Annotated in this window: 49 protein-coding genes, 1 tRNA gene and 2 pseudogenes (1 of these 52 only partly in view); 30 read left to right on the forward strand and 22 right to left on the reverse strand. The window is 59.3% G+C overall.

Translation table 11 applies throughout. The features are described from left to right. Positions 1-1,120: 1,120 nt before the first annotated feature. Positions 1,121-1,615 carry a zinc ABC transporter substrate-binding protein gene (locus tag J4G14_08045; GenBank protein MCE2457753.1) on the forward strand — a complete coding sequence of 165 codons (495 nt, stop codon included), beginning with the start codon at positions 1,121-1,123 and terminating at the stop codon, positions 1,613-1,615. Between the two features lie 227 nt (positions 1,616-1,842). On the opposite strand, the gene J4G14_08050 is transcribed toward J4G14_08045, so the two are convergent. Continuing rightward, positions 1,843-1,918, reverse strand: a tRNA-Phe gene (locus tag J4G14_08050). A 151-nt stretch (positions 1,919-2,069) separates the two neighbouring features. Between J4G14_08050 and J4G14_08055 the strand changes: the two genes are divergently transcribed. Then, positions 2,070-2,267: a type II toxin-antitoxin system VapB family antitoxin gene (locus J4G14_08055; GenBank protein MCE2457754.1), complete on the forward strand. Its 198-nt coding sequence runs from the start codon at positions 2,070-2,072 to the stop codon at positions 2,265-2,267. Next, positions 2,264-2,632, forward strand: a complete 369-nt coding sequence (locus J4G14_08060) for a type II toxin-antitoxin system VapC family toxin (GenBank protein ID MCE2457755.1) — start codon at positions 2,264-2,266, stop codon at positions 2,630-2,632. Before J4G14_08055 ends, J4G14_08060 begins: the two co-directional genes overlap by 4 nt. Before the next feature lie 39 nt (positions 2,633-2,671). On the opposite strand, the gene J4G14_08065 is transcribed toward J4G14_08060, so the two are convergent. The 5 genes and pseudogenes from J4G14_08065 to amt all read right to left on the reverse strand — a co-directional run bounded on the left by J4G14_08065 (position 2,672) and on the right by amt (position 13,893). Next, on the reverse strand, positions 2,672-4,138 hold the full coding sequence (locus J4G14_08065; GenBank protein ID MCE2457756.1) for a glutamate synthase subunit beta: 1,467 nt from the start codon (positions 4,136-4,138) through the stop codon (positions 2,672-2,674). 65 nt (positions 4,139-4,203) lie between these two features. Further along, on the reverse strand, positions 4,204-8,763 hold the full coding sequence (gltB, locus tag J4G14_08070; GenBank protein ID MCE2457757.1) for a glutamate synthase large subunit: 4,560 nt from the start codon (positions 8,761-8,763) through the stop codon (positions 4,204-4,206). Positions 8,764-8,850: 87 nt separating this feature from the next. After that, positions 8,851-10,185 carry a glutamine synthetase gene (locus J4G14_08075; GenBank protein MCE2457758.1) on the reverse strand — a complete coding sequence of 445 codons (1,335 nt, stop codon included), beginning with the start codon at positions 10,183-10,185 and terminating at the stop codon, positions 8,851-8,853. 329 nt (positions 10,186-10,514) lie between these two features. Beyond that, positions 10,515-11,914 (reverse strand): annotated as a pseudogene (gene glnA, locus J4G14_08080) (type I glutamate--ammonia ligase). Between the two features lie 665 nt (positions 11,915-12,579). After that, the gene (gene amt / locus J4G14_08085; GenBank protein ID MCE2457759.1) at positions 12,580-13,893 is read right to left on the reverse strand and encodes an ammonium transporter; all 1,314 of its coding nucleotides are present in this window, start codon (positions 13,891-13,893) and stop codon (positions 12,580-12,582) included. Positions 13,894-14,334: 441 nt separating this feature from the next. Between amt and J4G14_08090 the strand changes: the two genes are divergently transcribed. Next, positions 14,335-14,799: an SDR family NAD(P)-dependent oxidoreductase gene (locus tag J4G14_08090; GenBank protein MCE2457760.1), complete on the forward strand. Its 465-nt coding sequence runs from the start codon at positions 14,335-14,337 to the stop codon at positions 14,797-14,799. Then, a complete protein-coding gene (locus J4G14_08095) occupies positions 14,709-15,143 on the forward strand; it encodes an SDR family oxidoreductase (protein ID MCE2457761.1) in 435 nt (144 codons plus the stop codon). Before J4G14_08090 ends, J4G14_08095 begins: the two co-directional genes overlap by 91 nt. A 226-nt stretch (positions 15,144-15,369) precedes the next feature. Here J4G14_08095 and J4G14_08100 read toward each other — a convergent pair whose 3' ends face one another. Continuing rightward, positions 15,370-16,113 (reverse strand): pentapeptide repeat-containing protein, encoded by a 744-nt coding sequence (locus J4G14_08100; GenBank protein ID MCE2457762.1) that lies wholly within the window; start codon positions 16,111-16,113, stop codon positions 15,370-15,372. Between the two features lie 33 nt (positions 16,114-16,146). Further along, positions 16,147-16,623: a pyridoxamine 5'-phosphate oxidase family protein gene (locus tag J4G14_08105; GenBank protein MCE2457763.1), complete on the reverse strand. Its 477-nt coding sequence runs from the start codon at positions 16,621-16,623 to the stop codon at positions 16,147-16,149. 161 nt (positions 16,624-16,784) lie between these two features. Here J4G14_08105 and J4G14_08110 point away from each other — a divergent pair, with 161 nt between their 5' ends. The 5 genes from J4G14_08110 to J4G14_08130 all read left to right on the forward strand — a co-directional run bounded on the left by J4G14_08110 (position 16,785) and on the right by J4G14_08130 (position 21,892). Next, entirely contained in the window at positions 16,785-17,036 is a 252-nt protein-coding gene (locus J4G14_08110; protein MCE2457764.1) for a hypothetical protein, read from the forward strand. Between the two features lie 187 nt (positions 17,037-17,223). Beyond that, positions 17,224-19,101 carry an ABC-F family ATP-binding cassette domain-containing protein gene (locus J4G14_08115; protein MCE2457765.1) on the forward strand — a complete coding sequence of 626 codons (1,878 nt, stop codon included), beginning with the start codon at positions 17,224-17,226 and terminating at the stop codon, positions 19,099-19,101. Positions 19,102-19,294: 193 nt separating this feature from the next. Then, positions 19,295-19,492, forward strand: coding sequence for a hypothetical protein (locus tag J4G14_08120; protein ID MCE2457766.1), 198 nt, complete (start codon positions 19,295-19,297; stop codon positions 19,490-19,492). After that, entirely contained in the window at positions 19,482-20,909 is a 1,428-nt protein-coding gene (locus tag J4G14_08125) for an Asp-tRNA(Asn)/Glu-tRNA(Gln) amidotransferase GatCAB subunit A (protein MCE2457767.1), read from the forward strand. The genes J4G14_08120 and J4G14_08125 overlap by 11 nt, the downstream gene beginning before the upstream one ends. Then, entirely contained in the window at positions 20,882-21,892 is a 1,011-nt protein-coding gene (locus tag J4G14_08130) for a GDP-mannose 4,6-dehydratase (GenBank protein MCE2457768.1), read from the forward strand. The genes J4G14_08125 and J4G14_08130 overlap by 28 nt, the downstream gene beginning before the upstream one ends. Here the strand turns inward: J4G14_08130 and J4G14_08135 are convergent. The 3 genes and pseudogenes from J4G14_08135 to J4G14_08145 all read right to left on the reverse strand — a co-directional run bounded on the left by J4G14_08135 (position 21,812) and on the right by J4G14_08145 (position 26,563). Then, on the reverse strand, positions 21,812-22,480 hold the full coding sequence (locus J4G14_08135; protein ID MCE2457769.1) for a histidine phosphatase family protein: 669 nt from the start codon (positions 22,478-22,480) through the stop codon (positions 21,812-21,814). The two genes, J4G14_08130 and J4G14_08135, sit on opposite strands and share 81 nt — an antisense overlap. Then, the gene (locus J4G14_08140) at positions 22,477-24,168 is read right to left on the reverse strand and encodes a methyltransferase (protein ID MCE2457770.1); all 1,692 of its coding nucleotides are present in this window, start codon (positions 24,166-24,168) and stop codon (positions 22,477-22,479) included. The genes J4G14_08135 and J4G14_08140 overlap by 4 nt, the downstream gene beginning before the upstream one ends. Next, positions 24,165-26,563: pseudogene (locus J4G14_08145) on the reverse strand (glycosyltransferase). The gene J4G14_08140 and the pseudogene J4G14_08145 overlap by 4 nt, the downstream one beginning before the upstream one ends. A 241-nt stretch (positions 26,564-26,804) precedes the next feature. On the opposite strand from J4G14_08145, the gene J4G14_08150 reads away from it, so the two are divergent. Continuing rightward, positions 26,805-27,239, forward strand: a complete 435-nt coding sequence (locus J4G14_08150; GenBank protein ID MCE2457771.1) for a hypothetical protein — start codon at positions 26,805-26,807, stop codon at positions 27,237-27,239. Between the two features lie 129 nt (positions 27,240-27,368). On the opposite strand, the gene J4G14_08155 is transcribed toward J4G14_08150, so the two are convergent. The 4 genes from J4G14_08155 to J4G14_08170 form a co-directional block, all read right to left on the reverse strand. Beyond that, positions 27,369-27,938, reverse strand: a complete 570-nt coding sequence (locus J4G14_08155) for a hypothetical protein (protein ID MCE2457772.1) — start codon at positions 27,936-27,938, stop codon at positions 27,369-27,371. A 61-nt stretch (positions 27,939-27,999) separates the two neighbouring features. Continuing rightward, entirely contained in the window at positions 28,000-28,938 is a 939-nt protein-coding gene (gene htpX, locus J4G14_08160; GenBank protein ID MCE2457773.1) for a zinc metalloprotease HtpX, read from the reverse strand. A gap of 193 nt (positions 28,939-29,131) precedes the next feature. Next, the gene (locus tag J4G14_08165; GenBank protein ID MCE2457774.1) at positions 29,132-29,527 is read right to left on the reverse strand and encodes a VOC family protein; all 396 of its coding nucleotides are present in this window, start codon (positions 29,525-29,527) and stop codon (positions 29,132-29,134) included. A 145-nt stretch (positions 29,528-29,672) separates the two neighbouring features. Then, on the reverse strand, positions 29,673-30,743 hold the full coding sequence (locus tag J4G14_08170) for an alpha-hydroxy-acid oxidizing protein (GenBank protein ID MCE2457775.1): 1,071 nt from the start codon (positions 30,741-30,743) through the stop codon (positions 29,673-29,675). Between the two features lie 214 nt (positions 30,744-30,957). Here J4G14_08170 and J4G14_08175 point away from each other — a divergent pair, with 214 nt between their 5' ends. The 7 genes from J4G14_08175 (at position 30,958) to J4G14_08205 (ending at position 42,289) form a co-directional block, all read left to right on the forward strand. Beyond that, the gene (locus J4G14_08175) at positions 30,958-31,983 is read left to right on the forward strand and encodes an amidohydrolase family protein (protein MCE2457776.1); all 1,026 of its coding nucleotides are present in this window, start codon (positions 30,958-30,960) and stop codon (positions 31,981-31,983) included. Between the two features lie 31 nt (positions 31,984-32,014). Next, positions 32,015-33,184 carry an LLM class flavin-dependent oxidoreductase gene (locus J4G14_08180; protein ID MCE2457777.1) on the forward strand — a complete coding sequence of 390 codons (1,170 nt, stop codon included), beginning with the start codon at positions 32,015-32,017 and terminating at the stop codon, positions 33,182-33,184. Further along, on the forward strand, positions 33,181-35,277 hold the full coding sequence (locus J4G14_08185) for a hydantoinase/oxoprolinase family protein (protein MCE2457778.1): 2,097 nt from the start codon (positions 33,181-33,183) through the stop codon (positions 35,275-35,277). Before J4G14_08180 ends, J4G14_08185 begins: the two co-directional genes overlap by 4 nt. Then, on the forward strand, positions 35,278-36,894 hold the full coding sequence (locus tag J4G14_08190) for a hydantoinase B/oxoprolinase family protein (GenBank protein ID MCE2457779.1): 1,617 nt from the start codon (positions 35,278-35,280) through the stop codon (positions 36,892-36,894). A gap of 254 nt (positions 36,895-37,148) precedes the next feature. Further along, entirely contained in the window at positions 37,149-40,787 is a 3,639-nt protein-coding gene (locus J4G14_08195; protein MCE2457780.1) for an ABC transporter permease, read from the forward strand. Positions 40,788-40,793: 6 nt separating this feature from the next. Beyond that, the gene (holB, locus tag J4G14_08200) at positions 40,794-41,795 is read left to right on the forward strand and encodes a DNA polymerase III subunit delta' (protein ID MCE2457781.1); all 1,002 of its coding nucleotides are present in this window, start codon (positions 40,794-40,796) and stop codon (positions 41,793-41,795) included. A 263-nt stretch (positions 41,796-42,058) separates the two neighbouring features. After that, entirely contained in the window at positions 42,059-42,289 is a 231-nt protein-coding gene (locus J4G14_08205; protein MCE2457782.1) for a hypothetical protein, read from the forward strand. 9 nt (positions 42,290-42,298) lie between these two features. On the opposite strand, the gene J4G14_08210 is transcribed toward J4G14_08205, so the two are convergent. Continuing rightward, the gene (locus J4G14_08210; protein ID MCE2457783.1) at positions 42,299-42,820 is read right to left on the reverse strand and encodes an HNH endonuclease; all 522 of its coding nucleotides are present in this window, start codon (positions 42,818-42,820) and stop codon (positions 42,299-42,301) included. 156 nt (positions 42,821-42,976) lie between these two features. Beyond that, positions 42,977-43,582: a CvpA family protein gene (locus tag J4G14_08215; GenBank protein ID MCE2457784.1), complete on the reverse strand. Its 606-nt coding sequence runs from the start codon at positions 43,580-43,582 to the stop codon at positions 42,977-42,979. A gap of 78 nt (positions 43,583-43,660) precedes the next feature. Between J4G14_08215 and J4G14_08220 the strand changes: the two genes are divergently transcribed. Then, the gene (locus J4G14_08220; protein ID MCE2457785.1) at positions 43,661-44,917 is read left to right on the forward strand and encodes a sulfite oxidase; all 1,257 of its coding nucleotides are present in this window, start codon (positions 43,661-43,663) and stop codon (positions 44,915-44,917) included. Between the two features lie 91 nt (positions 44,918-45,008). Here J4G14_08220 and J4G14_08225 read toward each other — a convergent pair whose 3' ends face one another. Then, on the reverse strand, positions 45,009-45,620 hold the full coding sequence (locus J4G14_08225) for an NIPSNAP family protein (protein ID MCE2457786.1): 612 nt from the start codon (positions 45,618-45,620) through the stop codon (positions 45,009-45,011). Between the two features lie 252 nt (positions 45,621-45,872). On the opposite strand from J4G14_08225, the gene J4G14_08230 reads away from it, so the two are divergent. From J4G14_08230 to J4G14_08255, 6 genes are read left to right on the forward strand one after another with little or no spacing between them, the layout of a single operon-like run. Further along, complete coding sequence (locus J4G14_08230; GenBank protein ID MCE2457787.1) at positions 45,873-48,530, forward strand: insulinase family protein; 2,658 nt, start codon at positions 45,873-45,875, stop codon at positions 48,528-48,530. A gap of 55 nt (positions 48,531-48,585) precedes the next feature. Beyond that, positions 48,586-48,849: a type II toxin-antitoxin system prevent-host-death family antitoxin gene (locus J4G14_08235; GenBank protein ID MCE2457788.1), complete on the forward strand. Its 264-nt coding sequence runs from the start codon at positions 48,586-48,588 to the stop codon at positions 48,847-48,849. Between the two features lies 1 nt (position 48,850). After that, the gene (locus J4G14_08240) at positions 48,851-49,258 is read left to right on the forward strand and encodes a type II toxin-antitoxin system VapC family toxin (GenBank protein ID MCE2457789.1); all 408 of its coding nucleotides are present in this window, start codon (positions 48,851-48,853) and stop codon (positions 49,256-49,258) included. Positions 49,259-49,308: 50 nt separating this feature from the next. Then, positions 49,309-49,554, forward strand: coding sequence for a hypothetical protein (locus tag J4G14_08245; GenBank protein ID MCE2457790.1), 246 nt, complete (start codon positions 49,309-49,311; stop codon positions 49,552-49,554). 27 nt (positions 49,555-49,581) lie between these two features. Continuing rightward, entirely contained in the window at positions 49,582-50,520 is a 939-nt protein-coding gene (locus tag J4G14_08250; GenBank protein ID MCE2457791.1) for an ABC transporter substrate-binding protein, read from the forward strand. Between the two features lies 1 nt (position 50,521). Further along, positions 50,522-51,226 (forward strand): oxidoreductase, encoded by a 705-nt coding sequence (locus J4G14_08255; protein MCE2457792.1) that lies wholly within the window; start codon positions 50,522-50,524, stop codon positions 51,224-51,226. Positions 51,227-51,298: 72 nt separating this feature from the next. Here the strand turns inward: J4G14_08255 and J4G14_08260 are convergent, their stop codons facing one another. Beyond that, complete coding sequence (locus J4G14_08260) at positions 51,299-51,718, reverse strand: type II toxin-antitoxin system VapC family toxin (protein MCE2457793.1); 420 nt, start codon at positions 51,716-51,718, stop codon at positions 51,299-51,301. Further along, the gene (locus J4G14_08265) at positions 51,715-52,011 is read right to left on the reverse strand and encodes a type II toxin-antitoxin system prevent-host-death family antitoxin (protein ID MCE2457794.1); all 297 of its coding nucleotides are present in this window, start codon (positions 52,009-52,011) and stop codon (positions 51,715-51,717) included. Before J4G14_08265 ends, J4G14_08260 begins: the two co-directional genes overlap by 4 nt. A 181-nt stretch (positions 52,012-52,192) precedes the next feature. Here J4G14_08265 and J4G14_08270 point away from each other — a divergent pair, with 181 nt between their 5' ends. Beyond that, positions 52,193-52,840, forward strand: a complete 648-nt coding sequence (locus tag J4G14_08270) for a class I SAM-dependent methyltransferase (protein ID MCE2457795.1) — start codon at positions 52,193-52,195, stop codon at positions 52,838-52,840. A 334-nt stretch (positions 52,841-53,174) separates the two neighbouring features. Continuing rightward, positions 53,175-54,176, forward strand: a complete 1,002-nt coding sequence (locus J4G14_08275) for a hypothetical protein (GenBank protein MCE2457796.1) — start codon at positions 53,175-53,177, stop codon at positions 54,174-54,176. 77 nt (positions 54,177-54,253) lie between these two features. Here J4G14_08275 and J4G14_08280 read toward each other — a convergent pair whose 3' ends face one another. Beyond that, the gene (locus tag J4G14_08280; protein MCE2457797.1) at positions 54,254-55,030 is read right to left on the reverse strand and encodes an SDR family oxidoreductase; all 777 of its coding nucleotides are present in this window, start codon (positions 55,028-55,030) and stop codon (positions 54,254-54,256) included. A 325-nt stretch (positions 55,031-55,355) separates the two neighbouring features. Here J4G14_08280 and J4G14_08285 point away from each other — a divergent pair, with 325 nt between their 5' ends. The 3 genes from J4G14_08285 to J4G14_08295 all read left to right on the forward strand — a co-directional run bounded on the left by J4G14_08285 (position 55,356) and on the right by J4G14_08295 (position 57,064). Beyond that, a complete protein-coding gene (locus tag J4G14_08285; protein MCE2457798.1) occupies positions 55,356-56,000 on the forward strand; it encodes a PHP domain-containing protein in 645 nt (214 codons plus the stop codon). Positions 56,001-56,153: 153 nt separating this feature from the next. After that, the gene (locus J4G14_08290) at positions 56,154-56,624 is read left to right on the forward strand and encodes a MaoC family dehydratase N-terminal domain-containing protein (GenBank protein MCE2457799.1); all 471 of its coding nucleotides are present in this window, start codon (positions 56,154-56,156) and stop codon (positions 56,622-56,624) included. Beyond that, the gene (locus J4G14_08295) at positions 56,621-57,064 is read left to right on the forward strand and encodes a MaoC family dehydratase (protein MCE2457800.1); all 444 of its coding nucleotides are present in this window, start codon (positions 56,621-56,623) and stop codon (positions 57,062-57,064) included. The genes J4G14_08290 and J4G14_08295 overlap by 4 nt, the downstream gene beginning before the upstream one ends. A 92-nt stretch (positions 57,065-57,156) precedes the next feature. On the opposite strand, the gene J4G14_08300 is transcribed toward J4G14_08295, so the two are convergent. Beyond that, a protein-coding gene (locus J4G14_08300) for an SDR family oxidoreductase (protein MCE2457801.1) crosses the window boundary here: on the reverse strand, positions 57,157-57,671 show its 3' portion. Its footprint extends 277 nt past the window's final position; only the last 515 of its 792 coding nucleotides appear in the window; the start codon falls outside the window, past its right edge; its stop codon occupies positions 57,157-57,159.

Raw genomic sequence — 57,671 nt, forward strand, 5'->3', positions numbered from 1 at the left:
TCGCCATCGCTGCGCCTGTCGGTGGACTCTATGCCAGCCCAGGTCACCGTTTTGGCTTCGCGCTCGCGCGTGGCGAGGGTGACAACGACGACAGGGTGCACGTGTTCGACGGCGGTATCTATCTCGAGCCCCACGGCGACCATGAGGACCTGGTGACCGACGAAATTACAATGCTCTCCCTGGAGTCCAGAGACGAGCGACCGATCCACTTCGCGAACGGATATGGCTGGACGGCCATCTTCAACGACGGTACTGGACGTGTGTCGCTGTTCGAAGAGCACGAAATGGAAGAGTTCGGGAACGAGTACAATATTGAATACTTGGAGTCGGGACCACAGCATGGAGCGGCGGTGCCCATGGGTAGCGACATCTTCGCGATAACAGTTGTCAATCCCGACTACCCTGACAAGACCGAAAGCACTCTGCCTGTTGGAGTCGAGGTTGTCGACCTGGATCGAAACGTCCTGTATGGAGACGCCTCAAACTCGTGCCCGGGTATGCATGGCGAAGCGCACAACCACGACGGGGCAGCATTTGGATGCGTTGGCGGGGTGCTGTTCATCGAGTACCACGACGGCGAGTTCGCTGAGATGCGCGAGGAATCTCGCATAGGCTCAATCTGGGGGCATGAGGCCTCACCGCACTTCTTCGGAAGCGCGTCATACAGAGGCGAGGATGGTTTCGTAAACGACGGAATCTGGATGATCGACCCCGAGGGTCGCTCGATGGTACAGGTGATTACACCAGAAAACGGTAAGCAGAGCGCTGCCTCAGCATTTGGCGCCGACGGTCACGAGTTCTTCGTGCTCACTTATGACGGATTGCTCAATGTTATCGAAGCAGAGACAGGCGAGGTGGAGGACGTTTCCCACGAGCCTCTCGTGGATCCCATAGAGCCGGGCGGCGCCTCACCGTCGTTCGTAGTTGTAGGGGAATTGCTCTACCTGGCAGATCCGGCCAGTGGTCACGTGATCGAGTACAGCCTGGAAGAATTGGAGACTGAGCGCGAATGGGAAGTCGATGGGTCCCCAAGCCGAATAGCTTTCCTTGGGCTGCCTGGCATCGAGGATGACGATCACCCTGAAGAGGGACACGACCACGGCCCACTCGATCCTCACTTCTGGTTCGATCCGCATCGTGTAGAGCGTGCTGTGAACGAAATCGCCGCCAGGACGGCAGCGACACCTATCTCTCCAACGCCGCGGCGTACGGTGAGGAACTCGAGGAACTGGACCACTGGATCGAGGAGCAGGTCGCTGCGATACCTGAGGACAGGCGTCTGCTGGTCACCAGTCACGACAGCTTCCAGTACTTCGCAGTCGCGTACGGATTTGAGGTCGTCGGGGCCGTCTTCCCTGGCGGGACCACGGAGACTGAGCCTTCAGCTCAGGAGATGGCAGAACTGATACACGAAATCGAGGAGGCCGGCGCGCCAGCCGTGTTCACTGAGACCATCGTGTCCGATACGCTGGCAGCGCGAATCGCCGATGAAGCAGGCGCGTCGATCATCAACGGCCTGTACACTGGCTCTCTCAGCGCCTCGGGTGGCGATGCCGACACGTACCTAGAGCTCATGCGCCACAACACCCTGGAAATAGTCGCAGCGCTCAAGTAACGGCGGAGTAGCTTCGGGAATCCCTGCCGCTGCATATACGGCGCGCAGCTAACCAGAAAGAACTCAGCCCTCTCCAGTGGCAGGAGAGGGCTGTTTCATTTGGGCAAAAGCTCCTCCGGGCATTGAAGGCGCCGAAGGTTAGTGAAGTCTGGAGCGGGAGAGGGGATTCGAACCCCCGACCCCTTCCTTGGCAAGGAAGTGCTCTACCACTGAGCTACTCCCGATAGTGGTGCCGAGGGTCAGAATCGAACTGACGACACCAGCATTTTCAGTGCTGTGCTCTACCAACTGAGCTACCTCGGCTAAATTGGCGTCGTTAATGGTAGGGTTTGGCGGTTTTGAGTGTCAAGGATGGGTAGGGAACAGGGGGTCCATTCAGTCTTCAATAAGCATTAATATTAACATCAATTGATGTATAATATGATGTACTTGGGTTAAGCGACGGAGGCCGACTGTGAGGACTACGATCAACATCGACGATGAGCTGCTGGAGAGCGCCAGAAGGCTGACCGGGATTGAAGGCACGACCGCGTTGGTGCGCGAGAGTCTCCGCGCCCTGGTCGAGCGTGAGAGCGCTCGCAGACTTGCCAGGCTAGGCGGCACTCAACCTCACTTGGAATACGTGCCCCGACGTCGGAGCGAGCCAGCTTGATTCTGGCCGACACTTCAGTCTGGATCGATCACCTCAGGACCAGAGACCACCATCTGGCCCTCTTGCTAGGCGAGGGCCAGGTGTTAATTCATCCGATGGTGATAGGTGAATTGGCCTGCGGCAACCTGAGTAATCGCACCGAGGTGTTCAGTCTCCTCAGAACAATGCCCAGCGTTACGGTCGCGACCGACGACGAAGTGCTCTTCTTCATCGAGAATCACCGGTTGATGGGCAGAGGTATCGGATACATCGACGTCCACTTGCTGACATCTGTGGTCATGACACCTCCAGCAATGCTGTGGACTATAGACAGACGTCTAATGAGACTGGCAGACGAGCTGGGGGTTGCCTACGATCGCACGTAGCAGAGAAGTAATGTCGACCGCGAACCACGGTCGCAGTCATTACATGGTTGGGACGGTGTTTACGGAGTTGGGCAGGTTAGTGGAGCCCATGAGGTACTGGTCGATGCCGCGGGCGGCCTCTCTACCTTCGGCGAGCGCCCACACGACCAGCGACTGGCCTCGGGCCATGTCACCGGCGGCGAAAACGCCTGGGACCGTCGTCATCTTGTCGGCATCGGTAACGACGTTGCCACGGCCATCAACATCGACTCCGAGTTGCTCGAGCATCCCTGCCTTTTCGGGATGAACGAAACCGAGGGCGAGCAAGACCAGGTCGACGTCGAGTTCGAACTCAGAGCCTTCAACCTCAATCATGGCGGGTCGACCTGTATGGTCAGGCGGCCCCCAGTCCAGTCGGACTGCGTGCATCTTCTGGACCGTACCGTTTGAGCCTGAGAAGCTCCTGGTGAGGATGTTGTAATCGCGGACTGCGCCCTCCTCGTGTGAAGACGAGGTCCTGAGTATCGCCGGCCACTGCGGCCAGGGATTATCGTCTCGACGGACCATCGGAGGCTCGGGCAGCAGCTCGAACTGGTACACGACCTCGGCGCCCTGCCTGTGAGCGGTGCCGACGCAGTCTGATCCCGTATCACCGCCTCCTAGTACAAGCACACGCTTGCCCTCGGCGAGTATCCGTTCGTCCGAACCGACGGTCTGACCCTCGTTGATGCGGTTCTGCTGAGTGAGGTACTCCATGGCAAGGTGGACACCATCGAGCTCGCGACCCGGTATCGGGAGGTCGCGCGCAATCGTAGAGCCTCCGGTCAGACAGATTGCGTCGAAGTCGGAGCGAAGATCAGCGGCGGGTACGTCCTGTCCGACGTAGACGCCAGTCCTGAACGTGACTCCCTCTGCCGCCATCTGATCGACACGGCGCTGGACGACTCTCTTTTCCAGCTTGAACTCGGGGATGCCGAGTCGCAGCAGTCCGCCGACGTATTCGTTACGCTCGAATACGGTGACTGTATGTCCGACGCGGTTGAGCTGCATCGCGGCAGCCATACCCGCAGGCCCGGACCCAATCACCGCAACGCTCTTGCCGGTGCGAGTCTCCGGCGGCTCGGGGACTATCCATCCCTCGTTCCAGCCCCGGTCGGCAATCGCCTTCTCTATGTACTCGATGGTTACAGGGTCATTGTTGATGTTGAGGACACACGAGCCTTCGCATGGAGCCGGGCAGATGCGTCCGGTGAATTCCGGGAAGTTGTTGGTGGAGTGAAGCTCATGAAGGGCCTCGCGCCACTTGCCTCGGTACACGAGGTCGTTGAAGTCAGGGATGATGTTGCCCAGCGGGCACCCGCCCATGCAGAACGGCACCGAGCAGTTCATGCACCGACCGCCCTGCTCACGGGCTTCCTTTTCAGACCACTCGTTATAGAACTCGAGCCAGTGCTGAGTCCGTTCTGAAGGGTCCTGCGTGGGCGGCGTGCTGCGCGCCCACTCCATGAATCCTGTCGGTTTTCCCATTCGCCGTTTTTTCCTAATGGTCGACCGCGGCCGATGGCTGCCGTCTGTCTATTTTTCGGGGAGGCCTAATCGCCAGCAGGTACGGCAGTTGCCTGGTCTTTCGCGGCGCGCTCGGCAAGGACTCGCTTGTAGTCTATCGGCATCACCTTGACGAAGCTCGGAAGCATCTCGTCCCAGTTGTCCAGAACGCGCTGGGCATTGGCGCTGCCGGTGTAGGCGAGGTGGTCTTCGATCTGCCTTCTGACCGCTGCGATGTCGGCGCTCTCTTCAAGGTCCTCCAGCAGGACCATCTCGGTGTTGCAGAGGTCGCCGAAGCTACCATGCTCATCGAGGACATAGGCTTCGCCTCCGCTCATGCCAGCGGCGAAGTTGCGGCCCGTCGGTCCGAGTACCACGATGCGCCCGCGCGTCATGTACTCACACCCGTGGTCTCCGACTCCTTCAACCACGGCCTCAGCGCCCGAATTGCGTACTGCAAACCGTTCGCCAGCAACACCGCGGATGAATGCCTGTCCGCTAGTCGCGCCGTACAGGGCTACGTTGCCGATGAGGATGTTCTCCTCAGGGACAAACTGGGCCTGCTCGGGCGGTCTGATTGTCACTCGCCCGCCTGAAAGGCCCTTGCTGAAGTAGTCGTTCGCATCGCCTTCGACGTGGAAGGTCACTCCCTTGGCAAGGAATGCGGCGAAGCTCTGGCCAACCGAGCCCTTGAATCCTATGGTGATTGTGTCCTCAGGAAGACCGTCCTCGCCGTACCTGACTGCAATCTCGTAGCTGAGCGTCGTGCCAACGGTCCTGTTTGCGTTGGAGATGGGCAGTTCAAGTTCGATTGGAGTACCCGACTCGATCGCGTCGTGACACAGTTCGATGAGCCTGTTGTCGAGGGCTTTGTCGAGTCCGTGGTCCTGGGCCTCGCAGCAGTAGGTTGCGATGTCGTCCGGGACGTCCGGCATCTTCAGAAGGCGCGAGAAGTCGAGTCCCTTTGCCTTCCAGTGCTCGATGGCCTCCCGCGTGTCGAGGCGGTCCATCCTGCCGACCATCTCGTTGATGGTGCGGAAGCCCATCTCGGCCATGATCTGCCTGAGTTCCTCGGCAACGAAGAAGAAGTAGTTGATTACGTGTTCGGGCTGACCCGCGAACCTCTTGCGAAGCTCAGGGTCCTGCGTGGCGATACCCACAGAGCAGGTATTGAGGTGGCACTTTCTGAGCATGATGCAGCCCATCGCGATCAGCGGGGCCGTCGCCATGCCAAATTCCTCGGCGCCGAGCAGGCAGGCAATGGCCACATCTCGACCTGTCTTGATCTGCCCATCGGTTTGGACGATTATCCGGCCGCGCAGGTCATTCTCGACGAGCACCTGCTGAGTCTCAGCGACACCGAGCTCCCATGGCAGGCCAGCGTACTTGATGGATGCCTCCGGCGATGCGCCGGTACCGCCGCTGTCGCCGCTGATCAGCACCACGTCGCCGTGGCCCTTTGATACGCCTGCTGCGATCGTGCCGACTCCGGCCTCCGCGACCAGCTTAACGTGAATCCTAGACTTCGGGTTCGAGTTCTTCAGGTCATGGATGAGCTGTCCGAGGTCCTCGATGGAGTAGATGTCGTGATGAGGCGGAGGTGAGATCAGCTCGACTCCGGGCGTCGAGTTGCGGACCCAGCCGATATACTCGTCCACCTTATGGCCGGGGAGCTGTCCACCCTCGCCGGGCTTCGCACCCTGTGCCATCTTGATCTGCAGGTCCGTCGCATTGGCAAGATAGTTTATCGTCACACCAAAGCGGCCGGATGCCACCTGCTTGATTGCGCTGTTGCGCATGTCGCCGTTGGGATCGGGCTTGTAGCGATGCCAGTCCTCGCCGCCCTCGCCAGTGTTGGAGCGGGCGTCGATGCGGTTCATGGCAATCGCGAGCGCTTCGTGTGCTTCCCTGCTTATCGAACCCAGCGATATAGCCCCAGTGGCGAACCGCTTGACGATCTCGCTGGCGGACTCGACCTCATCCAGTGAGACCGGCTCATCTGCGAACTTGAAGTCGAGCAGGCCGCGAATGGTGCACATCTGCTGGGAGTAGTCGTTGGCCCAGTTTGCGAATTCCTTGTATGTTGCCCAACTGTTGGACTTAGTGGCGTACTGGAGCTTCGCGATGGTGGTGGGGTTCCACATGTGGTACTCGCCATCGCGTCTCCACTGGTAGAAGCCTCCGGCGTCCAGTTGCATACTACCCGGCGTTACGAGATTAACGTAGGCGAAGGAGTGTCTTGCTCTCGACTCTTCTTCGATCTCCTCAATGCCGATCCCGCCGATCCGGGAGGGTGTCCATGCGAAGTACTCGTCGATGAATTCTTCGTCCAGTCCGACGGCCTCGAATATCTGGGCGCCCCGGTAGCTCTGAATCGTGGAGATGCCCATCTTGGCCATGATCTTCACGACGCCTTTATGGGCGCCTTTGATGAAGTTATACTCCGCGGTCTTGTAGTCGATATCGGTAAGGAAGTATTCCTCGCGGATCATGCTCTCCATAGACTCGAAGACCATGTACGGATTGACCGCACCGGCGCCGTAGCCCACCAGCAGGGCGAGATGCGCGATGTCGCGCGGCTCTCCCGATTCGACGACAAGGCCGCAGCGTGTGCGAGAGCCCTCTCGAATCAGGTGGTGGTGAACACCGGCGGTTGCCAGCAGGCTTGGAATGGGCGCATGATCTGAGTCCACGCCGCGGTCCGAGAGAATTAGAATCGAGTAGCCTTCCTCGATGGCCTGCGACGCCTCGCGGCACAGACTGTCCATGGCGCGCTTGAGTCCGCCGCGCTCTTCGGGATCGAAAAGCATCGGCAGCGTCTTGGAGCGAATGCCGTTGACGTCGATCTCACGGATCTTCTCGAGGTCCGAGTTAGTGATAAACGGTTCTCTGATGGTGAGCTGACGGCAGTGTTCAGGCGACTCGTCGAACAGGTTACGCTCGCGCCCGATCATGGCGCGGGTCGAAGTGACCAACTCCTCGCGAATCGAGTCCAACGGCGGATTCGAGACCTGGGCGAAGCGCTGCCTGAAGTAGTGGAACAGCACTGGGGACTGCTCTGACATAACTGCCAGAGGGACGTCCGTGCCCATTGAGCCAACAGGGTCTGCTCCGGTGAGGGCCATGGGCTCCAGGATTATGCGGAGGTCTTCAAGAGTGTAGCCGAAGGCTGCCTGCCTGCTTTCCAGAGTTTCGAAGTCCGTACCGTGGACACTGGCTGGTTCCGGCAGTTCTTCAAGCTGAACCATGTTGTCTTCGAGCCATTGGCCGTATTGCCGCCGCGACGAGAGGGCAGATTTGAGCTCGGAGTCCTGCACGATCTCGCCGCGCACGGTGTCGAGCATGAACATGCGGCCGGGGTAGATACGCTCTTTGTAGAGGACTTTCTCTACGGGCACGTCGAGCACGCCAGTTTCGGAGGCCATAACCAGGATATCGTCTGTGGTGACCAGGTAGCGACACGGGCGGAGACCGTTCCGGTCGAGTACAGCGCAGATCTTCTCACCGTCTGAGGCGATGATCAGCGCAGGACCATCCCACGGCTCCATCATGGACGAGTGGTACTCGTAGAAGTCCTTCTTGGACTGGTCCATCGGGATCTGATCGCCCCACGCCTCCGGGATGAGCATCATCATAGAGTGATCCAGGGAGCGACCTGACGCGAGCAGTGTGTCAAGTGCGTTGTCGAGTGTGGCTGTGTCGCTCTGCAACGGCGTGACAACCGGCGTGATCTTGGCGATGTCACCGCCGAGAATATCGGACTTGAATTTCTTCTCCCTGGCGGTCATCCAGTTGATGTTGCCCTGGAGAGTGTTGATCTCGCCGTTGTGGATGATGAACCTGTACGGATGGGCGAGTCTCCACGCGCCCAGAGTGTTGGTTGAAAAGCGTGAGTGCACGAGCGCGAAGGCAGTTACCATCTCTTCGTCATTGAGATCATGGTAAAAGTCACTGAGCTGGTGGGCCATAATCAGGCCCTTGTACACGACGGTCTTCGAAGACAGACTGCAGATGTAGAAGTCACTCTTTGCGGAGAGGTCGTCTCCGAGGATAGCTTTCTCAGCCTGTTTGCGGATGACCAGCAGGCGCAGGTCGAAGTCTCGCCCTGCCCCGGTCACTTCGCCGCGCCCTACCAGGAACTGCCGAATGGTCGGCATCACACGCGCAGACAGAGTACCTATGTTGTCCGGCGAAACAGGAACGTCGCGCCAACCCAGGAACCTCTGCCCCTCTTCTGCAACGATGCGCTCGACGGCTGCCTCGCAGTGTACCCGCTCGTCGGGATCGCGAGGGAGGAAGGTCATGCCGACGCCGTAGTCGCTCTGTTCGGGCACTGCGATTCCTACTTTGCCGAATACCGACACGATGAATTCATGCGGCATCTGGACCATAATGCCTGCGCCGTCGCCGGTCGCCGCGTCGGCTCCCGAGGCGCCCCTGTGGCCAAGGTTTATCAGGACCTCAAGGCCCTGCTCGATGACGCTATGTGACTTTCGGCCCTTTACATTGGCGACGAGCCCGACTCCGCAGGCTTCGTGCTCAAACGCCGGACTGTACAGTCCGTCAGTCGAAAGCTGGGGCGTGTAGTCCTTGTTATAGCTGCTCATCTCAATCTACCTGGTAGTTCTGATGTAGGGCATGTGCGGGTGGTCCGGCTGAGCCTTCACCGGAGGCCGACCTTGCTGTGCAGAGTGCTACAGGGCCGGCAAGTATCGGGCTATTTCGTAGTCTGTCACCTGAGATCTGTATCGATCCCAGTCGATCTTCTTGTTTTCCACGAAGCTATCGAACACCGAGTCTCCGAGCGCGCTGCGTACAAGCTCGCTCTCTTCAGTAATCCTTAGCGCTTCCAGAAGGTTGGATGGGAGCGACTCGATTCCGTGAGCCTGCCGTTCTGCATCGCTCATGCCGAAAACGTTGGCAACCGTAGGATCCGGCAGTTCATACTGCTTTTCGATTCCCTCGAGGCCGGCAGCGAGCATGACGCTGAATGCCAGATAAGGATTGCAGGCGGGGTCAGGAGAGCGAAGCTCCACGCGTCGAGACTCCTCTCGGCCCTGCTTGAAGCTGGGCACGCGAATCAGGTCTGCCCTGTTGACAGTAGCCCAGGTAACGTGGACCGGAGCCTCGAAGTTGGGAACAAGTCTCTTGTACGAGTTAACCCACTGGTTGGTGACGGCGGTAATCTCGCGGGCGTGCTTCAGCAGCCCGGCGATGAAGTGCCTGCCGACGGCTGAGAGACGGTCGGGGTCCTCGGCGTCGTAGAACGCGTTGCGTCCCCCTTCGAAGAGAGACTGGTGGATATGCATGCCGCTTCCATTGACGGAGGCGATCGGCTTGGGCATAAAGGTCGCGTAGCAGTCGTGACGCTGCGCGATTTCCTTGACTACCAGCTTGTACGTCATGACCGTATCAGCCATCGTCAGCGCGTCTGTGTGGCGAAGGTCAATTTCATGCTGGCTGGGGGCCACCTCGTGGTGGCTGGCCTCGACGGGTATGCCGAGCTCTTCGAGCATGAGCACCGTCTCACGGCGCATGTCTGTGCCGAGGTCGGTCGATCCCTGGTCGAAGTAGCCGCCCCTGTCCATGGGCGAGGGATCAGAATCGTTGTTGAAGTAGAAGTACTCGATCTCCGGGCCCACGTAGTAGGTGTATCCCACCCTTGCGGCCCGCTCGATGTTACGCCTCAACACGAACCTGGGGTCGCCCTCGAAAGGCGTCTCATCCGGCGTAACGATGTCGCAGAACACACGGGCGACCGCGTTTTCACGGGGACGCCAGGGCAATATCGCGAAGGTGTTGGGATCGGGCAACGCGTAGAGGTCTTTCTCCTCGTGGCGGGCGAATCCCTCGACAGCAGAGCCGTCGAATCCCATGCCCCTCGTCAGGGCGGATTCGAGCTCTTCGACAGTAATGGCGAACCCTTTCAGGTTTCCCAGAATGTCGGTAAACCAGAGGCGGATGAACTTAACATCGTTGTCCCTGGCCTCTTTGAGGGCGTATTCAATTGCGAGGTCGCGGTCTACCACAGGAAAGACCTGAAATAATGGTATCGGAGCGGGGAGCACCCTTCGGAAAATCGCAGATTGAGCCCTCGTGTGGAGGGGGATACATTAGACACTGGACACACGTCCGCACCGAGGGAAATCATAGCAAAATGTAGCACTTTGTGAAAGTTGTGTCAATCTTCGAGCGGGTGTTCCCCATACCCTGCCAAGACCCGAGGTCTGAGGTCGCCCCGCTTACCAGACAGGTACCCGTTCAACCGAATATCAGGCCCCATGAGGCGACGTAGATGCTAAAGGGGCGACCCGTTGTGGATCGCCCCTTAGTTTGCTCGCTTTTGAACGGGACTGGCCTAGGCGTCGTAGTAGAGGAAGAACTCGTATGGGTGCGGGCGCAGGCGAATGGCGTCCACTTCCTCTGTGCGCTTGTAGTCCAGCCAGGTCTCGATCAGGTCGGACGTGAAGACGTCGCCTGCGAGCAGGAACTCGTAGTCTTCCTCGAGCGCGTTCAGCGACTCTTCAAGACTACCGGGGACCTGCTGCACGTTGGCAGCCTCTTCGGGCGACAGGTCGTAGAGGTCCACGTCCATCGGGTCGCCTGGGTCGATCTGGTTGTTGATGCCGTCCAGTCCGGCCAGCAGCATAGCGCTGAAGGCGAGATACGGGTTGGCCGTCGGGTCCGGGCAGCGGAACTCTACGCGCTTTGCAGGCGGCGTATCGAAGTATGCCGGGATGCGGCAGCACGCGCTGCGGTTGCGGGACGAGTATGCCAGGTTCACCGGAGCCTCGAAGCCCGGCACCAGCCTGCGATACGAGTTTGTGGTCGGTGCCGCAAACGCCAAGAGCGCCGGAGCGTGCTGGAGAATGCCGCCGATGTAGAACTTCATCGTGTCGCTCATGTTGGCGTAGCCGTCGCCGTAGAAGATGTTGGTGCCGTCTTTCCAGATGCTCTGGTGGGTGTGCATGCCGGTGCCGTTGTCGTCGAACAGCGGCTCTTGTGGGCGATGTTCTTGACCAGGTACTTGTAGATCATGATGTTGTCGGCAGTCTTTACGAGCGTGTCATACACGATGTCGATCTCGCCCTGTCCGGCGGTGGCGACCTCGTGGTGCTGCTTCTCGATCTTCATGCCCCACTTCTGCATTTCAATGATCATCTCGGAGCGGATGTCGCTCTGAGAGTCAACGGGAGGTGCGGGGAAGTAGCCGCCCTTGTGACGCGGCCTGTAGCCATTGCTGCGGGTAACTCCGTCCAGCATGTACTCATTGCCGGCGTTCCAGATGCCCTCGTCCGAGTCCACCCTGTGGTGGGACGAGTTGGCGTCCTGGCCAAAGGTGGCGGAGTCGAAGATGAAGAACTCGGCTTCAGGGCCCCAGTAGCTTGTGTCGCCGATGCCGGTGGTGCCGAGGTGTGCCTCAGCCTTCTGGGCGATGTTCCTGGGGTCGCGGGAGTAGTCACTGCCCGTCAAAGGGTCGCGGATGTTGCAGAGCAGGCTGAGCGTCTTGATGCCGTAGACAGGGTCCAGGTTTGCGGTGCTGGCGTCCGGGACGATTAGCATGTCGCTCTCGTCGATGGTCTGGAAACCCCGGATGCTGGAACCGTCAAAGCCGGTGCCGCTTGCAAAGAGGTCCTCAGTGATCTCGCTGGGCGGTACGCCTACGTGCTGCAAGGTGCCCGGCAGATCGGTGAACTTGAGATCGATGATCTCAACTCCCTCGTCTTGAATGAATCTAATGACTTCTTCTGGTGTCATCTTTCCTCTCCTTAGCTTCTCTCGTCATCACAGCAGCCAGTCTAAAAGGGGCTTTCTTGGCGCCTGTGAACATTCCTCACAAATTAAAAGTGCCCGACCGGCAATCGGTCAGGCACCATTCTAGCAAAGGGGGTTTTGGTGTGACGATTCCGCCGAATAGTAGGGTTCGCCCACCCCATCGGCGATCCGCGTTAAACGTTACTCTCTGTTCTTGCGCAGCTTGCTGGGAAGGACGACCCAGAGTCCAAACAGACCTACGAAAGCTACGCCGCCGAGTATTGCTTCGACACCCATTTTCTTGTTCTTGCTCCTGGTTGCTGGTCTTCGGGCTGCCGGTGTTTTCCCGGCCCCTTGTTTGTTCGACGCTCACATTATTCCAGCGCCATGTTTCGATGATGTTTCGCAGATGTTAACTTTGTGTTACATGTCACAAAGTCCCTGGCATGGACAATCAGCGCTCCGACCGGGAGTCAATCTGCCCAGCGAACCGTCCTTCGACAGGCTCCCTTCGACAAGCTCAGGGCGAACGGTTGGGCCTTGCAGTCACGCTCCATATGGAAAGGAAAGTGGTAAAAGAAGAGGTCCCGTCCGCTCAAGCCCCCTTGGAGCGGCCGGGACCTACTAACTAAGGGAATAAAATCGTCTTTAGGCGATCAACCTGGTATCTAGTTTGCGAGTTCCGGGTAGGCAGTCGCGCCGTGCTCGGGCTCGTCCAGTCCGCTCTCTTCCTCTTCTTCCGAGGCCCTGAGACCCATGGAGAGGTCGATAGCCTTGAATAGGATGAGTCCGATGCCGAGACCCCAGGCCAGGGCAACGATGATTCCGACGATCTGCGGACCGAGCTGAGCGGCGTTTCCGGCGATCAGGCCTTCGACGCCGTTGTGGCCGGATGCGAAGATGCCCACTGCCAGCACGCCCCAGGCTCCGCAGATGCCGTGAACGGCGACTGCACCAACGGGGTCGTCAGCCTTGACAACGTTCTTGATGAACGCGACGCCCGCGATCATGAGGCCACCGGCGATCAGTCCGATTACCACAGAAGCCCACGTGTCCACGTATGCACAGCCGGCCGTTATTCCAACGAGTCCCGCCAGTGCGCCGTTGCATGCCATCTCGATGTCGGCCTTGCCCGTGCGCACCATAGTGATATAGATGGCCGCGGTAGCTCCGGCGGCGCCGGCCAGAAGCGTGTTGACCGCGTTCAGGCCCAGGGAGCCGGAGTTTACGTTGAATCCGAACCATCCGAAGAACAGAATGAACGTGCCGATAACTACGTACGGGAGGTTGTGTCCCTTCAGCTCGGCGCCCTCTCGGAAGCCCTTCCTGGGTCCGACGATGATCGCGCCGGCCAGCGCAAGGAATCCACCTATCATGTGGACGACCGCCGAACCGGCGTAGTCGGCCATGCCCAAGGCGGCGAGCCATCCGTCGTCGCTCCATGCCCAGTGGCCGTAGATCGGATAGACGACTGCTCCCACGATGAAGCTGTACGCGAAGTAGGCGTTGACTTTCGTGCGCTCAGCCATCGCTCCCGCGATGATCGTTGCGGCAGTACCGGCGAATACCATCTGGAAGAACCAGCTCACCAGCTGCGAGTCATCGAAGTCTACGAGGAAGAAGCCCTCGAGGCCGATGAAACCGGAAGCAGCGCCGCCACCCATCATCAGGGCGAATCCGAATGCCCAGAATCCAAGTGATGCGATACAGAAGTCCAGGAAGGACTTCGTCATATAGTTGATGGTGTTCTTGGAGCGAATCAGCCCCGCTCCAAGGAACGCGAATCCGGCCTGCATGAAGAAGACCAGCGCAGCGGCGACGACTGTGATGAGGTTTTCAACCTTCGAGTCGACGTCATCTATGCTCATATCCTGTGCATAGGCTGTCCCTATCGTGCCGAGGAATATCCCCACCCCCAGCAACGCCAGCATTACAAGCCGGAGCTTAAACGGCGTTAAACCTAAAACTCCTGTGTTGAACAATTTATTTACCTCCTCATGAAGACGGGGGCCTATAACCTTCGACTAGAGAGCGTAGGCTATGGGTGTTTCCAAACCTTTTCTCCGATGTAACATTTTTGTTGCGTTAATGTTGCAGAAGTGTTAACTGTCGCCTCGTGACATTCCGATCTGACCGTCCCGCAGAAGGCAACGCCAGTTCTGTCGAGGCGCCGCATGACGAGCTGTGTCACGCGCCAGGGACCTGTTCCGGATTGGTGGGCAGTTCAAGAGGCGAACGCACTTCGACAGGCTCCCTTCGACAAGCTCAGGGCGAACGGTTGCGGGCAAGATGCCCACGCTCCAAATACGGGTGCCTACTACTCTGGGAGAGAGTCCCGCGGCAAATCCTGCCTTGTGCAGGGGCAAGAGATGGGAGAGTATTGGGTTCAGAAAACTACCTTTAAGGAGGCGGCCAAAGTGGATATGGGACTTACCGACAAGCTCGCGCTGGTGGCCGGCGGCAGCCGGGGCATCGGCAAGGCGATCGCACTCGACCTCGCCCGCGAAGGCGCGGACGTGGCGATAGCAGCGCGCAACGCCGAGCAACTGGAGCGTACAGCTGCTGAAATAGAAGACCAGACGGGTAGACGGGCCATTCCGCTGGTCTTCGACGCGACCAGCACTGAGCAGTCAACGAATATGGTCAACGATGCCGCTGCGCAACTCGGTGGTCTTCACATTCTCGTAAACAGCGCGTCGCTGCCGGGTGGGTCGCCCTCGGCGACTGGGCCGGTGGAGACCGTGGACGAGGAAGACCTGCTGAGAGACTTCGACGTCAAGTATGTCGGCGCGTTGCGCTGCGCCAAGGCGGCCCCCACATCAAGGAGCAGGGCTGGGGCCGGATCATCAACATCAGCGGCACTAACGCACGGAGGGCTGGCAACCTGAGCGGCGGTGCACGAAATACGTCCATGGTGCACATGACCAAGACGCTTGCACTTCAGCTTGGGCCGTTTGGCATTACGGTCAACTGCATCCATCCTGGAACGACGCGCACGGAGCGAACTCCGGGCATGTTGGAGGCGCGTGCCAAGGAGCTTGGCATCACGGCCGAGGAAGTGGAGCAGAGAGATTTCGCTACTGGATCCCCGGGAAGCAACGCTATCGGAAGAATGGTGGACGCAGACGAGGTCGCCTACGTGACCACCTTCCTAGCTTCTGACAAGGCGTGGGCTATCTCAGGCGAGCTTATCGTTGCGACCGGAGGAGCTGGGAGCTTCGTCTACTACTAGGACTCGTCGAAGTGCACCAGGCATGACCAGAAGCTTCGAGAATCACTGGATTGTCGTGCGGCCCGCCGCGACGGGTGGATTCCGGCCTACGCCGGAATGACGGTTGCAGGATTAGGACTCGTCAAAGTGCACCAGGTATGACCAGAAGCTTCGAGAATCACGGGATTGCCGTGCGGCCCGCCGCGACGGGTGGATTCCGGCTTTCGCCGGAATGACGGTTGCAGGATTAGGACTCGTCGAAGACGACTATTCCAAATCCGTCGAAGACCAGGGTGTTGACCTGAGCGGGCAGCATGATCGCGCCGTTCAGCCTGGCGCGTACGAGGTGGGAACCTGATATCACGGCGCCTCTGAGGTCAGCACCGTCGAACTTCGTTTGATCGTCGACGAACACGCCCGTGAGATGACAGTCTACGAATACGGCATCGGTGAAGTCGCAACCACCCAGATCGGCCTCTGTGAAGTTGATCGACTCAAGCTTCTGACCCTTGAAGCTGTGGCCTCGCAGGGACGCCAGGCTGAAGTCGGTGCGCTCGATCTTGACGCCGTCCAGCCTCGCGCTGGCCAGGTCCACGCCCCTCAGTCGTGACCCAGTCAGGTCGACTCCGAAGAGGTTGGCTTCGAACATGTCGGCGCCCGAAAGGTCCGAGTCGGTGATCCTGGACAGGTTCAACTGCGCACCTCTGAGCCTGGCCGACGTCAGGTTGCTTCCTGTTATCTCGGCTTCGTGAGCCTCGATGCGCTCCAGTATTGCGCTCTCGGCCACGGAGTTGGTCAGACGCATCCCAGGGCAGATGAGGTTCGTGAGGTCCGCCCGGATAAGAGTACAGTTGTCCACCAGGAGCGAGTCGGTCTCGATGTTCCGAAAGTCCGCGCCGTCGAAGTTGCACTCTTTGAATTCGGCAACGTCATCGAGCATGGCGTAGAAGGCGTCGCCGTCGGTTATGGTGAGGTTTTCGTAGGTCGTCATCTGCGAGCTATTCAGGTTGTGAACGCCGGAACGTCAAAACTGCCAGCGTGTGGCAGTCTTGGGAAAGTCGCTTTCGGTCCAGGCGATCACCTTGGACATTTCCAGAGTGTACACTTCTTCGAGTTCGCCTCCGAAAGAAATGCCGTACTTGGATTCATATGCGCTGACGATCTCGGCAGTGGCTCGATGAAACAGCATCTGTCCCTCGAGGATTACGACGTGGTCACCGCTCTCCAGATGCACGACTGTCCGGGGATCACGCCGTATGTTCCGATCCTTCAGGGAGTCGGGGTCCGAGAAGAAGTGGAACTGGTCATTCAGCCACAACCCCCAGACCGGGACTACGTGAGGCGGCCCATCCGCGCGATTGGTTGCGATCCAGTAGCTGCGGGCCTCCGACATCTGCTCAACGACCCACGTCCACTCAACCGGCTCGAAACCATACTGTGGATCGCCCACTCCGTAGCCTTCCGGCATGTGCGGGCGGTCTCTCTGTGAATTTGACTCCAAGGGCTCAACACCTCACAAATAACGCCTTGAGATCCAGATTAGCCCATATCCTCTCGTGAGAATATACTTGACCAAAGGCCAGAAAACTGATATTTGATTGTTAACATCAGTGGTACAATGGTGTGGTGGGCACCGATTCATAGGTCCAGGACAGGACGGCAATGGTCATCAAGAACTCGCTACACGAACTCGTCGAGGAACTACCGGAGGAGGAGCTGACCACGGCTCTGAGGTTCCTGCAGTACCTGCGAGACATGGGCGGCGACCCATTCGTCGAGACGGTCATTCCGGATCTCGACGAAGAGGATGAGTTGTCGCTTGAGGAGCTTCCGCTCGAAGACCAGGAGCGATCGGTCGCTGACGCCTGGCAGGAGTATATCGACAGCAAGGCCACGTCAGGGCAAGCCCTGTAGCCTTCGTGTGTCGAGGGCCTTCCTCCTGCGGCCCAGTAAGCTTAAGTCTGTATCAGGCCACTCCTGACTTCCCCACGGAGAATTAGCTCTCCGGCATTCTGTCCAACCTTCGCGCTTCGCACCCAGGTGCACACTCACGCTATCCTTCGTGCGTAGCGTGCCCTACCCACCTGGAGAACTTGTTTCCATGCTGGTCGCCAGTCTTCAAAATGTATCCGCCCACTTCGGCTCGCAAATCGTGCTTGACGGGGTGTCGTTCCAGATCGACGACTCTGAGAAGCTGGGACTGATCGGCAGGAACGGTTCCGGCAAGACCACCCTGCTCAACATCCTGACCGGAAGCGTGGAGCCGACCTCTGGCACAGTTGTCGTTCCGAGCGCAACGACGGTCGGATACGTACCTCAGTACATCGATGCGCAGGACGACGTCACGGTGCAGGGCTACCTGCTGTCAGACTACAACCGGGTCTCAAACGAACTGCGCCGGGCGGAGCAAGGGCTGGAGTCGGCGAACGAAGCCAGGACGGCCCGCGCCCTGAACGTGTACCAGCGTGCTCGTGATGCCTACGATAGGATGGACGGCGAGCGATTTGTCGACGAGGCAAGGTCGATGCTGGCGAGCATGGGGCTGGAGGGCAAGGACACACAGCAGATCGGCTCGCTATCCGGCGGAGAGCAGAACGTGCTCTCTCTCACCAAGGCACTGCTCTCCAAGCCCGACCTCCTGCTGCTCGACGAGCCCGGCAACCACCTCGACTTCCTCGGCATGGCGTGGCTCGAAGACTTCCTGCTCAGGTTCAGGGGCGCGGTGCTGGTCGTGTCGCACAACCGTTACCTGCTTGACAGGGTCGCCGGCGGAATCCTGGAGCTGGAGAACGGCCGAGTCACCCGCTACGAGGGAAACTACTCTGCGTACCGTGCACAGAGACTTCGAGGTCTGCTTTCCCAGCAGTCGGACTACATCGCCAACCAGAAGCGGCTGGCCAAGCTGGAGGCACTCGTCCACCGCTTCGAGCAGATCGCGAGGGTGAACAGCGACCCAGCATGGGGGAGGCGACTCAGGGCTCGACGCTCACAGCTCGAGCGCGAGAAGAGGCAGGCGGTGGAGAAGCCGGAGTTCGACACCTCTGCCATTCGCACTCACTTCGACTCCGCTCCCACGCGGGCGAACATCGCGGTGCAGGTGCGCAGCTACACGCGTGGGTATGGCGATGAACTGCTCTTCGATGACGCTGAGATGGAAGTCAACGGTGGCGAGACTGTTGCGCTGGTCGGGGCCAATGGGACAGGCAAGAGCACTCTGCTGCGAGACATAGTCGAGAATGGCGCATGGGACGCCGAGCACATCCGGGTCGGACCAAGCATGAAATTAGGGTACTCAGCGCAGCAGCAGGAGACCCTGGACGACAGTCAGACCGTCGTTCAGCAGCTCCGTGAAGTGGCACCCATGTCCATCCAGGCCGCGTTTGTACTCCTCAGCGCCCTTCTGTTCGATCGCGATGACATGGACAAGATGGTGGGCGATCTGTCGGGAGGCGAGCGAAACCGACTTCAGATCGCGCGCCTGATGGCGACGAAGCCCAACCTGCTGATCCTCGACGAGCCGACCAACCATATGGACATACCGTCCCAGGAGGCGGTCGAGGAGGCGCTGGATGAGTTCCAGGGCACACTGCTGGTCGTATCGCACGACAGGTACTTCTTGGACAAGCTGGCCGAGCGGGTTATCGAGATCAGGGACCGCAAGATGGTCTCCTATCCGGGCGGATTCAGCGAGTTCTGGCAGTCTCGGAGACCGACCGACAAGCGTGTGGTGGGGCGAGTGTCCAGGCGTCGGCGACGATCAGAGCCAGACAGGGTCCAAAGGGCACACGACCGGCAGGCGCAAGCTGATCTCGAAAGGCGCATCCAAGAGGCAGAGGCGAGGAAGTTGGACCTCGAGAACGAGATGGCCCACGCGTTCGCCAATCGGGAGATGCGGCAGGGACGCCGCTCCCAGCGTCAGCTCGAAAGGCTGACGTCGGAGTTGCAGGACCTGTACGACAGGTGGGTCGAGTCAGGGTAGCCTTCGTACCACATCCTTGGAGTGGTAGGTCGATGCGGGCGGGACGCCCGCGCTCCGCAAGCGCGCTTATTGTATGCTTGGAGCGGTAGGAGAATGTGGGCGGGAAACCTGCGCTCCTAAAGCCTTCATGCTATGTGATTGGATCGGTATGGGCAGGTTTGAAACCTGCCCATACACTGACAGGAGGTGACGATTGAGCAGCCTGACCAATGAAGATGTGCTGGCCATCGCTAGAGCGGTCGACCTCGAGATACACGAGCCCGATCTGACCCAGGTGCGATACAGCCTCAATGCGATCCTGGAGGCAATGGACCAGGTCGACATACCGGGTCTGAACGCACAGGAACCTCTTCCAATCATCCCGCCGCAGGAGGAAGCAGATGGCCGATAGAGACCTCATCTACCTGTCAGCGACGGAGCTTGGGCGGAGAATACAGGCGGGTGAAGTCTCACCAGTAGAGGCCGCAGAAGCGTACCTCGAACGCATCGTAGAGGTGGAGCCGAAGCTCAACGCGTACATCACCGTGCTAGGCGATGAAGCGATCGAGTCGGCACGGCAGGCCGAGTCCGAGATCGCGGCCGGAAACCACAGGGGGCCGCTGCACGGCGTTCCAGTCGGGGTGAAGGACCAGATTCACACCGCCGGCATCCTGACGACGAGCGCGTCGAAGCTCAGGGCGGACTTCGTTCCCGACGAGGACGCCACTGTCGTCCGCAACCTTAAGAGAGCAGGCGCGGTGATCATCGGCAAGCTGAACATGACCGAACTGGCCTTCGGCGACCCAATCACGTCAGCGTTCGGAGTCACTGGAAACCCGTGGGACCCGCCACGAAATCCAGGGACGTCCAGCACAGGTTCCGGGGCAGCGACAGCCTCGTTCATGTGTGCTACTTCCCTTGGAGAGGACACAGGTGGATCTGTGCGCGGCCCCGCTGCCAACTGCGGACTGGTGGGCCTGAGGCCATCGTGGGGCAGGGTCAGCCGGTACGGAGTGGACGGCGCGTCGTGGTCGCTCGACACCATCGGGCCGGTCTCCAGGACCGCAGAGGACTGTGCGGCGACCATAGGCGCGATAGCGGGCTACGATCCGCGCGACTCGTACACGTGGGACACACCGGTGCCGGACTACCCGTCGCTCCTCGGAGGCGGCATATCAGGTCTGAGAATCGGCGTGGTCAAGGAGTTCACCGATCCCGAGTTATCTCCCGCCACACCTGAAACGCTTGACGCGATCTCTGCCGCAACTGAAGTGCTCATCGAGCTGGGAGCGGAAGTCCAGCAGGTGTCGCTGCCGCTGGCTCCACTTGCGGGGGTTGCGAGCCGCACCATCAGCGCGGTCGAGCGGGCAGGCCTAAACCCGCAATGGATTCGCGAGAGGGCTGAGGACTTCCATCCCAACATCAGGGTGCAGCTGATGACCGCGGACCTGATCCCGGCCACCGTGTACAACAAGGCGCAGAAGATGCGGTCGATGATACGCGCCCAGGCTCTCGAGATGCTTGAATCCGTTGACGTGCTGCTGATGCCGACATCGCCTGCTCCACCGCAGGTGATGGACCTCACCGCGGGCATAAACAGCGAACGCGAAGCATCATCGTGGCTGTCGGATGCCAGTTTCAGGGGCCTGTTCAGCATGGTCAGCGGTCCTGCGCTGTCCATATGCTGCGGGTTCACCACCGAAGACGGGGTCGAGCTGCCCCTGGCCATGCAGATCGCTGGCAGACCGTTCGATGAGGCCACTCTATTGAGAGTCGCCCACACTTACGAGCAGGCGACCGAGTGGCACACACGCCGGCCACCGATTTAGAAGTGAGTGACGTCCTGATTACCGGGGCCGCCGGATTTGGCGGGTCCAACCTGTCGAGAGCACTACTCAAGCAGGGGTACAGCGTAACCGGGCTGGATATCACAGCACCAGGCCACGCTGACCTGTTGCGACACGAACTGTGCAATCCACACTTCAGCTACGTGTGGAAGAGCATCCAGGACATTCAACCCGGGGACGTGGAGGGCCATTCGGTCGTGGTGCATATGGCAGCTCAACCAGATACCCCCCTTGGCTTCGAGTCACCGCGTTACACCGTCATGCAGAACATAGATGGCACCGTCGCCTTGCTGGAAGCAGTGCGACACGCTGGATGCGTGTCGAAAGTGATATTTGCTGGATCCGGGAATGAAGTCGGTCGCCCACTCTATTCCCCCATCGACGAAGATCATCCTCTGACTCCGCACAATCCGTACGGGTTCTCTAAGGCGGCAGCCGAACTCGCCCTGTGGTCGTGGCATCGAGCCTACGGGGTACCGTCAATCGTCATGACCACAGGCGTTGTTATCGGTCCCAACATGCGACGCGAGGTCTTCATATTCAAGTGGTTATGGAACGCTCTGTGTGGCAAGCCCATAATCGTTGAGGGCGGACAGCAGACGAGGGATGTGTCCTACATTGACGACGCAGTGAAGGCGTGGGTTCTTGCGATTCAAGCGCCTCACAGAGATGTCGTAGGGCACAAATTCCTCGTGGGCTCCGGCCGAGAGTACTCCATCGATGAACTGGCAAAGATCTGTCGGAACGTGGCCGGGACAGACGTCCCGATCGAATACGTCGACTACCGACCTGGGGAAGAGGGTCAGCGCGAGGCGTTCAACCCCGACAAAGCCCGGCGGGTACTGGGGTACTCTCCAAAGATTGGGCCTGAAGAGGCCATCTCTCTAACCGCCGAGTGGATAAGCCACCTTGCGGGCTCCTCGCCAAGCCACGTTCAGGCCCACGCGCGACCTCCAGAGAAGTAATCCGTCCAAAAAGTCGGGCCACCCAATCTGATCGGCCGACTTTCCGAGCATACTGGCCACTAACACAGCCAGTATGGAGTCGTGGGTAACAAACACATTCACACGTCCGCTGCGTCCCAGCCCGCGTGCGACGAGTTCAATTAGCATCCCGACGCCATCTGCGGTAGGACGCATTCCTGCCGGCGGCTCGGAGCCTGACAACTGGCGGCGTACAATGTCGAGTATATCTGTCTCCAAGAACAGAGGGCCCGAAACTTCGGGGTCCACGACAAACGGGCCAGGGTCACCCAATGTGCGATCGAGTTGAACCGGGGAGTCGCTGCCACAACCTTGGAGAATAGCCTCAGCGGTCTGAACACACCTCGGCACCGGACTTGATGTGACGAAAACTTGTCTACCCGCGATCAGTGCCTTTCCAAGCTGAGCCGCCGATACGACACCATGCGCAGTCAGTGGAACGTCGACTCCAAAAGTGCCAGTCCGGATTTCCTCCCTCTCGGCATGCCTGATTACCAGCGCAGCGTCTATTCGGTCAGGAATCGATTCCAGCCCGTCCAGAATGTAGTCGACAGGGCTGTAGCCGTTCACACTGCCACCGCACGGATTACGGAACTGACCGACTCAGTCGGTATCACGTCAAGTACCCTAAATCCTGAACTGTCCAGCATGTATCTGAACTGGGCTTCGGTTCGTTCGGCGCCTCCGGTAGTCACGAGCATGTGCAGGTCGAGCAAGCTACCTGAACCTGTTGTGTCATCCTTAACCATCTCGACTACATAGAGGATGTTGTCTGCGCACATCGATTCCCGGGCGCGTTTCAGAATTCTCAGCGCGTCTGAATCCGACCAGTCGTGCAGCACTCTTGCGAGAACTATTGTCTCAGATGATATCGGCCACTTCTCGAACAGGTCAGCACCCACGAAAGTGCAGCGGCCATCCAAGTCTTCTGGGACTTTGGCGGTAGATGTTACCTCGGGTCTGTCCATCACCACCCCGAACAAGCCAGGACAGGAACGCAACAGAGCAAAGGTCAACTCTCCAGTTCCACCGCCGGCATCCAAGATACTCTGATGACCGGTGAAGTTGACGGCCTCGGCCAAGTCACGGTAGTCGTGCTTAGCGTACGTGGCCATAGCATTGTGATATGACCGCAGATCTCCAGGACGTTCCCCCACCCATTCGAAGAAGTTCTTTCCAAAAGCACTTTCAAAGCCGGGCTGACCTGTACGTAGCGCGTGAACTACATCTGACCAGGCCGCGTACGACTCCCTGCCCCAGTGGAGAGCCGCATCGGCCAGCGAGAGTGGATGTTTCCTAGATAAGTAAGAACCTCTGTCAGTGGGATGGTAGAGATCGCCCTCGTCTCGGCTTACCAGACCCATTTCCATCAACGCGTGCAGCAATCTGTTGCCGGTATCCGCAGCAAGGTGGCACCTGCTCTCGATTTGCTCCGCCGTGGCGGGTAACGGTTCAAACACTCCGAGTTCGACCGCGACACGAATGGTCTGAGTCCTCCAGAGGCCAACCATTTCGCCGGAAAGCTCCTCCAGAGGAGAGTGCGTAGGCTTCCTAAGCTCGAGCGTGGTATTGCCTGAGTGGTTTATCGTCGACAGAGAGCCGTCGAACCTCTCTACTCTGGACTGCCCGTTGTAGAAGGGCTCAACACTTCTGAACCTACTCTCGTACAGTTGCACTCCCCTTGTGTCCACATGATGCCATCCGTTCGAGTCGCAAGCTCTCGCGTGTCCCTTGTGGAAGACATCGAGGTCCAAGAACCAGCGACTGTGGACAAGATTCCCTGACGCGTCTATGTGGGTGTGTTTGCCATCTGACCTCTGAACGACAGCGATTCCGTCCCTAAAGTCGCCGGCGTAGCTGTAGCGCTCTGAGTAGGCAGGAGAACCGTCGTCAGTGGTGTGAAAATAGCTGCCGTCGTTTAAGCGGACCGGACATCGGCCCTCCTGGAAGTTCCCGCACCAGGCGTACATCTCCGAGTGAAGGGGACTTCCGTCGGGGAGGATGTGGCACCATCCGCGATGGGTTTGGACTGCAGCTTTCCCATCGTAGAAACCATAGGTCTCTACGAAGCGGGAGAGATACGCTGGCAACCCGTCAGAAGTGATGTGGTAGGCGCCCGTGCTGTCCCTGGCCGGCGCTAGACCAGGCTCGTGAAACTTCTGAACCTCCAAGAACCTCTGGGTGTACGCGGGTTTCCCGTTGAGCAGGTGATGGGTGCCTTCTGTGGACAACGTGTAGTCCAGCCAAGTGGCGTTCACGAGGTAACTGGTCTCCTCATGTTGCAACCCTGACAGAGGGCGTTCTGCATGTAGTTGGACCGCAGGAAAGTGTATTCACTGCCATTCCAAATATCGCTCAAACTCGTGCTATTGAGATTACCGAACTCGCCAAGTGTGCGCCGCAGCACGTCCGGGGCACAGCACGGGTTGAACCTTCCGTCAGAGGCCACCCATGCCTCATGCCCGAGGAACGGACACTCTCCTCCGGGGGCAATGTCTCCATCGACTTCTTCGTCGAGCCTGAATATGTTCTCGAGAAGTACCTTCTCGCCCGAGGGGAGTCTGTGCAACTCCGCCATTTCGTGAGCCTCGTCGACCACAGCGTTCCATCGGGTGATCGCCTCAGGGCTTCGCCGCATCGACTGGCGCCGCATTTGATCGAAGTGCACCCACAGGTGGTGCCCCTTCACGCGATCTACACCTAGATTTGCAGCAAGAATCACGACATCCGGAAGCTCCCTAATGTTGATCTCCATGAAGGTCAGTTGAAATGTCACACGGCACCGGTTTCCGCCGTTCTGTGCGTGTTCGTCCCTAACTGCGATGAATTGCCTCACGTTGTCCAAAACTTCTTCCCAGTTGGAGCCCAGCATCACGCTCTCGTGCGTCTGTCGCGTCGAGCCATTCCAGGAGATCTTCACGTCCGATCCCACCGGTACGATGCGCTCTGCCCAAGGCCTAGCACCTCTACGCGGGAAGGTCCCGTTGGTGGTCAAGTTCAGCCTCACACCATAGTTGGAACACAGGTCGATGATCTCGTCGAAGTGCCGATACAGCAGCGGTTCACCCATAGTGGAGGGGATGATTTCACGAAGCGCCGTTCCCTGGGATTCGGCCAGGACACGCCGAACCAGTTCGATGTCCATTCGGCGCTTGGGACGCCCATCCCTCCTGCGCTCTGCCTGGGTTGTACTGTACGGCGAGTGATCCTCGCACATTATGCAATGCAGGTTGCAGTCGTCGGGATTCGTGTCGAAGGTTATTCGCCAAGGGCCCTTACCGGAGCCTGCACTTTGGGACGAGGGGTCTAACTTTCGGTCAACCCGTCCATGGAACGTCCCCGTGGTCATCACTTCCCTCCACGTACCAGAGAGTCATAGATTCTCTCAATTGCCAGGGCGTGCTCAGTCATATCGGGCACATTCCCATCTCTGGATTGGAGATAGCCCCGGTTACCTAATCGCTGAGCCAGATCAGGATCATCGGCCATACGCTGCATCTGTTCAGCTAAGGAAGTCGGGTCTCTGTGAGTGAAAAGCAGCCCGTTGTCCTCGTGGCGCACGTATTCCGCCATGCCTCCGAAGTCGGCCGTAATCACCGGTACGCCGGCCTGTTGCGCCTCGTGAATCACAAGTGGAGAGTTCTCAGCCCATATTGACGGAACAACGATCACGTCGCACCTGTCGAACACCTCGGAGACAATCTCAGGGTTCCGGTACTCACCCATCCACTCTATTCGATCTGTCGCCAGGCCAGGCAGGCTATCAGCCAACGACTTCAGTCCCGCCGTCTCCACTCCCCTATCGCGACCCCAGATCCTGAGCATGGCATCACCAGACAGCCGACCAAATGACTCGATAAGGTGGTCCACGCCCTTTGCGGCTATATGAGTCCCTATGTACCCAAATGTGAAGGGTTCGCCTTCGCACCTGTTTCGACCTTCCATGCGCTCCCTGTGGAAGCCGTAGTCCAAGTAGGTGAGCTTCTCTGAGGGGATGCCAAACTCATCCCTAAACCGCTCCATCAGATACCTGGCCGGAGCGATGAATACGTCGACCGCATCACAGACATCTCGCACATGGGCCATTCTTCGTCCGATCCAGTCCGTCCAATAGGATACGTCGGCTTCGTATTCGCTGTCGGCTCCTGAGAAGTAGCGGACGTAGCAGCGCACTGCGCACTTCTGGTCATCCTGGCCGTCACAGACAGACCAGTTATCTGTCGGGTCTTCGGGAAACATCTGGATGAACTGACCCCGCGGGCACATGAGCCAGTAGTCGTGCAGTGTGAACACCACGGGAATCTGTCGGTCCCTAGCCCTGAATACCAGCGACGTAGAGAGATGGTTGAGATGGCCAATATGGACGATTTCTGGCTGCACTTCGTCAAGTAGATTCCCGAATGCGTCGTCTACAGCCTGGCGCCTGTATCCGTCCCCTCCCCTGGCCATATTTATCACATGCAGTGTGATCCTGGGATCTGCCACGTCTTGCTCACGAGCCACAACGTACTCAGGGAGGAATGCATTCTCCTGCCTGGTGAACACGTGCACCTCGTGGCGATCGGCGAGGGCCTGTGCCAGTCCTTGGGAATACACCTCCGACCCGGCGTTATAACGCATCGGATAGCCATGTATCACTTTGACTACTCTCAAGAACTTGATCCTCTATCTGGCGACCAGGGCCAGTGCACTTCTTACTTATGCAGGCTCACTAGCCACGATAATATCAGACCACTTCTGGGTTGGAGTCGACTCACCATCCGCCATGCAATCCCTCACGCTATAATATCCGCAGTCAATAGGGTCTGAGCAGGGGGTTTCTGAAGTGCAGTCATCTGAGTCGATTGAGAACGGCGTTGTATCTCAGCTGGAGTCACTTGGTGTTGATTACGAGATGTTCGAGATCGACCCCGACTTCGCGGATACCGCGCAGTTCTGTGAGAAGTACGGCTTTCCGCTGGAGAATTCGGGCAACACGATTGTCGTGGCGTCCAAGCGGGGCCAGAAGAAGCACTGCGCCTGCATCGTCGCAGCCACCGACAGGCTCGACGTCAACAAGCGCGTCAAGGGGTTGATGGAAGTGTCGCGCGCGTCGTTCGCAGGCGCTGACGAGACGATGGAAATCACGGGCATGATGATCGGTGGGGTCACGCCGTTCGGACTGCCGTCCGATCTGCCCATATATGCGGACGCGAAATTACAGTCTCTCGACTACCTGATCGTCGGCGGAGGCGGACGGTCGACCAAGCTCCGGCTCGCGCCGTCTGAGTTGGACAAGCTGCCCAACCTGGAGTTCATCGAGGGGTTGTCGCTGCCGCCGAGGGAGTGATAGATCGCTCAGGCTCTCGCACCAGTGGATTGCCGAGCGGACCGCGGCGACGGGTGGATTCCCGCTTTCGCGGGAATGACGGTTGATGGGTGTTGCCGATCGCTTACACGTACAAACAATGGCTGGTGTTCAGAACGGGATGCCCCAGAGGGCGTACCAGTTCTCCAGTTTGCGCTGGACTGGGATCCTCTCCTCGCGCATGATCTCTCCGATGCGCATTTCGGTGGCGTAGTCGCGCTCGCGGCTGGCTGTCGGGACGAACGGGTAGAACCTGCCGGCCTTGTAGTTGTAAAGCCAGTACGCGGGGCGCCCCTGGAACTCCATTCCAAATACGGCGGCCAGCAGACGGTCTGCGAAGCCGTGATCGACTATCGTCTCGGTTATGGTGTGGATGAGACTGACGAGGTCCTCGAAGTCTGGATCATCCAGAATTATCCAGCGGGTGCCAAACTCGTCGTCCTGTAGCTCGAAGCGGGTGCCGGTGGCACGGCCGCTGACTTCGAGCAGGGTGCGGACCTCAGAGTCCAGACTGTCGAAGTACGATGACTCCACGGGGTTGACCACAACGCCCGCCTTGTAGGTCGGACGCAACTCGGTCCTGGCTTCCAGGTTGTAGGCAGCGCCTATGATCGAGAAGAATTGCTCTCTGTCCGGTGTCTTGAGTTTGGTGTGTCCGAATATCGCGCTGAAGATGCCCACGAGGTCTCGCTCTCTTCCCTTCCATCTGAAACCCGTGAAAGAGAGTTTATCGCAACCCGGCCTACGGGCGGAACGGTGTGCCGCGCTCGAGCTCCCTCTGCATGTTCTGGAGGCGCTCGATGCGCTTCTCCGTCGGTGGATGGGAAGAGAACAGTCGTGAAATGTCGTTGCCTGACAGCGCCGGAGCGAACATGAAGGCATTGGCATGCCTGACGTCGCGGAGGTCCTCGTCGGGGATGCGGTACATGTCGTTGCTGATCTTTGCCAGCGCGGACGCGAGCTGCATCGGCGCGCCGGTCACGATCGCGCCTCCACGGTCGGCAGCGTACTCGCGATAGCGCGATAGCGCCATCACCAGGAGTTGGGCCAAGAAGTAGACGACAATGGTCCCCACGTAGACGGCCATCATGATCAGCATGAGATTGCCGCCCTCGCCTCTGCGGTCGCCGCGTCCCCCGAAACCCCCGAACAGGCTCATCCAGAACAGCATCTGCATGAGGTAACCGGCCGTGATTACCAGCAGGCTGGCCCAGGTCATGACAGCGACGTCACGATTCTTCACGTGGGCTAGCTCGTGACCGAGCACGGCCTCGGCCTCACGGTCGGTGAGCCTGGACATCAGACCGCGTGTGACGGCCACTACGGCGTTGTCCGGGTTCCGACCTGTCGCGAAGGCGTTGGGCACGTGCGTGTCCATTACCGCGATCTTCTTGGGCTTGGGGATCTCGTACATCTGCGCGAGCCGCTCGATGGTCGCGTGCAGCCACGGCTCCTCCTGTGCAGTGACCTCGCGCGCGCCGGTGGACATCAGCACCAGCTTGTCCGACATGAAGTACTGGATCAGGACACCGATTAGAGCGAAGCCGAAGATCAGGACCGGGGAGATGCCCGCCCAGAACAGCAGGCCCATGAACACAACCCACAGGCCAGCCAGCATGAACATCGTGAAGAACATGCGGAACGTGAGTCCAGTATCTCTACCGTAGCTGCGTTGTCTCACCAGCGGAGCTCCTGTTGTGCTCTGTTCGGCCCGCCTATGTCTTAATCATAGCGAATGCACAGGATGTCCGAGGCCCCGGTTTGCAGACCTCAGAGAGTACAACGCAGGAGTCCTTGGTCAGTTAGTGAGAGCCCCTAATGCTGCTGGTTGTCGGCCCCCGACGGAGGCCGTGTCAGGATCACTTTCAATCGCTTCAGCCGGGTGGCTGCACCAGCTCGATGAGGACGTCGTCCGGGCCCTCGATGTAGGCGAGCTTTGCGCCGCCTGCCACCTCGGTGATGGGCAGAACGACCCGGACTCCCGCAGCGGACAGCCGGTCGATGTCGGACTCGATGTCCTCGACGTCGAACCCGAAGTGCTCCAAGCCCAGCCGGTTCAGTTCCGCAGAGGCGCGCTCGTCTGAAGACCCCGCCACCTGTGATGAGATGTTCAGGCGGACGGGCGAGCCCATGTCCATGCTGATCGTCACTGTGCCGGGCATGACCTCGCGCTCGGAGACCTTCGTGGCACCGAAGTGTTCGGCGTACCAGTCCGCCGACGCGGAGGGATCTGCTGATCGTATGTGAACGTGGTTGATGAGGTATGGCATGTGTCATCCTCCTGTTGTCTAGCTCCCGTTAGGTGTCCTCTCCCGTCAGGGAAAGGGTAGAGGTGAGAGCGAAGATTTCCCCTCATCCTAACCTTCTCCCCAGGGAGAAGGGACTTCTTGATCTCACTTTCGCCTTGCTGTGTGACTACCCGATGCGACCGCCGGGCATGTTTGTCCATGCGCTCATTTCGTGTGCCATCACGACCGGATCGGCCTTGCAGACGAAGTTCGGGTTGAGCTGGTCAATCGAGGTTACACCCATGAGAGCCATAGCGACGGTGATCTCGTCTTCCAGAAGTTCCAGCACCCTGACTACACCCTCGCATCCGGCGGCAGCAATTCCCCAGCCCTGGAGCTTTCCGATTGCGACAGCGTCGGCGCCAAGAGCGACGGCCTTGAGGACGTCAGTGCCGCGCTGTATGCCACCGTCCAGTACTATCGTCGCCTTGCCGTCGACAGCCTCGACGATCTCAGGCAGCATCTCAAGCGTTCCCTGTCCGTGGTCTAGCTGTCGTCCACCGTGGTTGGACACCCAGATGACATCCACGCCGTGCTCTATTGCGATCTTCGCGTCCTCGGCGGTCGCGATGCCCTTGAGCATGAACGGCAGTCCGGCAAGTTCCTTGATCCTAGCCGCTGTCTCCCAGGTGACCGAAGCCGCATGGGATGGATTGCGCGGGGCGCGGCGCGTGGGTGTGAGATACCTCGTCAGCAGCGGCCGCTCTCTCCGGCTGTAGTGGGCGGTGTCCACGGTGATGCAGAGACCGATGTACCCAGCGTCCTTGATCGCACCGACACGCTCTTCGATCCACGCCCAGTCGCCGTGGAGGTAAAGCTGGAATACCTTTGGGTGGTCGACCGCAGCGGCAATATCCTCAAGTCCGGGCTCCGTGACAGAGCTTACGACGTGCATGACGCCGTACTCGGCCGCAGCCCTGGTGGAAGCCGCGCCTCCCTCGGGATTAAAGACCTGGAGCGAGCCAATTGGTGCAAGCAACACCGGGATCTTCAGGTTCTGTCCCAGGAATGTCGTGGACGTGTCTACACTGGAGACATCGACCAGCACCCGGGGGCGGAATGCAACCTGGTCGAAAGCCAGCCGGTTGCGGCGCATGGTCGTCTCAGACTCAGACGCGCCCACCAAGTAGTCCCACGCGCCCTGGTGCAGGTTCACCCGTGCTCTCTGGACGATCTCCTCGTTGCTCAGGAATTCCATATCTACGTCTTGCTCCTCGCTGTCGGGGTGTTGAGTGTGTTGACCATAACGTCATGGCGACTGAAACAAGGTACCACTGGGATCGTATGACGCTCAATGGCGAGCGCTCGACGAGCGCTCCCTTACCGATAGGGTTGATGAATCTTGTCCTCGAAAACGTTTGCAAAACGCTGTGATATTATTGGCCCGCTACAACCTACGACGGAGGCCCACTATGCCTTTTGGCGGAAACGACTGGCTCGCACTGACTGAAGAGGAGACCCTCGAACCCGATCTTCCGATCTGCGACCCTCACCACCACTTCTGGGATTTTCGTACCGAGCGAATCCCATACCAGCGGTACCTGCTGCACGACCTCGCAGACGATGTGAACAGCGGACACAACGTACGATCCACCGTGTTCGTCGAGGCGCGGGCGATGTACAGGTCCGGCGGGCCGGACGAGATGAAGCCCGTAGGAGAGGTCGAGTTCGTCCAGGGGCTCGCTGCTGCGAGCGCGAGCGGGCTGTACGGCCCGACCCGTGCGGCGGCCTCTATAGTAGGACACGCTAACCTGAACCTCGGCGACGCTGTCGAGCCGGTACTCGAGGCGCTCCAGACTGCGAGCCCCAACAGGTTCAGGGGAATCAGGCACTCGGTGACCTGGGACCCTCATCCTGAAATCGAGGTCACGTCCGCCTACAGGATGCAGGGACAGCTTGCCAGTGACGAATTCCGCGCCGGGGCGCGCGTCCTGTCACGAATGGGCCTGTCCCTGGAGGGCTGGATGTACTTCCCGCAGCTTCCAGAGCTTGCCGACTTCGCCAAGGCGGTGCCCGATCTCAAGATCATCCTCAACCACATTGGAGGTCTGCTGAGGGTTGGCCCTTATGGCAACAACGACGACGAAGTGCTCGCCACATGGCGCAGCGGCATTGCGGCAGTGGCCGAGTGTCCAAACGTCACGGTCAAGCTCGGCGGCATCGGTATGCCGCGCACCGGGTTCGACTGGCACGAGCGCGATACACCGATCGGGTCTGAGGAGCTGGCCGAGTCAATGGCGCCTTTCATGAACTACTGCATCGAGCAGTTCGGGCCAGATCGGAGCATGTTCGAGAGCAACTTCCCGGTGGACAAGGTCTCGTACTCGTACAACGTCATGTACAACGCCTTCAAGCGCCTATCCAAGGACTACAGCGACTCCGAGCGCGCCGCCATGTTCCACGACACCGCAGCGCGGGTCTACAGGGTGGAAGTGTAACGCCCAAACGAAGAACGAGAGGAATAGAAAAATGGCGCTCCCGGAAAGAATGAAATTTGGAATCTTCCTCGGTCCGTTCCACCGTGTGGGCGAGAACCCGACACTGGCCATGGACCGCGACATGGAACTTATCCAATGGCTGGACTACCTGGGCTACGACGAGGCCTGGATCGGCGAGCACCACAGCGCGGGCTGGGAGATCATCTCGTCGCCCGAGATCTTCATGGCGGTTGCTGCCGATCGCACTCGGCACATCAAGCTGGGAACGGGAGTCGTGAGCCTGCCGTACCACCACCCTCTGATGGTCGCCAATCGCATGACACAGCTCGACCACATGACACACGGGCGAGTCATGTTCGGCGTCGGCCCCGGCGCGCTTCCGGGCGACGCCTACATGATGGGAATAGACCCGACCACGCAGCGCGAGAAGATGGACGAGGCGCTCGGCATCATCCTGCGGCTGTTCACCGAGACCGACCCGATCACGTACAAGAGCGACTGGTTCGAGCTGAACGAGGCGATGCTCCAGATCAGACCGTTCCAGAAGCCGCACATGCCCATAGCGGTAGCCTCGGTGCAGTCTCCCGCGGGCGTCGCGCTCGCCGGAAAGTACGGCGCGTCGGTGCTGACCATCACCGTTCCGAGAGACCCATCTTCAGGCGAATCCAACCTGAGGGGACTGTGGGACGTTGCGGAGGAGTCGGCGGCGGAGCACGGTCAGACTGTCGACCGCTTCGACTGGCGGCTGACTCTACCCATACACCTTGCGGAGACCCGCGAGAAGGCGTTCGAAGAGGCCAGGCTTGGCGCGGGTCGATTCCTGCGCGAGTACACTGAAGAGACCAATGGGCGCAAGGCAGCCTACGACGGTCCTCTAGAGGGTGTCATCGATCACATGGCCGAGACCGGCTCGTGGGTCATCGGCACGCCGGACGACTGCGTCGCCGCAATCAAGCGTCTCGAAGAGCAGAGCGGCGGATTCGGCGGGCTGCTGGTGCAGACGATCGACTGGGCTCCAAGAGACAGGATCCTCAACAGCTACGAGCTGCTGGCGCGATACGTAATGCCGCAGTTCCAGGGGTCGCTGACAGGTTTAGAAGGCTCCAACCAGTGGGCGCGCAATCGCCAGGAGGACCTGGTGAGCGGCAGGGTTGCGGCCATCGACCGCGCCCACCAGGTTTATGCGGAGCGCCGCGCATGACGGGGCCAACACACTCGCTCAGCATTGACATTGGCGGGACGTTTACGGACTTCTCTCTCCACGACGTCGAGACCGGCGACCTCAGCGTTCACAAGGTGCTCACCGATCCTGAAGACCCTGCCAGCGCACTTATCCGCGGCGTTCGGGAGATCCTGGCTGATACCGGCACTGCGCCGGAGTCGCTGCGGCTTGTCGTACACAGCACGACGCTTGCCACCAACGCGATCATCGAACGCAAGGGGGCGAAGACCGCGCTGCTGACGACGCGCGGGTTCCGGGACGTACTGGAGTTGGGGCGCGAGCAGATCTACGACATGCACGATCTTCACGCCCGCTATCCCGATCCGATAGTACCCAGGCATCTCAGGGCTGAGGTGCAGGAGCGAGTCGATCGCGATGGCAGAGTCTTGCAGGAACTCGACCTGGAGACTTCAGCACAGGTGCTGGACGAACTCGTCGAGCAGGGAGTCGAGGCGGTCGCGGTGTCGCTGCTGCACTCGTACAACAACCCGGTCAACGAACAGGCGCTGAAAGAGCAGATCGAGAAGCGACATCCAGACCTGAGTCTGTCACTCTCATCCGAGGTCGCTCCCGTTATCAACGAGTACGAGCGAACGTCAACAACTACCGCCGACGGATACATCAAGCCGTCGGTCACCAGTTACATACGTGGCGTCGAACGCGACCTCGCCGCCGAGGGATATGACGGACGACTGCTGGTGATGCACTCAGCCGGCGGAGTCATGGACGCAGACGCGTCGTGCGAAAGGCCCATCCGTATGCTGGAGTCCGGCCCTGCTGCGGGAGCACTCGCCGCGGGCTTCTACAGCGACCTGCTGGGTGAACCTGACCTGATCTCGCTTGATATGGGAGGCACCACAGCCAAGACCTGCGTCATCGAAGACGGTAGGCCAAGTCAGACGAACACAATCGAGGTGGCGCGAGTCCACCGGTTCAAGATCGGCAGTGGGCTACCCATTGTCATTCCTGTGCTGGACCTGATCGAGATAGGTTCGGGCGGAGGCAGCATTGCGTGGCTCGATGGGCTGGGCCTGCTGCGGGTCGGCCCTCAGAGTTCGGGTGCGAGTCCTGGTCCTGCCTGCTACGGTCTGGGCGGTACAGAGCCAACCGTGACCGACGCCAACCTCGTCCTCGGCTACCTGAACCCCGACTACTTCCTGGGCGGCAGGATGAACCTGGATACCGGCGCCGCACGGACTGCGATGTCCCGTCTCGGTTCGCAGATGGGAATGAATGAGGTCGAGGCCGCGTGGGGCGTGTACAGCGTCGTGACTGAGAGCATGGCTGCCGCCGCGCGCATACACATTATCGGGCGCAACAAAGACCCTCGTAGGTACGCCATAGTCGCATTCGGCGGCGCGGGACCGGCCCACGCCTGCGAGGTCGCGAGGATTCTCGGCGCGGCCCGCGTGGTCGTGCCGCTCGGAGCCGGGGTAACGTCCGCACTCGGCTGCCTTGCTGCGCCACTGTCGTTCGAGAGCGTACGCTCAGCACCCGGCCTGCTGGAGAGAACAGACTGGGACGAGGTTAATCGCACTTTCGAAGAGATGGAGTCGTGGGGACGCGAGATGCTCGCGAACTCGGGCGTGTCCGCAGACGAAGTGCAGATGACGCGAACCGGAGACATGCGGCTCGTCGGGCAGATACACGAGATCAACGTGCCTGTCCCCGGCGAGACGCTGTCAGGCGACGACATAGAGCGAATAGAGTCGGACTTCCACTCGATCTACCAGGAGCTATACGCCCGCCGTAACCTCAGCCTGCCTATCGAGGTACAGAACTGGCGGCTTTTGGTCAGTGGCCCTCAGCCTGACCTCTCGCTCAGGGAGCAGGAGGTTGCAGGCGGAGGGAGCGCAAACCGTGACGCCGTGAAGGGGTCTCGGCAAGCGTACTTCCCAAGTGCGAGCGGGTATGTGGACTGCCATGTGTATGACCGATATCGCCTGCAAGCGGGCGCGGAGTTCCCAGGTCCCGCGATCATCGAAGAGGCCGAAGCCACAACGATTGTACGTCCCGGCGAAAGCGTATCCGTGGACAGGTGGCTGAATCTCGTCATCACATTGGAGGACTGAATGGCACAAGAACGCTTCGATCCAGTATCCCTTGAGATCATGTGGAGCAGGATGCTCAACGTGGCCGAGGAGATGTGGTCCACCATCCTGCGCACGGCGGTCTCGACGATCAGCGAGGTCCTCGACGCTGAGGGTCGTTCAATCGCGCACGCTTATCGTTCCATGCCGGTCTTCAACATGACCATGCCGAACGTCACCAAGGAGATACTCAAGAAGTATCCGGTGGAGTCGATGCACCCAGGTGACGTGTACATGACAAACGACCCGTGGATGTGCGCCGGTCACCTGCCGGACATCGCTATAGTGTCGCCCGTTATCCACCAGGGTCGGTTCGTGGGATTCGTCGGCAACATCGCCAATACGTCAGACATTGGCGGTTCTCTCGACGCCAAGGCGGTCACGGACTCTTACGAAGAGGGCATCTTCTTCCCATTGTGCAAACTTTACGACAAGGGAGAACCGAACGAACTGGCCTTCGACATGTTTAAGTGGAACGTGCGCGGGCCTGAAATGGTGCTGACCGACATCGAGGCGCAGGTAGCTGCGAACCAGGTCGGGGCGCGGCGTTTCGTAGACTTCCTTGACGAGTACATGCTGGAGGACCTAACAGAGCTGTCAGAGGCGATTCGCGGACGTTCCGAGACCGCTATGCGCCGTGCCATCGCTGAGCTTCCAGACGGAGAGTACACCAACGAGGTCTACACCGACGGCATGGGAGACCCCCTGCTCATCAAGGTTCGCATTGAGATCAAGGGCGACGAGATCGCTGTGGATTTCGACGGCTCCGCGCCGCAAATCGACCGCGGGGGCCTGAACTGCACAATGATCTACAGCCAGGGTCACACCTACTACCCGCTGGCGTGTCTGCTCACTCCTGACGTGCCAGTAAACGAGGGGTGCTTCGAGCCGATCTCAGTCACCGCACCCGAGGGCTCGATCATCAACTGCACGTTCCCTGTGTCGGTTGGCTCGCGTACCAACACAGGCTGGTATATTCACGGCTGCATATTCGGCGCACTCGCAAAGGCGATTCCAGAGCAGATACAGTCGGGCAACGGGCTGATGTCCTCCATCCGCACCTACGGAAGCGAGGCGGACGGTCGCGTCTTCAACGCCCACCTGTTCTGCGGCGGCGGAAGGGGAGCTACAAGCCGGAGCGACGGCATGGGACTGAATATGTTCCCGTCGAGCGCGTCCAACGTGCCCGTCGAGGTGTTCGAGGTGAGCAGTCCGGCACTCATCGTGGGCAAGGAGCTTATGCCAGACTCAGCCGGAAGCGGCAAGTACAGGGGCGCGCCCGGCCAGAGGGTCACAGTCGGCAAGCTGCCATCGTACGAGAGTCCGCTGAACGTCTACTTCCACCCGAACAGGCTGTCTTTCGCACCACAGGGCATCTTCGGGGGCAAGGCCGGGACCAAGACCAACGTCATCGTCAACGGCGAGATGATAAGCGATGATCCAGCCTCGATGACTTCCGGCTACGTCAGCCTGCGCGACACGGACGACAGGCTGGTTCTGGAGTTCCCCAGTGGCGCCGGAGCAGGCGATCCGGCCGAGCGTGACTCTGAGCTCATGGAACGCGATGTCAGAAACGGTCTGGTGACCGGAGAGGACTAGTTCTAGACCGTCCCTCACACGTTAATGATGAGTTGGATGTTGCTCTTTCGGACGCTCTTGCAGAGGTCTTTCATCCTAATCAATAGCTGATAGAAGCTTGGTCAGACGGTACTGGGATGGCGGCCTGATCGCCGTTCACATTCCTCACCCGTCCAGATAACTCGACCTCAGGGGCTGTCCCTCGCCTATACTCATTAGCAGACTGGCGTCCTGAGTGCGCCTGCGCGACAACGACTAAGCCACAGGACCAATAGATGGAAGAGATATTCGGCGTCGACACTAATCTGATCATGATCGGTGTCGTCATAGGATTCCTGCTGATCGTCGTAGGCATCGGCGCACTTGCGCTCCTCAACCGTATCGTCCTCAAGATCGGACTACGCAACATCCCACGCAGGCCAGCGCAGACGGCCCTGATAGTAGTCGGCCTAATGCTCAGCACGCTGATCATCTCGTCGGCGCTTGGCACCGGCGATACGATGAACCACTCCATCAGGCTAGGGGCAACCAAGGGCCTCGGCGAGATTGACGAGCTTCTTACGGCAAATCTGGCATCAGGCCTGGGCCGCCCGGGCGGCCTGACTGGCAGCAGCCCTTACTTCCCGATGGAGAAGGTTGACGAGCTGCGACGTGAGCTCGAAGGGTACGACAAGATTGATGGATTTGCCCCGTTCATTTCGGAGCGCGCTCCCATCGCCAACCTGACGAGCCAGCAGAACGTCGGTCGGATGAACATCGTGGGCATAGAGGCTGGGAACAGCGGTGTCTTTGGACGTTTTTCGTCCATCGACGGAACGGCGCTCGATACTTCAGCGCTTACGGGGAAGAGAGCGTTCCTCAACGATACTGCTCGGGAGGAGCTGGACGCATCGGTCGGAGATGACCTCGTCATGTATCTGGAGAGCGGCTCCGTCGAACTGGAAGTCGCAGGCATCGCCGAGAACGGCGGCCTGACGGGGGATGACCCCACCGCCCTGATCTCGATTCCGCAGGCCCAGACATTCTTCGATCGCCACGGTCAGGTTAATACAGTGGCCATATCCAACAGGGGCGATGCCGGGGAGGGAGCCAAGCTCAGCGATGAGGTAACCGAGCACCTGAGGTCCATCCTTACCGACCGCGATGTCGCGCATCAAATCAAGGACCTTCTCAACAGCCCTGAGATCGTCGCACAGATAAGGGCCAACGCCGATGACCTACCCGATGGCACCAAGGAGGACATGCTCGAGTTTGCCGACCTGATAGAGGCGCGCGACCTCGATTCCAAGCTGGTCTCCTATCTTGCAGACGACGCTATATCGGCGCAGGCTCTGATCGCCCTGGAAGAGACGACCTCAGATCCCGTACAGGTCTTTGCAGCCTTCGGACTCTTCAGTGACCTGAAGACCCTGAGTGTCCAGGACATCAAGTCCGATCTCCTGGACTTCGCGACCACCATCGCCAGCGGAATCCTGTCGATATTCATCATCATGGGCCTGTTCTCGATGATGGCTGGCGTTATGTTGATATTCCTGATCTTCGTCATGCTTGCTGCTGAGCGAAAGCCCGAAATGGGAATCGCCCGGGCCGTGGGCATGAGAAGGCGCCACCTTGTGCAGTCGTTCATCTACGAGGGACTTGCGTACGACCTCATCTCGGCGCTCGTTGGCGCGCTGCTGGGAATCGGAGTCGGGCTGGCCATGGTCAGCATCATGGCCAACATCTTCGCCAGCGAGGAAAACGGCTTCGAGCTTGTGATGAACTACCGCTGGCAGAGCTTCCTGATCTCTTACTGCCTCGGCGTGGTACTGACTTTCGTAACAGTGTTCTTCTCATCGTACAGGGCCAGCCGATTGAACATCGTAGCGGCGATACGGGACCTTCCTGACGTGCTCGAGTCGGCAGCAGAAGGATCAAGGCTGAGAACGCTGCTTCTGGCCATCGCAACGCCGTTCGTCAGCCTTGCACGGGCGTGGCGGGCCCTGCGTCAGGGTAGAATCAGGTCGTCGCTGGCAAACCTGTTGATTGGCCTCTTCAAATTGCTGCCCCCAGTGTGGGCAGCGCTCATACTGTGGTCGCTGGCACGGGTATCGACCGTAGCCATTTCCAGGGGCTGGCTAACGTTTGTGGCCGGCGTCGCGCTCTCTGTCGTCGGTCTGACGTCCGGTCAGCTTGCTCCGTTCAGCATTGGTGTGACGATCACGGTGATCGGCATCGGCCTCATGCTCAGGTGGTTGTTCGACAGCCCAAGCTGGGACGCTCGCAGGCAGACCCTTCTGACAGGAGCACTGGTCCTGCTGGTAGCAGCTTTCTGGATTGGCATCGGTATCGCCAAGGGTCAGGTCCTGACGATAGCTGTCGCCGCCGCAGTTGCCGCATTCGAGGTTATAAGGCAGATCAGCCTTGCCAGGGAGACCGCGACTGTTACAGACCTGGAATCACGAAATGCATTTACGTTCACCGGGCTGACACTGATGCTCTTCTGGGGCACGCCTTTCGGCTCGCTTGACTGGATCGTGCCTGAGCTGAGCGGCAATATCGAGATGTTCTTCGTATCCGGCGTTTGCCTCGTCCTGGCGGCTGTATGGGTCATCGTGTACAACTCAGACCTGATAACCGACGCGATGACAGCCGCGTTCGGACGCTACTCGCGAATCAGACCCGCGCTCAAGACCGCGATTGCCTACCCGCTCGACTCCCGCCTGAGGACCGGTCTGACGCTGGCAATGCTGGCCCTGGTCATCTTCACGCTAATTGTGATGTCTATGCTGAACACCGCCTTCGCCGATGCGCTGTCGGATGTGGACTCGGTGACTGGTGGATGGGATATCACTGGGGTAGTTAGCTACAACAACCCGATTGATGACATCGAGGCCGAACTGCCCTCAGCGCTGGGAGACGATGCCGGACAGATCACCGGTGTGGGCGGATACACGTCCATGCCTGTCGAGATGAGGCAGGTTGGGGCCAAGAACCAGGAGTGGGAGTCATACGGTGCTAGCGGAGCCGACACGAACTTCCTGGACAAAACCGGACACAAGTTCAAGATCATCGCCGATGGATACGGCACGACGGAACAGGAGGTCTGGGCCGCCCTGCAGGATAACCCAACCCTGGCGGTCATCGATGCGGTGGCCGTCCCGTCGCGCGATGGCGGAGGGTTCAACTTCGGCGGACCTGAATTCAGGGTCGAAGGCCTCTACTTCGAGGACGAGGAGATGGACCCGATCGAGATACAGGTCCGAGACCCCCGTGAGGGCGGCGTAACCACTGTGACTGTTATCGGAGTCATGGACGCTCTGAGCGATCACAACGGAGTGGTGATCTTCTCCAAGTCCGTGCTGGACGGCATCTCTCCTGAGCCCCTGCCAATTACGACTTACAGGTTCATCGTGAGTGAAGGTGGAGACGTGAAGTCGATTGCCATGCGGCTGGACTCGGCCTTTTTCGAGAACGGGCTTGAGACAACTGTACTGGAGGAAGTGCTCGAGGAAGCGCGTGAACAGAGCCTTGCAATCAACAGGCTGTTGCAGGGTTTCATGGCCTCCGGTCTGCTGGTGGGAATAGCAGCGCTGGGTGTTATCAGCCTGCGTGCGGTCGTGGAACGTCGACAGCAGATCGGCGTGCTGCGAGCTATCGGGTACAGGCGAGGAATGGTGCTGGCCAGCTTCCTGATGGAGTCGAGTTTTGTGGCGCTGCTGGGTATCCTTCTCGGTGTGGCACTCGGCGCACTGCTTTCGTACAACCTGGTGAATTCCATTGGCGAAGACATACCCGGTCTGAAGTTCACGATTCCGTGGCTGCAGATAGGCACCATAATTGCGATTGCATACGCCTTCTCACTGCTGACCACGTTCCTTCCGGCCAGGCAGGCGTCTCGGATTTACCCGGCAGAAGCCTTGAGGTACGAGTAGCTGACCATGTGGGACGCCGTGGGACATGAAAGAGCGGTGGCCGCCCTGCAGCGCGGTCTCGACTCGGATCGCGTCTCGCATTCGTCCCTGATTGCTGGACCACCTCAGGTGGGCAAGACCACCCTTGCACTCGACATCGCCCGCGCCGTCAACTGCGAGTCCGACGACAGGCCGTGCAGTGATTGCGGTCAGTGCAGACGCATCTCCTCAGGGATCCACCCTGATGTGCGCGTCGTCGGGCTGGAGAAAGCCAGGTCCGGCAGGCTCCGCACTCTCATAAGCATCGAGCAGGTGCGCGACATACAGCGCGAGATCAGCCTGCTCCCATTCGAAGGCAGGTACAGGGTCATAATCTTTGAGAACGCCGAGCTGTTCAGCGAAGAGGCCGCCAACAGCCTGCTTAAGACTCTCGAGGAGCCTCCTGAAAGTGTGCTGATCATCCTGGTGGCAACCGACACGCGGGCATTGCTGCCGACCATCGTCTCACGGTGCCGGCTGGTACAGCTCAGGCCAGTGCCCACGGCGACGATCGCCGACCTGCTGGTGGAACGAAAGAGCCTGAGCGCAGACAGGGCCCGGGAGATCGCCGGGATTGCTTCCGGTCGTGTCGGCTGGGCTGTCCAGGCGGCTGAGGACCCGGACATGCTTAAGCGCGTGTCGGACGTGCTGGACGAGGTCGAGACAGTGGTCAGAAGTCCCCTGACAGAGAGATTCGACTACGCAGCCTCACTTGCAGACCGCTTCCCACGTGACCGCCGATCGGTCTATTCGGAACTGGAACTGTGGCTCTCCTGGTGGCGAGATGTGTTGCTGATCGGGCAGGAGAGGCCGGAGTTAGTTTCTAACGTCAGCAGACTGGAATCACTGTCAAGAGCGGCCGAAAGCCTGGCGCCGACTTCGGTCACGAACGCGATCAGGACTGTCATGCGTACGACGTTCCTGCTGGAACGGAATGTCTCGCCCAGACTGGCTCTCGAAGGCATGATGCTGAAGCTGCCTGCGGTGTAGGCACGTGCTGATCGTCGGCAAGCACAGAGTTCACACTTTGTCGATTACAAGCGATGCCGCACAAGTAATCTAACCCTAACCCTCTCCCTGAGAGCTGACAGGGGTAGGTATTCGCAAATCGTCATTCCGGCGGCGGCCGGAATCCAGGGGGTAGGAGTGTCCTTCGACAAGCTCAGGACGAACGAATTATCGTTCTATCTACCCCTGTCAGCCCTCAGGGAGAGGGGACTTCGGATTGAGCTGGTGCAATAGGGGTGCGAATAGTGCCAAACATCGTCGGGGTCAGGCTGTCGTCATCGGGCCGCGTTCGCTTCTGCGATCCGGGAACGCTTTCCCTGAGTCCCGGAGATCGGGTCGAGATCGAGACAGACGACGGTTCAGCCGTGGGGAGAGTCGCTATTGGCTCAGACCAGGTGGTCCACTCCGACCTGAAGGGGCCACTCTATCGCGTAATCAGGCTCGTCGAACGGACCGCCATGGGCAACGCTCCCTGAACCTGTCGGTCAGTTCAGCCAGGGCATGAACGGTCGCCACTCGTCCTGGATCTCGCGATGGTGGAACATGTAGTACGGGTTCGGCTTGGGGACGTCGGGCTCGCGCATCAGCTTCATGTGTGCCTCTCGCGGAGTCCGTCCGGCCTTGCGATGGTTGCACGGTATGCAGGCGCTGACCACGTTATCCCATGTGTGCGGACCCTTTCGCCACCTGGGAACGATATGGTCCAGCGTCAACTGCCGGGTCTGCTTTCCGCAGTACTGGCACATGAACCCGTCACGGTAGAAGACCGCCTGTCGAGAGAGCCTGCGCCGCATTACGGGTCGCTTGACCATGTAAACCAGCCGGATCACAGACGGCGCCGGGAAGAGGTCGGAGACGCTCCTTATGTAGCCGCGGCCGTTCTCGATCAGCTCCGCCTTGCCGCGTCCTACAAGCACCAGCGCCCTTCTCACGTTGCAGATGTTGAGGGGCTGGTAGTTCTGGTTTAGTACCAGCACAGGCGATTGTATGGTCGCCGTTGAGCTCATGTGCGTCTTCCGAGAGCCGGTTCTGAGTCCCAAGCCGTGCGATTATCTTAAGTCAGGTCTCCTCTAGCGCCCTAGTCTATCGCAAACCCAACCGCGTCTACCATACCGGGAGGAGCGAATCGCAAGAACTTGAGAAAGGCTACCGGGGTCCGCACACTAGCCCATGTTCTGGTCCAGGATGTCGAGGCCCATGTCGAAGTCGTCGGGGACGAGGCCCAGCATACTCTCAGGGAGCGCGTCTCTAACTGACATGAAGACGGAGACTCCGCTGGACTCGGTCAGCGCACTCACAAGAGCCTCCCGCTGGTTCTCGATTGAGACGATCCCTGGTCCCCTGCCGGGCAACTCGCTGGTCGGGACCTCTATGGTGAAGTCGAATGCGAGCCTGGACAGCATTATGATTACGGCACAGACGACTACCAGACCGACGATGCCGCCCAGGATCACGCCTCCGATCCTGTCAGTCATGCCTACGGCTCCCAGCGTTCCTATGTTCAGCGCCGTTCGGATCAGGCCCCCGATCTTGACCACCACCAACGTTGCGAGGGCGATGACTATCCAGTACGCCATCGCGGTGATTAGCGAGTCGGCGAACGCGACGCTTCCCGCCAGCCCTCCGACGTCATCCGCGTATCTGCCTGCGAGCCACCACCCTACCACCACACCGATGGCCACGAAGACCGTCTGCAGGATGCCTGTTTTCAATCCCCAAACGAGTGCGGCTGCCAGGATGACCAGCAGCAAGATGTCGAACCAGTTCATAGACGTCCTCTGATATAAGGTTGCGCGGTAAGATTATCCCAATCCTGTGAGACGTTCTAGCGAAATTGTGAGGTCGGCATGACTTCAAACTACGAAGAAGACTCGCGTGAGACCGATCTCTGGCTCGTGGCCAGGGACAGTGGGATCAGCAGGCGTCGCATTTTGCAACTGCTCTCTATGGGTGGTGCAGCGGCGGTGCTGGCAGCCTGCAGTGGTATAGGATTCCCGCAGTCTTCAGATTCAGATGCCGGAGGTGTCAGCGCCCCAGGTCAGGATGAGTTCCCTGGTTGGTTCAAGGATCCGGAGCCGTTCATCCAACGAAAGGCTAGCCTTGAAGCCAGGTTGGAAAATATGCAGGGCGTCATTACTCCTAACCGGCTATTCTTCGTGCGAAACAACTCCGCGAGTATCGACATCAATTCGGACTCCTGGCGTTTAACCGTTGAGGGAGACGCAGTCGCCAATCCGTTGGAGCTGTCGCTTCGAGACGTCCGAATCATGCCAAGCCGCACGCTTGTCTCGTACCTTGAGTGCGCAGGCAATCACCGCGCGATGTTCAACCTTGTCAATGGGCAGGAGGCGCCGGGCACACAGTGGGAAAGGGGCGCCATCGGTAACGGTGAGTGGACGGGCGTTCGGCTCTCGGATGTTCTCGAACGGGCCGGCATCACCGGGGACGCCGCCAGCGTGCTCTTGGTGGATCTCGACAGAGACTCGCCTGAGGAAGGCTTCCGCAGGGTTATGCCCATAGACAAGGCGATGCACCCTGACACCATCCTGGCCTATGCACTGAACGGCGAGACTCTGCCAAGGGACCACGGATACCCACTGAGAGTCGTGACTCCTGGATGGGTGGGAAGTTCATGGATCAAGTGGCTCGGACAAATCATCGTGTCCTCTGAGCAGCAGTGGACGCGCAACAACACGACCTCGTACGTACTCATCGGTGATGACTATCAGCCCGAAGGTGCGGCAGACGGGCAGGTGGTCACTACGCAGTCGATTAAGAGCGCGCTCGCGCTGCCGTGGCCTGCTGAGTTGGGCGCCGGTCGGCATCTTGTCCACGGGTACGCCCACTCGCCACACGGATCTATATCCAGGGTGGAGTGGAGCACAGACTCAGGCGCAAACTGGAAGTCAGCCAACATCGAGGAATCGCAGCTCAGGTACTCATGGGTGCGTTTCGAGTTCGAATGGGACGCCAGTCCTGGTGAGTTCACTCTCATGACACGAGCCACCGATTCTGTGGGCAACACCCAGCCCGACAGCGTCCCGTTCAACGCGAAGGGCTACCTGTTCAACCAGCCGCTTCCTCACCCCATACGGGTGTCGTGACTGGACTCTCGAATCGGCACAAATGCTGAATAGAAGAGACCCGCGACGACCACGAGAGACAAATCGCCGCGGGCCAAAGGGAGGAGATGAACTACTGTAGTGGCGAGAACTCGGCCGGAATGAGCAGCTTACTCTCCTGGTGCATTGGCACCACGGGGCTGGCAGGAGGCCAGATTCCCAGGGCATGCGTCTCCTCGCGCACTATCATGCGCTGCTCGAAGCTCTGGTATGCCCAGATGTGCGTCCACCTGTTCATCGAGCCCCCGTCGGAGTAGAACGCCCCAACGAACGGCGAATACTTCTCGCGCTCCTCGATGGCCTCACCCCAGGCGTCGATGACCTGCGCAATCTCGCCCGCCATGTACGTGTATGTCCTGATCTCGTACAGGGGCCCGAATTCGGCCTCCTCGAGCGGACGCGTGAACGGCGCTGGCAGGTAGATGTCGGACTGCATGTTGACGACGAGCTCTCCCAGGTCGCCCCAGACATTCCTTGCCTTCATCTCTCTACGGGCCTCATCGCGCTCCGCCATGTCTTCGTACGGCCAGATGTGTAGTATCTGGTTCAGCGGACCCGCTTCCGTGTGCCAGAACCCGGCGAGTGGGGAGATTTCCAACCTGGTGGGAAGTACCTCGGCAACGCCCCTCTCCAGTTCGGGTACGCTGCGTGGCTTGAGGTCGTAGGTGTGGAAGTCATAAATCATATCACCTCTCCTTATGCATATAAGCTTACTTATTTAAGGCTAGTATATGCAAGAGTGTCGCGCAACAGGAATTTCTAAATAGTTCGCGCCAGATTCTCATCCGTCTCCGTCACAAACTGCACTCGGACAGGCGCGGCAGGTGCGGTGCTATAATTCGACTGCCGTCAGCGCCAACTTTGTTTACTTTGACTGCACATCTGCCTTGCAATCCGCTGCCGCCCTCCACGGGCTGATATGTGACTGGAACATTCAATGATCTCCATCGACTTCAAGAAAATTACGCTGTCCAACGGTCTCGACGTAATCCTGTCTCCTGACCGGTCTCTGCCGGTAACCGCCGTTAACGTCTGGTACCACGTCGGCTCCAAGAACGAGGAGCGCGGCAAGACCGGATTTGCCCACCTGTTCGAGCACGTCATGTTCGAGGGTTCGAAGAACCACGACGTAAGCTACTTCGAGCCGCTGCAAAAGGTCGGCGCGAACCTGAACGGGTCAACCACCCCAGACCGAACCAACTACTGGGAGAATGTGCCTTCGAACCATCTCGACCTCGCGCTGTGGCTCGAGTCAGACCGCATGGGATATCTGCTCGAGGTGCTGACAGACCGCAAGCTGGACGTGCAGCGGGACGTTGTAAAGAACGAACGGCGCCAGAACTATGAGAACCGCCCCTACGGGATGGCGCCGATGCTGCTGCAGCCTGCGCTGTTCCCTGCGCCTCACCCGTACAACTGGACTACAATCGGCGATCCGGAGGACCTGGATAACGCGTCTCTTGAAGACGTGAGGTCGTTCTTCCAGACCTTCTACACGCCGAACAACGCGAGCCTTGCCATCGTGGGCGACTTCGACGTTGACGAGACACTCGCAAAGGTGGAGCGCTACTTCGGAGACATCCCATCAGGTCAGGAGGTCAACCGCACGGGCCGGATGGACACGACGCTGACAGGTGCTGTGGACATGGAGGCCCATGACCGCGTCCAGCTTCCGAGGCTGTACCTTGTATGGCCGGCGTTGCCCGGGTTTACGGCCGACCAGCCCGCCCTCGATATCATCGGCGCCGTACTCGGAGATGGCCGGAGTTCGCGGCTTTACCGCTCGCTGGTCTACGACGCGCGCTCAGCACGCGAGGTCCGCGTGTACCACCATGCCCAGGAGATTGCCGGCGAGTTCATGGTGCAGGTCACCGCGAACCCTGGACACACGCTCGAAGAGCTGGAGCGGGAGGTCTATCGGCAGATCAAGGACATCTCCAGGGGCGACGTCAGCGAGCGCGAGTTGGAGCGCGCCAAGAACCGCATCCAGGCCTCGCACGTCTTCCAGCTTGAACGGTTCGGAGGATTCGGTGGCCGCGCGGACCAGTTGAACTACTACAACGTGATGACCGGCGATCCGGCGTACATAAACCAGGACATAGACCGGTACCTGGCAGTCACGCGAGACGACATTGCGAGAGTCGCCGGGATGCTGTCCGATGCCAGGGTGCGACTGGCGATTCACCCGGAGGAGCAACGCACGACCGTGGCTTCGCCTGTCGATCGCAGCGCGACTCCCGCGGCGTCACCACAGCCCGTGTTTACAGCCCCTGTCCCGAACCGTGCCAAGCTAGGCAACGGTCTGAATATCCTGCACGTGGAGAAGAGGGGGCTCCCTACGGTGGCTTTCGGGCTGGTGGTCAGATCAGGTGCGATATCCGACCCTGCAGACAGGGCCGGCCTTGCCCACCTCACGACCTCCATGCTGCCTGAAGGGACTTCGAGCCGATCTTCTGCACAGATCTCCGACGAGATCGAATTCCTGGGCAGCCACCTACGCTCCAGCGCGAGCCGAGAGCACATAGTGCTCATGTCGGATGGGCTTTCCACGACCTGGCATGATGCTCTAAGCATACTGGGCGACATAGCCCAGAACGCAGAATTCCCTACTCACGAGCTTGAGCGCGTCCGAGCCAACCTGCTGACTGACCTGCGGCGCGTTTCAGACAGTCCTGCGACCATCTCGGGACGAGCCACCCGCGGCGTCATGTTCGGGCCCGGAACGCCCTACGGACACCCGCTCACGGGTGTAGAGAACTCGGTCGAGCAGGTATCGGCAGACGATCTGAAGGCCTTCTTCGGCGCAAACTTCCGACCGGAGAATTCGACGTTTATCATCGTGGGTGACCTGTCGACTGACGAGGCGGTAGAAGCCGCGAACGAAACGTTCGGGCAGTGGTCCGCCGGGCAGGGACAGGGATCCGAAGTGGCTGAGTCAGAGCCCCCTACACAGTCTCAGACGACGATATACCTCGCCGACAAGCCCGCCGCAGCGCAGTCAGTGGTCAGGTCTGGGCATCTGACCATTCCACGAAAAGACCCACGCTTCATGTCCTTGAACGTGTTCAACTACATCTTCGGCGGCCAGTTCGGAGCCCGGCTGAATATGAACCTGAGGCAGGACAAGGGTTACAGCTACGGGTACATGTCCAGCGTCGAGTGGAACCTCGGCCCGTCCATGCTGATCGCAGGCGGCGGAGTGCAGACTACCGTGACGAAAGAGACCGTGATCGAGACTCTGAAGGAGTTCAACGAGATCCTCGGCGACCGGCCCGTGACTGATACTGAGTACAGCGACGCTATCGACGGGATAATGCGAAGCATTCCCAGCCAGTTCGAGACGCAGTTCCAGATACTCAGCCAGTTGACTCGCATCGTCACGTTCGATCTTCCGGACGACTACTTCACGCACTATCCTCAGCGTCTGACCGAGACTACCCTGGACGACGTGAGGAGCGCCGGTTCCAAGCTGCTGGACGTCGATCACCTCAACATCGTGATCGCAGGCGATGCTGCCGAGATTGAGCCGGGGCTGAGTGAACTGGGCCTGCCAATAGTACCAATAGACTACGAGGGGCGAGTTATCGGTGGATAGACAACATCATTCAGACGATTCTGACCAGGCGCTTTGTGAGACTATGGAGGACAGGATGCTTTCTGTAGGTGTCAGAGAGTTGAAGCGAGACGCTAGCGCAATCGTCAAGAAAGTACGTGACGAGAAAGAAACCATCGAAGTCACATACAGGGGCATCGTGGTTGCGCAAATCGTGCCGGTTGAGTCTGCCGAAGACCGACGGACAAGGTTCGACATGATTTGGAAGCAGATGGACAAGCTGGCTGAAGAGATCTCGGCAAAGTGGGACAGCGACGAGTCAGCAGCGGACGTCGTGAGAGAGTCCCGAAGGGAACTCTAACTTGTACATCGTTGACGCGAGTGTATGGGTCGCCAGATTCTGGACCCGCGATCCTCGTCACACTGAAGCCCGCAGCTGGGTGTTTGAGACGCTTTCGCGGGGAGAAGAGATACTTGCGCCTGCCATTCTGCTGGCAGAAGTTGCAGGGCCACTGGGCCGAAGAACTGGAGAAATAGAACTGGGTCTGACTGCGGCTCGGCAGCTTGGTAACCTACCAGGCCTCCGCCTCCTGGATATCGATGAACAGATGGCGCGACTGAGTGGCGAGTTGGCCGCTCGACTAAGGTTGAAGGGCGCTGACGCTGTGTATGTAGCAGCCGCGATGATAGAGAACGCGCCACTAGTTACACTGGACCGTGAACAGAATGACCGGGCGTCTCGCATGGTGACTGCTTTCACCCCCACGTGAGTTGCCGGGCTCCCGCAGGAGAAAAAGACACCCCTAAACAGGAGGGAGCTATGAGAAGTGAACAATACAAGGGTTGTGACATCGTCGTGATGCGGGAGTTCGAGGCCGTACCGGACGGACACAACCTGCTCAACACTATGTCTGACGATGCTAAGCCTGTGATCTCTGTGGAGATTCAGTTCCCCGACGGGACCGAGATCAAGAACCAACTGCCCATAGAGGACGAGAGCAGCGGAATACTGTACGCCTATCGCATCATCGATGAGATGGAGCGCCGGAATGCTTCGTCCTCCTAGGTACTTCTTGCGGGACGGACTATCGAAATGACAACTGCATCTTCGCTCAAGAACCTTCGTCTCATGGAGACGTTCAGAAACCTCTTCTATACGCCGATCTACGTGGCGGTCTCCGGAGGCTTCTTCTACCGGCACGGACTCAACGTGATGTTTTCGACAATGCCGGAAGGCGGAGCGGCGATGGACATCATCCGGTCCGGCGAGGTGGACGTTGTGCAGACAGGCGTCAGCCGCAGCTTCGTTGAGCTGGACCTGGGACATGAGGACGCCCCGCTGCACATCGCGGAGATCAACCGCCGCGACGGCTTCTTCCTAGTCTCGCGTGAGCCGACAGACGATTGGGAATGGAAGATGCTAGAGGGTACCACACTGGCCCCGGTCGGGTTCACACCCGTTCCGTGGAACTCGCTCCGAGCAGCCATGTTGAAACACGGCGTCGATCTCGATTCGCTCGACCTGGTGACCGGACTCTCCGCGCAAGATGCGCTGGACCAGTTCAGGGCAGGCGCTATCGACTATGTCCACATGCCGCATCCACAGGCAGGACTCCTGGTAGCCGAGGGCTCTGGGCACATTGCAACGGCGCTCGGGCCTGAACTTGGGCACATCTGCTACAGCTCGTTCGCCGCGATGCCTGACTTCATAGAGTCACATCCGGACACAGTGCAGGCCTTCGTCAACGGCTTCGACGACGCGCTCCGATGGCTGGCGGGCGCAGAAGATGCTGAGGTAGTGGAACAGGTCGAGCCATTCTTCGCCGAGCTTGACTCCAGCCTGTTGCAAGACTGCATTCACCAATACAGGGCGAACAACACATGGCCAGAGAGCGCGGCCATCACGGAGTCCTCTTACAACGGGATGCGGGACATCCTGATCGACGGCGGGATGGTTCGAGGCCGGCACGAGTACGACAGGCTGGTGAGACCGGAGTTCGCTGCGACGTCGGCCGAGCGGAGTTTTCTGTAAAGTGAGACTGCCGGCCACGATCGTCGCTATCCGCCAGGAGACGCCGACGATCAAGTCGTTCGCCTTTGACCTCCATGGGCGAGAGATCGGATTCATGGCCGGCCAGTGGGTGGACTTCTTCGTTACCCTTGAGGGCGCAGAAGCCGTCGGCGGCTACTCAATAACATCTTCCCCGGCAGAGCAGACGACGTTCAGTCTCGCAGTGAAGCAGGACGGCTCCGACCACCCTGTCACCAACTGGCTCCATGATGACGCGCGAGTCGGGGACGAGGTCGAGGTCGCACTTGGTGGAGACTTCTACTATGAACCGGAAGAGGCCGACTCGGTCGTGCTGATTGCTGGCGGCATCGGGCTGACTCCGCTGATGAGCATCGTGAGATCAGCGAACGAGCTTGCGACTCGTACACGTCTGGCCCTCGTGTACAGTGCAGCGACGCCGGATGAGCTGCTGTTCAGGGAGGAGCTTGTATCGATAGCTGACGCCAATCCTCGCATCAGACCCGTCTTCACAGTCACACAGCCTGAGTCCGACGCCTGGGATGGACACACGGGGCGGATTGACGCAGGCCTGCTCAGGTCGGAGTCCGTCGATCTAAATGCCCTCTTCTTCGTGTGCGGCCCACCAGCCATGATCCGGGCGATGATCGCGATGCTCCGGGAGCTGGGCGTACCCCGTCCGCGGATACGTTACGAGCAGTGGTGGTAGGGGTATGGGCGGGGGGACACGCGTTACTGACCTGAAGATGTCGATCCACTTAATCCTGCGTGGCGACTGCGGTCACTGACCATCCCAGGGATTGAACACATCTATGTCGAGATGCTGGAAATCTCGGACATTACGGGTGGCAACTGTAAGATCATGAGCCTTGGCTATTCCGGCGATTAGTATGTCAACGAGGTCGGGGGGACGCCCGGAGCGGACCGCGTCTGCCCGGAAGCGTGCGGCCCACTCCGCCGCCGCCCTATCAAGTTGCAGGATTCGGTCCGAATAGCCAGTGAGGAACCTTGAGATACCCGCTCGCAGACGATCCCGGCGCTGTCCCGGGGGCGCGAGTTGCAGGCCAAACTCCAGCTCATGCACAACCAAGGACGCTAGCCACAGATCAGTGGATTGAGCGAGAAATGAGATGACCAGGAGATTGGGACGGCTCTTTGTCATCTCCGACACGACATTCGTGTCCAGGAGAAACCCGCTCACTCTTTACCCCAGTCGTCATCGTCCCAGTCAGCAAAGGAAATCTCGCGACGCGACTCCCCGCCACGGTCTGGTATCTCCAGATTTGTCCCACGGGGCATATTCTCGATGAGCCACTTACCCAAGGGTGGCCGGGATGGCTGCCTCTCATCCCATACACGGGCAGGTACGACTACGAAGGACTTCCGGGCCCCGATGCGCTGGGGACCCTCTTCTTCCGACAGTCGCAGAATTTCCGACAGACGCGCTTTTGCCTCTGCTACAGTCCATACTCGTTGAGGTTTAGAGTCAAGCACCGTTTGCACTCCTTACCGTTAGTTGGACTAGTCTATCATAGTCCACTTACCATAACGACACCGACACACCCAAGGCAATGCCCAGGACCTTTGGCTTCACCGCGCTGAACAGATGCCAGTGGTGCTGGCATGACTCCCAGGCACTAGAATTCTGGACCTACCATATGACAAGAGGGCAAGTATGAAGCCCGCAGATGATCCTCTCGTCGACTATAGGGCCCTCGTTCGGAGTAGCAACGACCGGTGTGCCGCCGCCTACTCCGAAGCCCGAATGGGAGAGGTGCATCCTGAGTTGACCCTGCTCAGTGAGCGTCTGGAAAACGGAGCATCAGTACTCGACATCGGCTGCGGCGCCGGGATTCCGGTAGCAAGAGCGCTGGCGGAGAGATTCGCAGTCACAGGCGTCGACCTTTCCGGTGAGATGATCCGACGGGCCCGGACGAACGTGCCGGGTGCGAACTTCATTCATGACGATATCACGTCGGTGGAGTTTCCGGATTCGAGCTTCGATGCCGTGGTCGCCTTCTACTCGATATTTCACATACCGAGAGAGGAGCACGCCGTCCTGTTCAGTCGAGTCCACGACTGGCTGAAACCAGGTGGCTATCTCATGTGCACACTCAGTCATAGTAGTGAGTCGGCATATACCGAGGACGACTTCTTTGGCGTGACGATGTACTGGAGCAACTATGGTCTTGGAGACTACCACGAAATCCTGGACGGGCTTGGCTTCAGCATCCTGAGAACATCCGCTGTCGGCAACGGGTACTCCGAGAGCCATGAGGCACCCGCAGAAGACCACCCGCTCGTGTTTGCCAGAAGGCAATAACTCTCACCTGGGGACCATAATCTCCTGCTTCTGAGGTAGGCGACCTCCCCAGGTTTCAGGGACGGCTGCCTCGTCTCCCAATATTAGCAGGCGCTACTTCGTAAGACCCCTTCATGCCGATGCGCTCTCGAATTTCGGGCCTTCGGACCCGATGACCTGTCAAACACGGCTCCTCATCACTTCCCCTCCATATGACCAGGGCCAGGCGTGGCGCCTGTCTTCGAAACTACCGAGGAAATTGGTCTTGCCGACCACCTACATCGGATTTACCATAATTATTGATATAAATCTTTATCATACTAGTTTGTTTATATAACTTATACAGGAGCCGGAAATGAGAATCGGAGGAGCAATAAACCGCATTGGGAGGGTCCGCGCACCCTGGCTGTCGACAATTCTGTCCGTAGTGATGCCGCTGTTAATCATAGGCAGCGCCGTCATTCCTCAGCAGACTGCTTACGCGGACAGCGCTGGAGCAAGTGAGACCAGCGTGTACGAGCAGTGGCTACGCCTCGAGGACCACAACGTTGAGGTCACTGAGGGCGATGATTTTAGTCTCGAGATATTAAGGGGAGAAGAATCCACCAACCCATCCTCCACGATGAAGGTGTACTGGTACACCGCCCCGATCACCGCCGATCAGTCGGACTTCGATAGCCTGAACAGAGAAGAACAGGTCAGCGATGCCGACCAGACCGAAGCGGGAACCATGGCACGCACCTTCCAGACCAAAGAGGACAAGTACTCTGAACTGGACGAGACGTTCAAGGTACGGTTCGAGAACGCCAGAGAAGATGGCGAAGGAGGCGAGTGGATCGTAACCATCAAAGATGACGAGCGTGTAGGCATCTATGACCTGGAAGTGATCTCGCAACCCTCAGGTGGGTCGGAAAACGATACCTATGTGCCGGGAGACGTCATCGAGATCGCCGCATACTTCACCGGCCCGGTGACACAGGTGAATCCTGACACGGGCAATAGCGCGGACGACACTGGAATCATGATCCGCGTTGGTGACGGTCTCCGCCATGCAAGCATGCTCAGGGGCGACGGCACTGACACAATCGTGTTCGGATACACCGTGCAGAGAGGCGATGAAGACAGGAATGGGATAAGCATCGTCAATGGCAACAGCAAATCGGAAGTAAATGGTCTGTATTTCAGCCAGGGCAACGCCGGTCTCTGGGCGGCTGACTCGGACGAAACCGAGAAGGTGAACCGGTGGTACCACGGAATGAACTCCATACCAGGCACGCTGGTGGACGGAGATGACAGCGGCTGCAATATGATGTCCGACACCAATGTCGACAGCGCTCAGTCGCAGCCAAAGTGCTGATTGAGTGTACATGCAGGAGCATCAGCGGCCGCAGGGTTTCGGTCCTGCGGCCTTTCTCTTTTGGGCGGTGGTGCCCCCTACATCATCGAGTAGCTCTGGCCGCCGTCGACGACCACGCATGAGCCGGTGATGAGGTCGGCACGGTCCGAGGCTAGGAACGCACACAGGTCGCCTACGGGCTCGGGCCAGCCGAACCTGCCCATCGGGAGGTTATTCGCGATGAAGGTGCTCACAACCTCCTCGGACTGCTCATTCTGGAACCGCTCCCAGCCACCCTGGGGGTGGGCGATCGAGCCCGGCGCGATCGAGTTAACGGTTATTCCAGTACCGCCGAGCGACAACCCTGCGTGCTTGGTGGCTGCGATCAGCGCGGCCTTGGCGGACATGTAGCCGATGTTGCCTCCGTACTCGCGGCCCCAAATCGACGCGATGTTGATCACACGACCCCAGCCCTGCTCCCGCATGTGAGCCAGCGCGTGCTTGGTGAGCTCGTATCCGCCGAACAGGTTGAGGTCGAACACGGTGCGGAAGTTGTCCAGCGGCGTATCGACGATGTCGGTAGAGCCGACGGACCCGCCGGCGTTGTTCACGAGAATGTCGATAGGTCCCAGGCCGGCGACCGTCTCGTCGTGGAGCCTCTGCATGTCCGAGGCATCTACCACGTCCGCGACGACACCGAATGCCTTGACTCCCATCGATTCCAGTTCCGCCACGGTGCCGTCGATCGTGCCTTGAGTTCGGCCGCATATCGCGACGTTTACGCCCTCGGCGGCCAGTGAGACGGCGCACTGGCGTCCCAGTCCACGACTGCCTCCGGTAACGAGCGCGTTCTTTCCGGTGATTCCAAGGTCCATTGGGTTAGCCTCCGATGCTTTGAGTGTCGAGGTGTAGCGAAAGGCTCATGCCTGTCGTGCGACCTTTGGCCTACTTTGGACTGCGTCACAGCCGCTGTCAAATTGGTGATCCCAAACTGAGGTCCGGGAGAAGTTGTCCAATGTGAGTCGGCAGCTCAGGACGAACGGATGCGGGCAAGATGCCCGCGCTCCATAGAGGGTGTCTACTCATATGTTACATACTCCAGCCGGGAGTAACGCTTGACTGTGACGCGACCGCTTTCATAACATTCGTCAGGCAGCGTTTGGGGGCGCCCTCTATTCTCCCCCCGGGCAGAAGAAGCGAATGTTCATAGACCTCCACACCCACTCTGTATCGTCTGACGACTCAAGAGCGACCGTCGACCAGTACGTAAAGTGGGTGGGAGTACTCCGCAGGAAGGGAAGCAGGCTGGACGGCTTCGTCCTGACCGAGCACCGCAAGTTCGACTTCGACAAGGACTACTCAGAGCTCGCCGAGGCCTACGACGTGCTCATCATGAAAGGGTCCGAGCTCGACACCAACATGGGCCACTTCCTGGTGTACGGCGTCACCGAGGCGCTGACCGACGCCATCGACTTCGGAAACGTCAGCATGGACGCTCTCGAACTGGTCAGGGCTGCAGACGAACACGGCGCCATTGCCTTGCCAGCCCATCCGGGCAGATTCGGGATCGGCCTGTGCGAGTTCACGGACAACGGGCAGGACTTCAGCTCGATACGAGCTGCGGAGGGTCTGAACGGCTCGAATCGCCCTGGAGAACAGGAGCGCGCAGAGGAGCTAATACGCCTGCTTGGCGTTCCAGCCACGGGCGGAAGCGACGCGCACCTCGTGAGCGCTATCGGGAAGTGCATGACCCAGTTCGAGAACCAGGTGCTTAACGAGACCGACCTGGTCAGAGAGCTCAAGACGGGAGCTTTCGCCCCCGTTGTGCTCTCCGACGCAGTATGAACCATCAATTGTTAAGAACCGTCATCCTCAGGGACCTGACGAAGCTATGTATCCAGACTTTTCACCCTCACCCCAGCCCTCTCCCTTAGGGAGAGGGGGAACATATCTTGAGAGCGAGGGTGTGACTCATCCTTAGAGAGGACTTTTGTATACATGACCACCGCAGACACTGACATAGTATTTGACCGCAGCCTTCTTGGCGTGGACCACGAGATCGGCTCCTTTCCGGTGACTAGAGAGATGATCGTGAAGTTCGCCCACTCGACAGGGGAGACTAACCCGGTCTACCTCGACGACGAGGTCGGCGAGGCATCTGAGCACGGCAGCATCATCGCGCCGCCCACCTTCTGCAACATGTTCGTATCCGGCGTTTCCCGGCCCGACATCAAGCTGGAGTTCGGAGACGTGAGCCTGTTCGCAGGTCAGGCGATCGAGTGCGTCGGCCCGGTCAAGCCTGGCGACACGCTGTTCGCGAAGACCAGGCTGAAGGACGTCTACGCAAAGACAGGGCGCTCGGGCAAGATGGTCTTCCAAGTCTGGGAGACGAGCTTCGCCAACCAGGACGACGAGACTGTCGCGCTTGTACAGGAGTCGTTCGTGAAACGCCAGAGGAGGCCCAGATGAGCGCCGACGGAGTCTACTACGATGACGTCGACCTCGGAGACGAGGTCGGACCAGTAGAGCGAATGGTGTCCGACGACCAGGTGATCGAGTTCACACAGGTCTGGGGACGCGAGGAAGGCCCGACACGGTTCACCAGCCGTGAGAAGGCCCAGAGCGAGGGGCTGCCCGAGGCGATCGTTCCGGGAGCGATGAACATCGCGATCATGTCCCAGCTCATCACTGCGTGGTCACCGACAGTAAGGCTGGTCAAGCTGGACGTGGTGTTCCGAAGTCCGGTGCTGCACAACCGTCCGCTGACGCTGCGCGGCATGATCACCGACAAGGACATGGTGGATGGCGAGCCTCAGATCGAGTGCGACGTCACGATGGAGAACGAAGAGGGCACTCCACACGTAATAGGCAAGGCGACGGTGTCGCTGCCAATGAGAATTGAGAATTAGGAATGTGGAATTGCGACGTGGCTTCTGTGGGGTGAGTCCTCACTAGGCCGACCGCGCCTAATTCCACATTCTAAATTCCGACTTCACAATTCCTAGTGCTCCATCACTGAGCCGCCGTTGATGTTGATCGACTGGCCGTGGATCCACGCGGCGGCCTCGGTGCAGAGGTAGACGCAAAACTCGCCTGTCTCGTCGTCCGTGCCGTTTCGACCGATCGGAGTCCGCTCCGCCATCTCGACCCAGCGCGTATCGCGGGGGATGTCGTCCATCCTGTGCGTATCGACGGCTCCCGGGCAGACGCAGTTTACGTTGATGCCCATGGGGCCGAACTCGTGTGCCATCGACTGGGTCATGCCCACGATTGCGAAGTTGGCGGCGTTGTATGCCAGCGTGTTCGCGCACGAGATGTTGACGATCTTTCCGCCGTGACCCTGCTCCTGGAGAGCGGCGACGAACGCCTTGGTGCACAGGTAGGTGCCGCCGATCTTGATGTCGATGACAAGCTGGAAGATTCTGTCATCGAGATCGAGCACGGGAACGCGGTCAGGGCCGCGCGCGAAGGCGGCGTTGTTGACGAGCATGTCGACGCGTCCGAACTCCTTCACGG

The organism is Dehalococcoidia bacterium (assembly GCA_021295915.1).
GTDB lineage: Bacteria > Chloroflexota > Dehalococcoidia > Lucifugimonadales > UBA1123 > VXRN01.

What these genes read in the sequence shown, in the direction of transcription:
- J4G14_08180 (MCE2457777.1), top strand. Translation starts at nt 32,015, where the DNA reads ATGGCGCTCCCGGAAAGAATGAAATTTGGAATCTTCCTCGGTCCGTTC.
- J4G14_08170 (MCE2457775.1), bottom strand. Translation starts at nt 30,743, where the DNA reads ATGGAATTCCTGAGCAACGAGGAGATCGTCCAGAGAGCACGGGTGAAC.
- J4G14_08150 (MCE2457771.1), top strand. Translation starts at nt 26,805, where the DNA reads ATGTTCGAGATCGACCCCGACTTCGCGGATACCGCGCAGTTCTGTGAG.
- J4G14_08195 (MCE2457780.1), top strand. Translation starts at nt 37,149, where the DNA reads ATGGAAGAGATATTCGGCGTCGACACTAATCTGATCATGATCGGTGTC.
- J4G14_08100 (MCE2457762.1), bottom strand. Translation starts at nt 16,113, where the DNA reads ATGACGACCTACGAAAACCTCACCATAACCGACGGCGACGCCTTCTAC.
- J4G14_08280 (MCE2457797.1), bottom strand. Translation starts at nt 55,030, where the DNA reads ATGGACCTTGGAATCACCGGAAAGAACGCGCTCGTTACCGGAGGCAGT.
- gltB (MCE2457757.1), bottom strand. Translation starts at nt 8,763, where the DNA reads ATGAGCAGCTATAACAAGGACTACACGCCCCAGCTTTCGACTGACGGA.
- J4G14_08275 (MCE2457796.1), top strand. Translation starts at nt 53,175, where the DNA reads ATGAGAATCGGAGGAGCAATAAACCGCATTGGGAGGGTCCGCGCACCC.
- J4G14_08215 (MCE2457784.1), bottom strand. Translation starts at nt 43,582, where the DNA reads ATGAACTGGTTCGACATCTTGCTGCTGGTCATCCTGGCAGCCGCACTC.
- J4G14_08235 (MCE2457788.1), top strand. Translation starts at nt 48,586, where the DNA reads ATGCTTTCTGTAGGTGTCAGAGAGTTGAAGCGAGACGCTAGCGCAATC.
- J4G14_08110 (MCE2457764.1), top strand. Translation starts at nt 16,785, where the DNA reads ATGGTCATCAAGAACTCGCTACACGAACTCGTCGAGGAACTACCGGAG.
- J4G14_08190 (MCE2457779.1), top strand. Translation starts at nt 35,278, where the DNA reads ATGGCACAAGAACGCTTCGATCCAGTATCCCTTGAGATCATGTGGAGC.
- J4G14_08245 (MCE2457790.1), top strand. Translation starts at nt 49,309, where the DNA reads ATGAGAAGTGAACAATACAAGGGTTGTGACATCGTCGTGATGCGGGAG.
- J4G14_08185 (MCE2457778.1), top strand. Translation starts at nt 33,181, where the DNA reads ATGACGGGGCCAACACACTCGCTCAGCATTGACATTGGCGGGACGTTT.
- J4G14_08290 (MCE2457799.1), top strand. Translation starts at nt 56,154, where the DNA reads ATGACCACCGCAGACACTGACATAGTATTTGACCGCAGCCTTCTTGGC.
- J4G14_08220 (MCE2457785.1), top strand. Translation starts at nt 43,661, where the DNA reads ATGACTTCAAACTACGAAGAAGACTCGCGTGAGACCGATCTCTGGCTC.
- J4G14_08090 (MCE2457760.1), top strand. Translation starts at nt 14,335, where the DNA reads ATGGGACTTACCGACAAGCTCGCGCTGGTGGCCGGCGGCAGCCGGGGC.
- J4G14_08065 (MCE2457756.1), bottom strand. Translation starts at nt 4,138, where the DNA reads ATGGGAAAACCGACAGGATTCATGGAGTGGGCGCGCAGCACGCCGCCC.
- J4G14_08250 (MCE2457791.1), top strand. Translation starts at nt 49,582, where the DNA reads ATGACAACTGCATCTTCGCTCAAGAACCTTCGTCTCATGGAGACGTTC.
- holB (MCE2457781.1), top strand. Translation starts at nt 40,794, where the DNA reads ATGTGGGACGCCGTGGGACATGAAAGAGCGGTGGCCGCCCTGCAGCGC.
- J4G14_08285 (MCE2457798.1), top strand. Translation starts at nt 55,356, where the DNA reads ATGTTCATAGACCTCCACACCCACTCTGTATCGTCTGACGACTCAAGA.
- J4G14_08270 (MCE2457795.1), top strand. Translation starts at nt 52,193, where the DNA reads ATGAAGCCCGCAGATGATCCTCTCGTCGACTATAGGGCCCTCGTTCGG.
- J4G14_08125 (MCE2457767.1), top strand. Translation starts at nt 19,482, where the DNA reads ATGGCCGATAGAGACCTCATCTACCTGTCAGCGACGGAGCTTGGGCGG.
- J4G14_08210 (MCE2457783.1), bottom strand. Translation starts at nt 42,820, where the DNA reads ATGAGCTCAACGGCGACCATACAATCGCCTGTGCTGGTACTAAACCAG.
- J4G14_08230 (MCE2457787.1), top strand. Translation starts at nt 45,873, where the DNA reads ATGATCTCCATCGACTTCAAGAAAATTACGCTGTCCAACGGTCTCGAC.
- J4G14_08115 (MCE2457765.1), top strand. Translation starts at nt 17,224, where the DNA reads ATGCTGGTCGCCAGTCTTCAAAATGTATCCGCCCACTTCGGCTCGCAA.
- J4G14_08175 (MCE2457776.1), top strand. Translation starts at nt 30,958, where the DNA reads ATGCCTTTTGGCGGAAACGACTGGCTCGCACTGACTGAAGAGGAGACC.
- J4G14_08225 (MCE2457786.1), bottom strand. Translation starts at nt 45,620, where the DNA reads ATGATTTATGACTTCCACACCTACGACCTCAAGCCACGCAGCGTACCC.
- J4G14_08295 (MCE2457800.1), top strand. Translation starts at nt 56,621, where the DNA reads ATGAGCGCCGACGGAGTCTACTACGATGACGTCGACCTCGGAGACGAG.
- J4G14_08165 (MCE2457774.1), bottom strand. Translation starts at nt 29,527, where the DNA reads ATGCCATACCTCATCAACCACGTTCACATACGATCAGCAGATCCCTCC.